Origin of the sequence: Gluconobacter sp. Dm-73, assembly GCF_018256215.1 — a bacterium.
GTDB classification, from domain to species: domain Bacteria; phylum Pseudomonadota; class Alphaproteobacteria; order Acetobacterales; family Acetobacteraceae; genus Gluconobacter; species Gluconobacter cadivus.
Genome location: NZ_JAERLW010000001.1, coordinates 173,015 through 230,685, shown reverse-complemented (window position 1 = coordinate 230,685; position 57,671 = coordinate 173,015). Strand labels below are relative to the sequence as shown.

The following is a 57,671-nucleotide window of genomic DNA, read 5'->3' as shown; positions in this document are numbered from 1 at the left end:
ATGCAGGCCATTGCGGCCCTGCGCCCGACGCTGGATCGCTTCTTCGAGGCCGTGACGGTCAATGCGCCGGAGCCGGAGGTGCGGGCCAATCGCCTCAAACTGCTGGCCCGCTTCCGCGCCACAACGGCCCTGATTGCCGATTTCGGGCAGATCGAGGGCTGATTTTCAGGGGAAGCGTAGGATACGAATGTCCTTCGCTTCTCCTTCGACCGAACGTCGACCGACAGACGCGCTGTTCCCTTCCACAAAAAAGGCGACGCTGATGAACCCGCTTCAGATTCACCTCATTACCGCCGAAGCCACAGACACGTCTGCCATCGTCAAGGGACATATCAGCGGAGGCGTCGTCGGCGGACAGTCCGGTACGGTCGGAATGGTTCATGGGCGCACTGACACCATTCTCTCCACGCATATCTTTTACGAAAACCGGGCCTATACGCTCAGTCAGGTTAACGGGAAGCTTCCGATCCGGGCCGGAGACAGGCTGCTTGTTCTGTGTCGCAAGACAAAGACTGGGGAATGGGGTGCTCTGTCCGTCCTGAACCTAAGCAACGGGACGTCCTATAGTCATAGTAGCGGGGCTATAGCGATCTATCTGTGGGCGGCGGCTTTTCTGTCGCTTTTCACCATATTTTTCGGGGTCGGGCTCGTTCTGGCCCCGCTCATGCTCTATCTGGCGGGAAAATTCACGTTTGTGACCATGCCACAGATTCAGGCCGCTAATGCCCGTCTGACCATGATCGAAGCCCTCCCGCCAGAGGCCCGTGACGCTTCGATTGCGGACTTCAACACATCGCCGCCGACCTCTATAGCCCGTACACCCGCCGATATTCTGGCCGGGCGTCACAGGACCTGAGGGGCACACACAGGCCCCGTCGGCTCTCAGCGTTTGCGGATCTGCGCGGTCATTGGTGAGGGCTGGATGCCGTAAGTGATGATTGTTCCGGAAGGGGCGCGCTCGAACTCCGCGGCTTTCGTATAGAAATCCGACATTGGAAAGAATGGAAAGTGCCAGTCCCGGATACAGGCTGCTGTGACGAGCAGGAGCGCCGATACCCCGGCGCCCCTCACCGCAGGACGCGGCGCTTTGGCGAGAACAAAGAATGACCCGAGCAGGGTCAGCATCGCGAAGATGTAATACCGATCGCTCCAGCCGGAATACTGCATGACATGCCACTGGGGCTGATCAATGGACACCTGAGGATGGGCCAGGGCCGCCGCAAACGTCAGCCCGGAAACAAGAAGCGCCTCACGGAAAATCGCGGGACCCCGTAGACAGGCATAGATCAGGGCGGCGATCCCCAGAAGACAGAGTACAACCGCCGGGCTGCGGTGCTGCCACCACAATGCCGACCCCGCCACATCCACAGCCGCATGCTGTCCGAACAAAAGGCCGATCTCGATATTGAGGGCGATGATGCGCATCCCGGTAATAAGCGAGGCGCCAAGTTCGGTGCCAACCCGCTGATGTGCCTTGTGCAGATAGGTCAGCGCCTGCAACCCGACGCACAGAGTAACGAACGCCAGTCGTATCAGATGTGAACGATCCCGGACCGCCGCAACCCGGAGCAGAGCGATCGGAAACAGGAAGACGCAGAACGGCCCTGTCAGCCCTGACAGCAACAGGACTGCGCCATCGAACAGGCACTCCCCCCATCCCTGTGGCGGCGTGCTCTGGAGAACCAGAAAGGCCAGAATGGCGAGGTGCCACTGTGAGTTGGTGAGATTGACCTGCACTTCGTAGGAATTGGGCAACGCGACCATAAACAGCGCAAACAGCAGACGCGACGTCCTGTCCGGCCACGCCTGATCCAGGCGTCCGGTCAGCAGGAACAGAGGCGGCGTAAGCTGCACCAGAAAGGCCACGAACGCGAAAAGGGTCGGAGCCAGATGGAACGGCAGGCCCTGCGCCAGAAGGCCGATCAGGCGAGGGAAGGTCTGGAGATATCCCGTCTCCGGATTAAGCAGGCTGGCCAGACCCTGCTCATAGGCCTGCGGGTACCAGACCCATGAATCTTCTCCCCAGAACTGCGCCATCAGCAGTGCGCCTGGATGTCTCAGGAACAGAGCCACTGCGAAGACCAGTCCCCAAAGCACCATCTGACGCACGGACATCCCACCCTGCGGGATCGTGAGGGCACGCAGATACTCAGTCCTCATCGTCTTCCATCCCCGGATCGCGTTCGTTCCGATGCACCCAGGCGGACATGAGCAGGCCAAAACCGAACATCATCGTCAGCATCGCCGAGCCGCCATAGGAAATCAGGGGCAGCGGCACGCCACCAACCGGGATCGCGCCCATAACCATCGACAGGTTTACGGCGCAATACAGGAAAAAATCCATCGCAATGCCCAGACCCAGCAGCCGCCCGAACTGGTTGCGGCTGCGGATCGCAATGAGCATTCCGCCCATAACGAGCGTTGCAAGCAGCGTAATGACGGCGATGCCGCCGACGAAACCCCATTCTTCCCCGATCATGGTGAAGATGAAGTCCGTCTGTTTTTCCGGCAGGAAGTTCAGCTGTCCCTGACTGCCATGCAGATATCCCTCGCCCCACATCCCGCCCGAACCAAGGGCGATTTTGGACTGGATGATGTTGTAGCCCGCGCCGAGCGGATCATGTTCGGGGTGCAGAAAGGTGTCGATCCGGGCCTTCTGGTAGTCATGCAGATGGCTGTAGATCAGCTTTCCCATGAAAGGCAGCGGCGCCACGAGCAGCAGGATCTGCCACAGCCGCATTCCCGCCGCGAAGAACAGCGTCGCCCCGATAACGCCGATGATGGTGGCCGTTCCAAGGTTGGGCTCTTTGAGCACCAGAAGGACCGGCAGCAATGTCAGGAGTGCGGGCGGGATCAGGCGCAGCGGATTGCCCATCCGCTCGTTGCCAATCCGATGAAACCACGTCGCCAGCATCAGGACGAGGCCGATTTTGGCGAATTCGGAGGGCTGGAACTGCATCCCCGCCAGATTGATCCAGCGCTCCGCCCCCTTCCCCACATGCCCCATCCGCAACACAAGGGCGAGCAGCGTGACCGAGAGCAGATAGACCGGAACCGCCGCCATCCGCAGAACGCGCGGACTGACGAGCGAGACCGCAATCATCATGACAAGGCCGAAGCCGAAGCGCACCATCTGCGGTCCGGCGAACGGCTTGGCCGAGCCACCACCCGCGGAATAGAGCGCGATATAGCCCACCCCCGCCAGCACACAGACCAGTAGGACATACAGCCAGTTGACCTGAAGCAGGCGCGCCATGGGCCTGAAATCAGGCTCGGCACGCAGGAGGCGGCGGTCGGATTTGAGAAAGCCGAACGTGTTCAGGCCGTTACGTTTCATTGCGTCGCTCCCCGCTCCGGCTGATCGTCTGCAACGGGGCGCTCCGTGGGAGCAGAAGCGCTGGCTTCAGCCGGGACGGACGGCGTTTGTGCCTCCGCAGGCGGTTGCGGAGCGGCAGGTCGGACGTCGCTGGCCGGGTCGCGCAGCAGGGTATCGGTCATGATAAGTTTGGCGAGAGGCGCGGCCTCTTCCGCGCCTGCATTGCCATGTTCCACCACCACCGCAACGGCATATTTCGGATTGTCGTACGGCGCAAAGCAAATGAACAGCGCGTGCGGGCGATATTCCCAAGGCAGGTTCATGGAGTTGAAGTGCCCGGATTCACGGAGTGCCCGCGACACGCGCCGGACCTGCGCCGAGCCTGTCTTTCCGGCCATCTGGATCCCCGGCAGGTCCAGCCGTGCCTTGGGGGCCGTGCCGTGCTGATCGTTGACGACTGCAAACATGCCGCCGCGTACGACATCCAGAAATTCCGCTGGAAGATCGACCTTTGGCACCGCCTCGTCCGATGCCATGGCGGAAAGCTGGTCGTTGGTCGCCCGCAACAGATGCGGCTGAACATTGCGGCCCGAAGCGATGCGGGAGGTATAGGTGGCAAGCTCCAGCGGGGTAACCTGGACGAACCCCTGCCCGATGCCCGCGTTCACTGTATCGCCGCCATTCCAGTGAAAGCCGTGCTTCTGACGCCATTCGGGCGTCGGGATCACACCGGACCGGACATGGGGCAGTTCGATATCTGGCCTGACCCCCAGACCCATCAGGTTGCCGACGGCCTTGATCGGGTCCATGCCGCAACGACGCGCCACTTCATAAAAATAGACGTCGCAGGAAAATTTCAGGCCCTCGCGCATGTTGATCATGCCGTGGCCCCAGCGGTTCCAGCAATGGAAACGCACGCCACCCAGATCGTAATATCCGGGGCAGTTGAAACGGTCCTGCGCCGTAACGGAACCGGATTTGAGGGCTGCGAGCGCCACGGCGGGCTTGAAGGTCGAGCCGGGCGGATAAAGACCAGACACGGCCTTGTCCACGAGCGGCGTACGCGGATCACTGGCCCATTCGTTCCATTGGGCATGACTTACGCCTGAATCGAACAGGGACGGATCGAAAGACGGGGTGCTGACCATCGCCATCACCTCACCGTTCCGACAGTCCATGACGACCGCACTCGCCACACGGTCTTCGAGACGATCGAGAACCTGTTGTTGCAGAACGGAATCCAGCGTCAGGCGCACGTCCTCGCCCTGCTGCCCTTCTACGCGGTCAATCTCGCCAATGACGCGCCCGACCGCGTTGACCTCCATCTCCACGGAGCCCGGCTCACCACGCAGGGAGGCCTCCTGCGTCTGCTCGATTCCGGCGCGACCGACGCGCATTCCCGGCAGGGAGAGCGTTGTGTCCTTCGCTACGTCTTCTTCGTTCGGGGGCGCGACATAGCCCACGATATGGGCGGTCAGCCCTTTGAACGGATAAAGCCGCGTCGAGCCCACATCGACCAGCACGCCTGGCAGAGACGGCGCATTCAGTTCGATCCGGGCCATGTCGTCCCAGGATAGGAATTCGTGCAGCGTAACGGGAACGTATTTATGGACGTGTCGCAGATCACGCTCGATGCGCGCGCGGTCATGCTCATCCAAAGGCACGATCTGGGAGAAACGCTCGATAACGGCCGGGATGTCCGTCGTCTCTTCCGGCATCAAAAGCGCGCGCCAGCTGACCTTGTTGTCTGCAAGAGCCACACCGAAACGGTCATGGACCGTGCCGCGCGCAGGCGCGAGAAGGCGTTTGCTGGTCCGGTTGCGTTCGGCAAGCTGGCGCAGATGACCGCCATCGACGACCTGAAGGTTATACAGCCGCCGCCCGAGCACGCCCAGAACCCCGGCCTGCACGGCCATGACCAGCAGAGCGCGGCGCGTGAAGACGCCACGCCCCGAACGCACAGGCTCAGCCTGACGTTTCTGGCGTATCCGCGAGCGGAAAGGAGTGTTTCGGGAAAACATCAGGGCAGGATTTCAGATCCGGAAAAGAAAACAGCCTTCGACGCGGCACGCAGAAGGACGCTGTCAGGCCTGATCGGGATTGGCAAATGTGCGGCGTCCCCAGACGAACAGCGCGGTCAGGCTGGGATAGATACCGATTGTCAGCGCCGCCTGAAAGAGGCCAGGTGCGGGAGAGAGCAGTGCCACGGCGTGCAGACACACGAGCGCCCACTGAAAGAAGGAGGCAATTATAGCAAAAATACTGAAAATCAGCCACCCTATGAGAAATCCCAGGCGCGACAGGCCATAACGCCAGTGATGCGCCACGCCGTAAATCACCAGAAGCGACAGCAGCACCGTTCCCGGCGGCCCGAAGCTGAAAATTTCCACGACCAGCCCACACAGAAAGACCGCCAGTGCGGGCATGGAGCGGGGGCGGCTATGGGCCCAGAACCAGACCGTACACATCGCAATCCCGAATTGAAGCTGTGCCTGTCCGAGGATTCCAAACGGCGCGGACAGCAGGATGGCGGAGAACATGATGAACAGCGACGGCATCGCCGCCCGGATGGACATGTCGAGCGCGCGGCGGAAAGTCTGTTTGGGTTCGACTGCGGAATGCAGATGGGGCGTGGAGTTTTCGGCAACCATACGCTTACTGCCCTCCCCGTCCCGGCATATCCGGCAGGTTGGGCAGCCACGAAAATGGCAGCGGCCCGGTGAGCGGATTCTGCGGCAGTTTCTTTACCCGCACACGGCCCGGCGCATCCGGCGCCTGCGAATCGTCATCGCCATAATCAAACACGCGCACGATATCGAGCCGGTCCAGATCCGCATCAGGTACGACGACGGGGCGGTTCGGTGCGCTGTAATGCACCGTGCCGACCGGCAGCCCGGCAGGCATCGTGCTCTGGCCCCGCGTCTCGACGCGCTCGCCTTCAACGGGGTGATGGTCCTGCGGATAGAAAATCAGACGCGGCTCGGCGGTATCGTCACCGGCCATGATCGCATCCCCGTGCGAGGAGGCCAGCGTGACGGGAATACGGCTGGCGTCGTCATTGATCATCAGAACACGCACCGTATGCGGGCCGACTTCCGTCACGCGCCCCAGCAATCCGGCAGCATCCAGCGCGACATCCCCAATCCGGACCTGATGGCCGCTGCCGACATCCAGCAGAACCGCACGCGAATAGGGACCGCCATCATCGCGGGTGACCCGCCCCGTCACGTACTGGGGAACTGTCTGCGGGATCCAGTGCAGGCTGTTTTTCAGACGGCCATTTTCCGCCGCCAGCGCGACCGCCACATCGTACCAGTGTCGCAGGGCGCGGTTTTCGTCCCGCAGACGAGAGTTTTCTTTGGCCAGATCGGTCGCGCCGCGCAGATCCGTCAGCCAGACGGCCACACGTTCCTGCGGCCAGACCAGCCCGTGATAGGCCGGGGCCATGAAATCCGTCGCCATCAGTCGCACGCCGTCAACGGCCGGACGACGGACCAGCCCCAGAAGGACAAGCCCGACCGCCAGCAGGATCAGGAGAGGCAGGATGGCCTTTGCAAGCACCTGCCGGGCATGGATGGACAGCATCCGGCGTCAGCCAGTCCTCAGTACATGCTGCTCAGAACACTGCGCAGACGGCGCATTTCCTCAAGCGCACGTCCCGTTCCGAGCGCGACACACGACAGCGCGTTTTCCGCAACCGTGACCGGCAGGCCCGTATAGAGACGCAGCACCTCGTCCAGACGATACAGAAGCGCACCACCACCCGAGAGAACAATGCCCTTGTCCACGATGTCAGCGGCCAGTTCTGGGGGCGTGTTTTCAAGCGCGGTCGTTACGGCATCGACGATCTGCATCACGGGTTCGGCCAGACTCTCGGCGATCTGGGCCTGACTAACGACTACTTCGCGCGGCACGCCATTAATAAGGTCGCGACCCTTGATCTCTGTCAGCGGACCGTCGGGGTTGGCAGGATCGTCCGGCATCATGGCGGAGCCGAGTTCGATCTTGATCCGCTCGGCCGAGCTTTCGCCGACCAGAAGATTATAGGTCTTGCGAATATAGGAGATGATGGCTTCGTCCATCTTATCTCCGCCCACACGCGCAGAACGGGCATAAACAATGCCGCCGAGGGAAATGACCGCAACTTCGGTCGTGCCACCGCCGATATCCACGATCATGCTGCCAGAAGGCTCCGTGACAGGAAGGCCCGCGCCAATGGCTGCCGCCATGGGCTCTTCGATCAGCATGACCTTGCGTGCGCCTGCGCTCTCCGCACTTTCCTGAATCGCACGACGTTCGACCGCCGTGGCGCCGGAGGGCACACAAATGATGATCTGCGGGCTGGCGAAAGCGCGGCGGTTGTGAACCTTGCGGATGAAATGCTTGATCATTTCTTCCGCAACTTCAAAGTCCGCAATCACACCATCGCGCAGCGGACGGATGGCCGTGATGTTTCCCGGCGTGCGGCCAACCATCTGCTTGGCTTCATTGCCAACCGCAAGAACCTGTTTCTTGCCACGCACTTCGGCGATCGCCACAACGGAGGGCTCATCGAGGACAATGCCGCGACCCTTGACATAAACGAGCGTGTTGGCAGTGCCGAGGTCGATGGCCATGTCGGCAGACATGAGACCCAGCAGACGAGAAAACATCCAAAACTCCTGGCGCGGCTCTGTGCGGGTGACAGATGGCGGATCGTGATTGCGGGGCGGTTCCCCGCGGGTGGACTTAACCAGACGCGGCAGGTTCAGCAAGGCCCGGAGAGTCAATATAATGCGCGCGACGGGATCGAGGCGTCCAGATCCCATTTTTCAGATCCCATCCGGGGACATGGAAAAAAATAATCGTGCGCCCCGATCCTGCCACCCTTCTGTCACGTTATATGTGTCTAGAAGTGCGAAACCGTTCCTTCCGACCCGATCACCGGATGACGGACCGGAACGTTAAACAGGATGATTTGTCATGAAGACCCTTACAACACCCCGCTTTCTGGCAGCTCTGGCTCTCTGTGGCGTAGCTCTCACCGGCTGCGGCAGCCCGTATGACAGCGGATCCCGTGCCGGGTCCGGCGCGCTGATCGGCGCAGGTGGTGGTGCAGCAATCGGCGCGCTGGCCGGTGGTGGCCGCGGTGCGCTCATCGGTGCGCTGGCTGGTGGCGGCACGGGGGCCGCAGTTGGTGCCGCAACGACACCTAACCGCCCACGCAACGGATATTGAGCTATAAGCAGCGCTCACTCCGTGAGAGACGATCAAGGATTCGGACTATGAGGACCGCTTTTTCCCATACTGGCCTGCGCTGCACGGCGCTGGTCGGAGCATTTGCCACGATCATGGCTCTAGGTGGATGTGAAGGGAATTACAACCCTGGCTCCCGCGCACTGGGAGGTGGCCTTCTGGGCGGCGGAACAGGTGCGGCGATCGGCGCGCTGGCGGGCGGCGGTCGTGGCGCGGCGATCGGCGCTCTGGCGGGCGGCGTTCTGGGAGCGGGCGCAGGGGCGATCACCACACCCAACCGTCCCAGTTCCCAAAGCGGCTATGGCCAGCAGCAGGGCTATTACAACAATCAGCAGGGCGCTTACCCGCAACAGCAGGGTCAGTATATGCAGCCGCAGTACCAGTGCCCGCCGAACACGAACTGCCAGCAGCCGCAATATCCCAATGGCTACCCAAACAACACTTATCCGCCCAATAGCGGATATTCCCAGCAGGGTGGCTACCAGCAGCAACCCACATCCCAGAGCTATCCTGGCAATTACGGCTACTGAGCCGTAATACCCTGCTCCATCGGCCTTAGATCATTCTCAGGCCGATAATGGCCAGAAGGATGCCCAGAAACCATCTTTGCGCATCCTCTGGCAACCGTCCCGCCAGAAGCGTTCCCAGCAGAATGCCGGGTATGGATCCCATCAGCAGTTCCACGAGCACAACGGAATCGACCGCGCCCTGAAGCCAGTGTCCGCCACCGGCCAGAAGCGCCAGCGGGACGGCATGTGCGATATCCGTCGCCACCAGTTCGCGCGTACTGACACGTGGATAAAGCACCGTCAGCGCGGCCATGCCGATTGCCCCGGCCCCGACGGATGACAGCGTGACCAGCGTTCCGAGAACGACCCCCAGAACGACCGTCAGCACATCAACCGTCTGCGGACGCAGCGTACCGGCATTGGCAGACCATTTCTGAAGCCACGGCTTGAACAGGATGGCAGGTACCGTCAGCAAAAGTGCGATGCCCAGCACTTCGGTGATGAGTTTCGAGATGAACGGGCTCGGACCAAAATGACGCAAGAAAATCAGGCACAGCAAACCGGCCGGAAGACTTCCAGCCATCTGAAGAAAAACGATCCTCCAGCGTACAACACCGTGATGGCGATTGAGTGCCGTCCCGAAGATCTTGGTAATAGCGGCATAAAGCAGATCAGTGCCGACCGCCGATTGCGGTTTGACGCCGAAAAGCAGGATCAGCAGAGGGGTCATCAGGGACCCACCACCCACGCCGGTCATTCCAACCAGAAAGCCTACCAGCAGTCCTGAAAGCGTATAGAGCCATGAATGCGGCATGAGGGTTCCTTGTCCGGACAGATAAGAAAACCATACCGTTCGTGTTATATTTGTCTACTGCTTATATAAACTATATTATATAGTAAATATGTGCGGTGGACAAGAAAAACGGGCATGCAGAGATCCTCTGCATGCCCGCTGACTGAAGCAGAACCGTTCCGGGTAGATCAGGACAGAGCTTCCGGCTCCCGACGCTCGCGCTTGGTCAGGAGCTTGTTCAGTGCATGAATATAGGCACGGACGGCGGACACCACCGTATCGGCATCAGCCCCCTGCCCGTCCACGAGCTTGCCGTTTTCCTGCAAACGCACGGTCGTACGAGCCTGTGCATCCGTGCCTTCCGTGACGTTGGCCACCGAGAACAGCGCCAGTTCAGCTGTATGCGGGAATGCTTCACCAATGGCGCGGAAAGCGGCATCGACCGGGCCGTTGCCGCTGACCGCAGCGTACTGAATGGCGCCGTCCACGCTGATTTCGAGCTTGGCCTGAGACTTCTGCTTCGTCCCGGAAGCCAGTTCCAGCGAGATCAGATGGACCCTCTCATGATCGCGGCTCTCGTCATCGACAAGGGCGCGGATATCATCGTCGAACACGACTTTCTTGCTGTCAGCCAGATCCTTGAAACGCGCAAAAGCAGCGTTCAGAGCCTCGTCTTCCAGCGGCGGGTAGCCGAGCTGCGCCAGCTTGTCGCGGAACGCCGCGCGACCGGAATGCTTGCCCATGACCAGCGAGGTCTTGTTCCAACCCACGCTCTCCGGCGTCATGATTTCGTAGGTCGCAGCATTCTTCAGTATCCCGTCCTGATGGATGCCACTTTCATGCGCGAATGCATTGCGCCCGACGATTGCCTTGTTCGGCTGCACGTCAAAGCCCGTGATCGTCGCCAGCATACGCGACATGCCCAGCAGCTTCGTCGTCTCAATGCCGGTCACCTTGCCGTACTGGTCGTGACGGGTGCGCAGGGCCATGACGATTTCTTCAAGCGCCGCATTGCCTGCACGTTCGCCGATGCCGTTGATCGTGCATTCAATCTGACGCGCCCCACCCTCAACAGACGCCAGCGTGTTGGCGACGCCGAGACCCAGATCGTTGTGGTTATGTGCGGAGAAAATCACCTGATCCGCACCCGGAACGCGCTCGCGCAGCATGGTGAAAATCGCGCGCATTTCTTCCGGCGTCGCGAAACCAACCGTATCGGGGATGTTGATCGTGTTCGCGCCATTGCGGATCGCCATTTCGACACAGCGACACAGGAAGTCGGGATCGGTCCGCGAGCCGTCCTCGGCCGACCATTCCACGTCATCCGTGTACTGACGGGCCTTCTGGTTGCCCGAAGCAATGATATCCAGAACCGTTTCCGGCTCCATCCGCAGCTTGTATTTCATATGCAGCGGAGACGTGGAAATGAAGTTGTGAATGCGTGGACGCTCGGCCTTTTTCAGGGCTTCGCCACAGGATTCAATATCACGCTTACCGCCACTGCGGGCCAGACCGCAGATCACCGAACCACGAACGTCCTCGGCAATCCGACGCACGCTCTCGAAATCGCCTTCGGACGCCACAGGGAACCCGGCTTCAATCACATCCACACCCAGAGCGCTCAACGCATGGGCCATGCGGAGCTTCTCTTCGAGGTTCATCGAAAAGCCGGGGGACTGTTCGCCGTCGCGCAGCGTGGTGTCGAAAATGATGACGCGGTCGTCGGCAATGGTGCCGAAGGACGGGTGATGGAAAGTCATGATTGTGATCGTCTCGTCTGGTTCAGGGTGGCTTTCGGTCTGTTATCCCCTGAACGCAACGGAGCGCTGTCCGCCTAGAATAAGGCGTTCAGGGGCCGATAAGTCGAAGCGAGAGGATCGAAAGAAACGTCATGGGTGCGTTAAATGACCGATTCTTGCGCCATGCGCAACCCGCATGATCATAAAGTCTCCCCCGCGCACAAAGCGGGTCAGCCGGTCATGACACCGGCGCGCGTTGCAAAATAACGGTCTATGGCGGTTTTCATGGCACTGGCGACCTGTGTGCGATGCACGGCCTGACGCAGGGCGGCCTCATCTAACCGGTTCGACATAAACCCCATCTCGACCAGCACCGATGGAATTTCGGAAGATTTCAAAACCACGAACGCCGCATGACGTGACGGATGGGTCAGGAGGCCGATCCTGTTCCGGAACGAATTGACCACACTGGCTGCCATATGGGCCGACCCCCGACGCGTTTCTTCCGAAACGAGGCTCGCGAGAATCTGCTGCACATCGGGCGACATTCCATGAAAGGCCGGTCCGGCAAAGCGGTCGGCACTGTTCTCCGTCTTTGCAAGGGACGCTGTCTGCGCGTCCGACGCCCCGCCTGAAAGTGTATAGACGCTCGCGCCCCGCACATCTCTGTCATGCAGGGCATCGGCATGCATGGAGATAAAGAGATGCGCCTGATGCCGTTGTGCCAGTTCGACACGTCCTTCAAGCGGAATGAACCGGTCTTCGGAACGGGTCATGGCAACACGATACTGGCCCGAAGCCAAAAGCTGGCGACTCAGTTCGGACGCAGCGGCTTCGGCGATATGCTTTTCATAAGTACCCGAAACCCCGATGGCACCAGGGTCCTTGCCGCCATGTCCCGGGTCCAGCATCACAAGAGGTTTCGGAGGCAGCGCACCACGATGCACGGCGGGAGCGCGCAGCTTTGCGTGAACCGGGTGACGTCCGAAGGCTGTCAGAGGCGTCAGCAGAGACACTCCCGAAAGACCGCCGAAAGCCAATATGCGTCGCGTCAGCATCCCTTGTTTCCCGGTTACAGCGGTGAATGACGAAACAACCATACAGCACGAAACCCTGTCAGGAACATGGCAGAAGGCTTCGGCCGACACCGCCCCACGCAGAAATGAAAAATGCTGCCTCTAACCCGGACTTGCCACAGACAGCAGTTTCGGTCATCCTGCACGACAGGGACCTGTAAAGCGCGGTCCGACCGGATACGGGCCTTAACCTTTCCCGTGCCGCTCCCGCCTTTTCCTGTCCCCGCCACGACGTCCCGTCGTTTGACAGATGCGCGACTAGCCTTCCGCACCCTGTCCTGACCGGATCGAACTGGTGATATGTCACTCCGGTACAGGCCAGACGCCCGTCCGGATCAGGTTTTTCATCCGGCTCCGGAGTTCTGGACCGGCCGTCTGTTCAGGGGACGAATGTCACTCAACGTGCTCGCAGCCAGCAACCTCAGCGAAACGGGACCCAACATGTCCCGTCGCTGTGCGTTCGGACTGCGCCGTTCCCCCCACCCCACACAATCTGACGTTCCCCCCGGCCCAGGCAGCCATTGCGGAGCGTCGTGGAGTTCAGTGTTCCATGACCAAGCGTATGCTCATCGACACCACGCACGCGGAAGAAACGCGTGTCGTGGTCATGGATGGTGACCGCGTCGAAGATTACGACGTCGAGACATCGACCAAGAAGCAGCTCAAGGGCAATATCTATCTTGCCAAGGTCATTCGCGTAGAGCCGAGCCTTCAGGCCGCTTTCGTCGAATATGGCGGCAACCGCCACGGCTTCCTTGCCTTCAGCGAAATCCACCCGGACTATTTCCAGATTCCTGTCGCAGATCGCGAAAAGCTCATCGCGCTCCAGGAAGAGGAAATTGCCGAACGCGGTGATGCCGAAGATGGGGCCGACAACGAAACGGTTTCCGAGGACGCCTCCGACAGCGAAGACGGTGATAACCACGACCGTCGTGCGCCCGAAACTGTTGGTGGCGAGCATGATACGGGCGAAGAAAGCGCGTCGTCGCGTCGCACGGCCCGTTTCCTGCGCAACTACAAGATTCAGGAAGTCATCCGCCGCCGTCAGGTGCTGTTGGTGCAGGTTGTTAAGGAAGAGCGCGGCAACAAGGGCGCGGCCCTGACCACCTATATCTCCCTTGCCGGTCGCTATTGTGTCCTGATGCCAAACGCCCTGCGTGGCGGTGGCGTCTCGCGTAAAATCACGTCCGATGCTGACCGCCGCCGTCTGCGCGACGTGATTGCAGAACTGGACCTGCCGAAGTCCATGGCGATGATCGTCCGCACGGCTGGTGCCGGACGCCCGGCGCAGGAAGTGACGCGCGACTGCGAATATCTGCTTCAACTCTGGGATGATATCCGCTCCCACGCCCTGTCCTCGGTCGCGCCGACGCTGGTTTATGAGGAAGCAAGCCTCATCAAGCGCGTCATTCGCGATCTGTTTTCCAAGGACATCGAAGACATCCTCGTGGATGGCGAAGCCGCTTGGAAGAGCGCACGCGAGTTCATGCGCCTGCTGATGCCGAGCAACGCCAACAAGGTGAAGCTGTGGCAGAACCGCGGCCAGAGCCTGTTTGCGCGCTATAATGTCGAACACCATCTGGACGCGATGTTCTCGCCGACAGCCCGCCTGCCTTCGGGCGGCTATCTGGTCATCAACCAGACCGAAGCTCTCGTCGCCATCGACGTGAACTCCGGCAAGTCCACCTCGCAGCGCAACATTGAGGAAACGGCCCTGCGCACGAACCTCGAAGCTGCCGAGGAAGTGGGGCGCCAGCTCCGTCTGCGCGATCTGGCCGGGCTTGTCGTGATCGATTTCATCGACATGGAAAGCCGTCGCCACAACGCACAGGTGGAAAAGCGCCTCAAGGAAGCGCTGCGCTCCGACCGTGCGCGCATTCAGGTCGGGCATATTTCCCATTTCGGTCTGCTGGAAATGTCCCGCCAGCGCCTGCGTCCGTCTATTGCGGAATCCGTTCTCACGCCCTGCCCGCACTGTCAGGGCACCGGCTTCATCCGCGGGACGGAAAGCTCGGCCCTGCACGTTCTGCGCGCCATTGACGAAGAAGGTGCACGCCAGCGTTCAGCCGAAATCGAAGTCTATGTCGGCTCCGAGATCGCGCTTTATATTCTCAACCACAAGCGCTCGTGGCTCGCGGATATCGAACGCCATCATCGCATGCAGGTCATCTTCCGTACGGAAGAAAACCTTGCAGCGGCAGATATGCGGATCGAACGTCTGAAAGCCCAGATCCCGGCTCCGACACAGAGCCGCGCTCCGGAACGGACGGAACGCGCCATGGAGCGTGCACCGGAAAGCGTCCGCACAATCGAGATCATCGAAGAACAGGCTCCGATCGCCCTGCGGACGGAGACCCCGGTCGTCGATGCGGAAATCATCGAGGATGTTGTGCCGTCGGAAGGTCACGAAGACAGCAACGATGGCCGTCGCCGCCGTCGCCGTCGCCGTCGTGGCGGTCGTCGCGAGCATAACGGAGACGTCGCAGCGGACGCACCGCAGGACCACATCGTCCATGCGCCCGAAGAGCGTGAGACCCCGGTTGCGGACAGTGCCGACGAAAACGGCATTATTCCGGGCCGCCGTCGCACCCGCTTCAAGCGCGTTGTTAAGGAGTCCGAAGGCTCCGAAGCACCACACGCAGAGCCCGTGGCCGAAGCCCGCGAGGTGGCACCCCGGCGCCCTGCTCCGGCAGCGCGCCCTGCCGCACCGGCGCCCGTCGCCCGCAACCCGCGCCGCTGGGAAGATCGCGAGGAGCGTCCCGTCCAGCATCGCTATACAGGCCCCACGCCTGCCGATCCGTTCGGCGGCAGCTTCGACATCTTTGACGTGATCGAACAGGCGGAATTTGAAGGGACGACACAGGCCCTTCAGACCGGGATCAGCATCCCTACGGATGTTGTGATCGAGCACACCCCGGCTGTCGAAACGGTCGTTGTCGTGGAAGAGCCCGCAGCCGAAGCTCCAGTAGCGGAAGCGCCGGCCACGGAAGACGCTCCGAAGCCCCGCCGTGGTCGCGGACGTCGCCCGGCCCGTGCCAAGGCGGTGGATGCCGCTCCTGCCGAGACGGTTGTGGAAGCCCCTGCGGCAGACGTCGCTCCAACTCCGGTGGTTGCGGAAGAACCCGCAGCCGAAGAGGCTCCCAAGCCCCGCCGGACCCGGGCCCGTCGCGCTCCGAAGGCTGTTGCCGCTGAAGCCCCGGCCGAACCCGCTGCGGAAATCGTGGCAGCTCCGGTAGAAGTCGCAGCGGAAGAGCCTGCCAAGCCGAAGCGCGGCCGGACCCGTCGCACGCCGAAGGCCGCCACTGTTGAGGCGCCTGCCGAGGATGGAAACATCCTTCAGCCGGTAAATATTGATGAAGTCGCTCCGGCGAAGCGTCGTGCAGGATGGTGGAAGCGCTGATCCGTCAGCACTTTCCACACCTATAAAATCAGCACTTTCCACACCTATAAAAAAAGGCCGGTCAGGAAATCCTGACCGGCCTTTTTCTTTGAGACCGAATGAAGCGCTGACCTGCTTCAGCGGCAGACGCTCTGCGCCCCGGTTGCCGCGATATAGGTGCCGGTCAGGGGCTGGAAACAGGCATTGCGCGGACAGGAACTCGTGCTGGCCAGACTTTGCGGATATAGCGCCGCCCCGGCCTGCGCCTGTTCCTGAAGCGCTGATCCGCAGAGCGGTGTGTTCAGCGGCGCGGAGGGATCGTTGAACAGCTTTTTCTTGCCGTCTTCAGGCGCTTCTTCCGCCAGACCCGGCGCAAAATCCTGCGGCGGGATCCGGGCCTGCGTCGTAGCGGCGACAGGGCGCGCGGGGGCCGTGGGCTGCTCGGCGCAGGCTGCAAGCAGTGGCAAGGCAACGAGACTCAACCAGAACGAACGCATGCAGACTCCGGATCGCAGATCAGATGGATGAAGAAATCAAAGCCCAAGATCGCCCTGCGGCGACAGGCTGTCCAGTCTTGCGCCACGATCTCCGTCCGCGAAAGACAGAACGACGCGATCGGCAACAGGTCGGGCTTCCGCACTCGTAACAGGTTGTCCGTTCATATCCTGAACAAGCACATAACCACGACTGAGAATTGCGCGGGGCGAGACGGCTTCAAGATGGCTGCCCAGCCCCTGAAGCCGCGTCTGCTGAAGGCGGATGGCGCTTCTGAGAACGTCTGGCGACAGGCGCTGGCGTTCGGTGCGCAAATGGAAAGTCTGGAGCGACCGCTGCCATGAGGCGTCCAGACCGCCGGACACCATCTGCAAGGCGGCACGGCGACGTTCGATCAGTAACTCGGGGTTCGGCAGATGGGTAGTGGGGGCGTTCAGACGGGCTCGCGCACGACTGACCAGAAGTTCTGGCGTGGGCAGACGCAGAGCCTGCAAACGTGCCCGACTGCGTCCGATCAGAAGCTCCGGCGACGGCAGGTGCATGCCCGACGCATCAAGCCGATGCCGGACGCGCATGACGAAGGACGGCAACGCCAGATCGAGGCGCTGGCCCCGATCCTCCAGACGCATTCGCGCGGAATCCAGCAACCCAGGCAGGTCGGGCAGACGGGCGGCGGCCTGATCCAACCGCGCCCGGGCCGTCTGGATGATGCGGGTCAGCGCGCCCGTCAGACGCGCATTCCGGTGCGCCATGTCCGCAACCATTTCCGAGCGCAGCGGCACGGCCATCTCGGCGGCGGCGGTCGGAGTGGGCGCACGACGATCCGAAACAAGGTCAATCAGCGTCGTGTCGGTCTCATGCCCGACTGCGGAAATGATAGGAACGGGACAGGCTGCAACGGCGCGAAGGACGCGCTCGTCGTTGAACGCCATCAGGTCTTCAAGAGACCCACCGCCACGCGCAACGATCAACACATCCGGCGTGCGCGGACGGCGAACAGACATGCCCTCGATGGCGGCGGCGATCTGAGCCGCCGCGCCTTCGCCCTGCACCGGAACCGGCCAGAGCAGAACATCGCGTGGGAAGCGGCGGCTGATCGTCGTGATGATATCGTGCAGAACCGCACCGGAGCGCGATGTAATGACGCCCACGAGAGACGGCAGGAACGGTATGGCCTTCTTGCGCTCGGGATCGAACAGTCCTTCTTCGAGCAGTTTGCGGCGCAAGCGCTCGATATTGGCGAGAAGCGCCCCCTCCCCCGCAAACTCCATGCGATCGATGACGAGCTGATAGCTGGAGCGCTCGCCATAGGCCGAAACGCGCCCGGTCGCGATGACCTCGTTGCCGTTCTCGGGTGCCATGCCAAGGCGCGAGACACTCCCCCGCCAGATCACACCGGCGATCTTGCCGCCTTCATCTTTGAGCGACAGGTAAATATGCCCGGACGGATAGCGCTTGAGTTCCGTGATCTCGCCGCGCACGCGGACGCGTCCGAATCCGCTCTCCAGAGTGCGTTTGATCGCCCCGGAAATCTCGGAAACCGAATATTGCGGTACATTCCCGCGGATCGACGCGCCATCACTCTCCATCATGGCGTCAGTCTATGCTACGCACGCCCTCAAACGAAGCCCATGAGTGCAGAATAAAGGATAAGCGGAATGCGCGTTTTGCTGGTCGGGTCCGGAGGGCGTGAACATGCCCTGGCTACATGTCTTGCGCGCTCGCCGAGCCTGACCGCTCTTTATGCGGCTCCGGGCAATCCCGGAATGGCGTCCGTTGCAACGCTCGTTCCGCTGAAAGCCGATGACGTTCCGGGGCTGGTCCGGTTCGCGCAGGAACAGAAGATCGACCTGATCGTCCCCGGCCCCGAAGCGCCTCTGGTGGCCGGACTGGCAGACGCCTGTGCCGAAGCGGGCATTCCGTGCGCCGGTCCGACGAAAGCTGCGGCCCTGCTGGAGGGTAGCAAGGCGTTCACGAAGGACGTGGCCGATGCGGCCGGCATTCCGACCGCGCGCTGGGAGCGCTTTGAAGACGAGGCTCCGGCCATCGAATTCGTGCGTCGTCGGGGCGCGCCTATCGTCATCAAGGCGGACGGTCTGGCCGGTGGCAAGGGCGTCGTCGTGGCACAGAGCGTGGACGAGGCTGAAAACGCCATCCGCACGCTCGGCATGCCTCTCGTGATCGAGGAATGTCTGGTGGGCGAGGAAGTCTCGCTTTTCGCATTCTGCTCGGACGACAAAGCTGTTCTGATCGGTGCCGCCCGCGATCACAAACGCCTCGGCGATGGTGATACCGGCCCGAATACTGGCGGCATGGGAGCAATTTCCCCTCCCCCCGCTTTCGGGCGCGAGATGCAGGAAAAAGCGCTCGACATCATGGTGCGTCCGATGCTGGCCGAGATGGTCCGTCGTGGTACGCCATTCCGGGGGGTGATCTTTGCCGGGCTGATGCTGACGACCGAAGGCCCGAAGCTGATCGAATATAACGTCCGTTTTGGCGACCCCGAAGCACAGGCCCTGCTGATCCGCCTGCAATCAGACCTGCTGCCAGTTCTTGCCGCATTGGCGCAGGGCAATCTGGAACATGCCGCCGCCGAGTTCTCGGACGAGCATTCGATCTCTCTGGTTCTGGCCGCCAACGGCTATCCGGATGCCCCGAAAAAGGGTGGTCGGATCAGCGGAATCGAGCGCGCAGAAGCCGTTCCGGGCGTTTCGGTTTTCCATGCTGGGACGAAGCTGGCGGATGGCGTTCTGGTTGCGGATGGCGGCCGTGTCCTGACGGTCTGCGCGAAGGCCGCAACCCCGGAAGACGCCCGCAAGCTGGCCTATGAAGGGGCATCCGCAATCCAGTGGGACGACAAGATTTTCCGCAACGATATCGGGCTGTAACCCATAAGCTGATCCAGAAGATCTATTGCGAAACCGACGCCATTTACTCAAAGCTCGCACCTGAAATGGGTCAGCAGGCGCTCGGTTCTCGCATTCTCTACGGTCTGCCCCTTCCCTGTCCCAATATCCTTTTCATCGGCTTCCAGCCGGGCGGCCGCAGGATGCGTTAGAAGGCCTTTGAAAATCGATCCCTCACTGCACCCAGACATGCGAAAACAGCATGTGGTTCAGGAGGGTCGAATAGTAATTCCCCAGTCGTTTTGAGACGAAATCGACCGTTTTCATCTGGATCATCGGAGCACCGGGCATCTGCTGCATGATGGCATGGCCGGCGTCCTGCCAGATCGGAGCAGCTTTTGACGGGTCTGTCTGGATTTTTGCCTGATCGAACAAAGACTGGATGTGCTGGTCACAGAAGCCGGTAAAATTCGGAGAGATGGCTGAGTTCGGGTGGTAATTATCGCAGCCGAACAGGTCATCAAGGAAGGTTGAAGCGGAGGGATAGTCCGCGAACCAGTAAGACAGCGCGATCTGGACGTGATTGGCGGTATTCTGTTCGTAGGACTCTGCAAGGCCTGCCGTGATAGGGCGAAGCTGCGCGTTCAGCCCCACGGCTTGTAGAGCATTACGCAGATAGGTGCCCATCCCGAGTTCCATGGCACGGTTGGGAACAACCAGTGTCACCGAAGCCCCCTCCGCCCCTGCTTCACGAATCAGGCGGCGTGCGCGTTCCACATCCTGCGGGCAGTCCAGCCCCAGATCCGCGCCGGGAATGCCGTGCGGCACCATCTGACACAGGGGAACGGAGATCGCGCTGCCCCCGAACAGGATCGTCATGGCATGGCGGTTGACAGCCATGCTGACGGCCTGACGCACCCGCACATCGGTGAAGGGTTTTTCGTGCGTGTTCATCGCCAGATAATACAGACCCAGCAGCGGCTCGATATGGACCTGCGCCGTGTATTGCGCGCCGAGTTCGCCCAGGCGGTCTCCCGGCTTGGCGTCGAGCATCCAGTCATACCGGCCCTGTTCGACCGCCGTGACCTGTGCTTCGTCCGAAAGACCGAAATCATATTCAATACGATCCACAAATCCGTCCGTCTGGGCCTGCGGATTCCAGACGTGGAAATACGGATTGCGCTCCAGAACCATGCCGTGTCCGGGATCGTACTGCGTGATGCGATATGGTCCGGTGCCGGGAATTGTTGTGCCGCCCATATCATGAGCGGGAGTTGTGACGGGCAGAATCACCGCATGGGGGAAGGCCAGTTTGTAGAGAAATTCGCCATCCGGTTTCGTCAGATGAAAGACGATTTCGCCAGTCTCCGGATGTCCTTCGACGCCGGGAAGCGTGCAGCGGTCGGGTTTTGCCAGACAGTTCGCAGCCCCCTCGATACCGCCATAGAAAGATCCCGCTGTCGGGCCTCCGGCACGATAGATCCGGCGGAAAGACGCCACCACGTCTTCCACGCGCACGGGAGATCCGTCGGAAAAATGCAGGCCGGAGCGGAGATGCAGGCGCCATGTCAGGCCATCGGGGCTGATGACCGGCATGGCATCGGCAAGGTCCGGCACCACCTCCAGGCCCGCCGTTCCGCGCGCCAGACGAAACGTCAGGAGCGGATCGTACATGTTGAGGAACACCTGCATGTACTGCGTGCCGTAATTGATCTGCGGGTCCAGCGTACCGCCCGGACCATCAGCCGTCAGATGTAGTGTGCCGCCACGATGGGGGCTGCCGAGCGTGATGCCGTTCCAGTCCGGCGGGGTCTCGTCCTGTGCACGGGCCTGAAAAGCCCCCAGCCCCAGAAACAGACCAGCCGCAAGAAGCGTAGCCCCCCGCCGTATCATTCAGCGCTTCGCAAGCTCGCGCAGACGCGCGATCAGCGCATCCGCGTTGCCATCTGCCGGGATGGTTCCGGCATAACGGGCGTTCGGGTCCATGATGACGATCTGCGGAGCCGGCACGAAGTGGTCCCCATCTTTCTGGAGCGGCGCATGATATTCTTCCGTCATGGCCTTGATCATGTTCGGGGTGCCGGTGAAAGGCATGACATGGGGGGCGACGGGCAGAACGTATTCCCGAAGCGGGTCGGCCTCGTCGAACGGATTGAGGGACACCGCAAGTGGCGAGACACGGATGCCGTCTTTGCGGAGCGCCACCAGAGCCTGCTCCATGCTCTTTAGGACCGGCTGACACTTATCTTCGGGGCAGTTGGCGTCGAAGAACCAGACCAGCATCCAGGTATTATGGAAATCGCCTTCGGTGACGGTGCTTTCGCCCAGCGAGTCCAGACGGAAACTGCCGCCGACTTCATTGCCGTTGGACTGGACCAGCAGGCCCGGCCCACCATTGGACGCCAGATGGAAGCCGACATATCCCAGAACCGCCGCCACGGCGAGAACGCCCCAGATGATGCGATTGCCGACCTTCTTGCGGCGTTCTTGATTGGTCTGCATGACCTTCCTGTCTTTAATGTGCGTCAGCCCAGCTTGGGCCGATACCGGTTTCGACTTCAAGGGCCACGTCGAGTGTGGCGGCCCCTTCCATTTCCGTGCGGACGAACGCCGCCAGTGCCCTTGCGTCCTGCTCCTCGACTTCGAAGAGTAGTTCATCGTGCACCTGAAGGACCATTTTCGCCTTCAGCCCCGTTTCGGGCAGGCGTCGCGCCAGATGGACCATGGCGCGCTTGATGATATCTGCTGCACCGCCCTGAAGTGGGGCGTTGATGGCCTGACGTTCCGCATAGGCGCGACGGGCACCGTTTTTCTCCGCAATGCCCGGCACATAGCAGCGGCGCCCGAACGGCGTCATGACATAGCCGTGCTTTTTCGCCTCTTCCTTGGTCCGCTCCATATAGGCGCGGATGCCGGGATAGCGGGCGAAATAGGCGTCGATATAAGACCGTGCCTCGCCCGGCGAAATCTGGAGCTGCTGCGCCAGACCGAAGGCCGAAATGCCGTAGATAATGCCGAAATTGATGGCCTTGGCCCGGCGACGGGTCAGCGGGTCCATGCCCTCAAGCGGGATACCGAACACTTCGGACGCCGTGCGGGCGTGAATATCCTGTCCCAGACGGAACGCCTCAAGTAGCGGCTCGATCTGTGCGACATGAGCCAGAAGGCGCAGTTCGATCTGGCTGTAATCCGCCGAGAGCAGAACACAGCCGGGAGCGGCGACGAATGCCTTGCGGATGCGCGCGCCTTCTTCGGTGCGGATAGGGATATTCTGAAGGTTCGGCTCGTTGGAAGACAGACGGCCCGTCGTGGTGATGGCCATCTGGAAGGACGTATGTACGCGCTGCGTGTCCTGATCCATCTGCTGGACCAGCGCATCGGCATAGGTCGATTTCAGCTTGGCCAATTGACGCCAGTCCAGAATTTTCCGTGGTAGGTCATGTCCCTGCTCGGCCAGCGCCTCCAGAACGCCGGAATCCGTGCCCCAGCTTCCACTTTTCGTCCGTTTGCCGCCGGGCAGGCCCATTTCATCAAAGAGAATCTCGCCAAGCTGTTTGGGAGAGCCGACATTGAAGCTCCGCCCGACCTGTTCGTGGATGTCCTGCTCGATCGTCCCCATGCGCTCGGCGAAATCTACGGACATGCGGCGTAGTTCGGTGGCGTCCACCTTGATGCCGACATCTTCCATATCCGTCAGGATCTGGATCAGGGGCCGTTCAATTTCTTCATACAGCGCCAGTGCCTGACGGGTCCGCAACTGCGGGCGCAGCACCTGCCACAGACGCAGCGTCACGTCCGCATCCTCGGCAGCATAGGCCGTCGCTGCCTCGATCGCGACCTGTGCAAACGGAATACGCTTGCGGCCCGTTCCCGTCACGGAGTCATAAGTGACGGGCGTATGCCCCAGATGCAGTTCGGAAAGCTCGTCCATCCCCTGCCCGTGCTCACCTGCGGACTGGGCGTAGGAAATCAGCATCGTATCGTCGATCGGCGTGATTTCGGGAATGCCAGCGCCACGAAAGACAGTCAGATCGTATTTCGCGTTCTGAAATACCTTGAGAACAGACGCATCCTCCAACAGAGGCTTCAGAAGCTCCAGCGCCTCGGTACGGTCCAGCTGGCGGAAGGCCGCTTCTCCGGTCGAATCTTCTTCCAGAAGGTCGCGGACGGTCTCGTGCAGGAACGGCACATAACAGGCCTTCCCCGGCGCAACTGACAATGACAGCCCGACCATATTGGCCTGACGCGCATTGAGACTGTCCGTTTCGGTATCGACAGCCACCACACCTGCGGTTCGCGCATCCGCGATCCAGCGATCCAGCGTCTCCAGATCCGTGACGGTTTCGTAAGGTCCATAAGGCGCGTCAGGGATCGTGACGGCCGCAGCGTCTTCCCGTTCAGAAGCCTTGTCTTCGGGCCGAACGATCTGGCGCGTGAACGGACGCGGCTTGGCGGCCAGACCCAGCCCCATACGCTGGATCGTGGAATGGAAACCCATCTCCTCCAGCCAGTCCCGCAGCGTTTCGCGAACCGGCTCGCGGCATCCCAGCTCGCTGATCGGCTGCGGCATCGGGGCATTGTCGTCCAGCAGCACCAGCTTGCGGGACATGCGCGCGGCCTCGGCATGTTCGATCAGATTGTCGCGCCGCTTGGACGCCTTCATGCCCGGCGCGGCAGCAAGGATCTGCTCCAGCGTGCCGTATTCGTTGACGAGTTGTGCCGCACCCTTCGGACCAATCCCGGGAACACCCGGCACGTTGTCCGTCGAGTCTCCCATCAGCGCCTGCACATCCACGACCTGATCGGGGCGCACGCCGAACTTGGCTTCGACCTCGGCCTCACGGATCGGCTTCTGCTTCATCGGATCCATCAGCTCAACGCCGGGACGCACAAGCTGCATCAGGTCCTTGTCAGACGAGATGATGGTGCAGCACCCGCCCTCCTCCACGACCGCCTTGGCATAGGCGGCAAGCAGGTCATCCGCCTCCCAGCCCTCAAGCTCGATCGACGGCACGTTGAAGGCAGCCGTGGCATCACGGATCAGACCGAACTGCGGGCGCAGATCTTCCGGGGCTTCCGGACGGTGCGCCTTGTATTGCGGATAAATCTCGTTACGGAACGTCAAGCGGCCAGCGTCGAAAATCACGGCCAGATGCGTGCCCACATGATCCCGCAGCAGACGCGTCAGCATGTTCGTAAAGCCATAGACCGCATTGACCGGAACACCCTGCGGGCTGCTCATCGGCGGCAGGGCGTGGAAGGCGCGGAAGATGAAACCAGATCCGTCGATCAGGACCAGATGGGGCTTTCCCGAATCAGGCTTTTCCAGATCAGGTTTTTCTAACGGCACGAATGTCTCCCTTCTCGCCCCGAAGGAGCGGACGTTCTAAAATCCGCGCGATGATAGGCCCATTCCTTTCCGTTTCAAACCGCCTCACACGTCTTTCCTACGGGCTGATTGGCCTTCTGGCGTTACAGGCGTGCACAACGCCGCATATGCCCGACCTGCATCCGACGACGCGGGAAACGGCCCTGATCCCCCCAACACTGATGCTCGACATGTCGGACGGCGCCCGTGTTCCGCTGCGTCTTTATCCCGCCACCACATCAGAGCCACGTGGCATCATCCTCGCACTGCACGGATATGGCGACAGCCGGGACGCCTGGGAATTCGCGGCGCCAACCTTCACCTCCGCAGGCTTTACACTCGCCGCCCCGGACATCCGCGGCTTCGGACAGACCCCGAACCGTGGCGGATGGAGCAGTACGGCGAGACTGGTGCAGGACGCCCGCGAGCAGGTGCTCTGGCTGCACGCCCGTTATCCGCACGTCCCGATTCACGTCATGGGAGAAAGCATGGGGGGTGCCATCGCCCTCCTGCTGGCGACCACCGACACGCCGCAAATCAGCAGTACAATTCTGCTTGCCCCAGCGGCCCTGAATATCGGCCAACCTTGGGAAGCAGTTCTTGGCGGGATGGATTTTCTTGCCCCACACTGGAAACTGGACGGCTCGGCAGTGCCGGGTCATCGCGTCGCCAGTGACAATATTCAGGCGCTGCGCCGGATGTATTTCGATCCCCTCACCCTGCATAGTTCGACGATTCATCCGCTTTATGGCCTGACATTGTTAATGCACAGCGCCTACGAAGCGGCTCCAAAAACACGGACCCCGCTGCTCATCATTTTTGGAGGCCGGGACCAGTTCGTCCTGCCGCCCTTCACGGCACGACTTCTTCGCAGATTGCCTGCTGGTACTCGACTGGACGAACTGTCGGGCGCGCATCATCTTCTCAGCCGTGATCGCAGAGGGGCTGCACAGGATGCCGTGTCATGGCTGACCGAACCGGAGCATTTTCTGCCCTCCGGCGGTGATATCGCCGCTGCCGCATGGCAGGCCACGGCCCAGACACAGAGTTTTCCATGATCACCACCCGATCACAGGTCTGAACAACAGAACTTTAAAAAAGAGGGCTGGCAATCTTCCGCCGAAGCAGTTATCTGAACCCACATGGACCTGTAGCTCAGCTGGATAGAGCGTTGCCCTCCGAAGGCAAAGGTCACGCGTTCGAATCGCGTCAGGTCCACCATGCTCCCCAGATTTTGAGATGCTCAGGGTTTTTGGTTAACCTCAATTCCTGCTGGAAGGGGAGCCAAGACGTTATTGCCCACCCCGGCCCTCAAAGCGACCTTCAGATAAAAAATCGCGTTGTTTCTAGATAGTTCAGGAGTTTGCGGCGTCGCAGGATAACACGCCAAGGCGTCAGGATTCGGGTCAGAAGCCACATTCTGTTCGCGTGACGGTCTATTTTGTTCAGACCGGACTGTCCTGACGAATGAAAATATTCTCTGAGCGAATAGAAAGCCTCCAACTGTGGGAACTGTTTTAAAAGTTCAGCATAGGATGCCATGAAACGTCCTTGCCACGGACGCGCATTTGAAAACCATGGCTTTTCAGCACCTGTAAAATGAATGATCGACGGCTTAACAATGTTCAGGAGGTTGTTTTCGGCGAACATTGTCGTGAAATTATATTTGGGTGACATGGGCAGTCTTCTGCCGACGCAGACAGCGTTCAAAGCACTCTGATCGTGAAACATGCAATCTTCGGAATGTTTTATAAAATAATCGAATGCTTCTTTACAGAGATTGATCCACGTTTCACGCTTTGCGGCCAAGACACCTGAGTTAAAATAATCTACCTCATGCAGGATTCCAAGCTTTTTGAGGTATTCGCGTGTTTTTTCTCCGGATTTATCACGCTCCTTTGCTTTAAGGAACTGTCGGTCAATGACACCGAGTATCTTGTCATCCGGAATATCAGCATTTGCCAAATCAAAAATTGATCCAACAACCTGAACATCTCCATCAATATAGAGGATGTTTTCATATTTGGAATCTATGTAAGATCCGGTAAAGAAACGGCCCAGAGCTGAAATGGAAATATGTGTTTTTCTGAACGAGAGCGTTTCCTGTTCACTCAATACTTTATCAAGATCAAGACTGATCGTCGTAATTCCGTGAGATGTGACGAGATCGGTGATCGTGCGGAAATCCGTATCATCAAGATCTGTCGTGAACAGGAATAGATCCGCGACACTCATCGTATCTTTCTGGCGACTGATCTGAAGCATCGCGAGGATGCTGGGCACCAGAAAATTTCTATCCGCAACAAAGATAATTGCAGTTTTTTGGCCCAAAACAGGATCCTCTCTCGTCACAACAGCGTCAGACTTTCTATTGAGGATGCCATATTATTTTATAACTGTTTAGTTAATATTTTTCTCAACATGCTCTCCGAGACTCTTTGCTACGGTGTATAGAAATAATTTCCAAAACACTGAATTGCAGACATAGTATTTATGGCTGCCACGAAGGCAGCCAAAATGTCAGACCAGACTCATGGTCCGAACGTCGATCATTCCGAAATCCGTAATCTTGAGATGAGGAATGACAGGGAGCGGCAGGAACGCCAGTTGCAGGAACGGCTCTTCCAGGACCACGCCCATCTCTTTCGCGGCCTGTCGCAACACGATCAGATCATCGCGCACCTGTTCATAGGGGGCATCGCTCATCAGCCCTGCAACGGGAAGACGCAGTTCCGCCACCACCTGTCCATCACGGACGGCCACGAAACCACCGCCGGTCTTTTCCAGATGGTTCACCGCGCAGGCCATATCGGCGTCGCTGGTTCCGACGACACAGATATTATGGCTGTCGTGTCCGACTGAGGATGCCAGTGCTCCGCGTCCGAGGCCGAAGCCGCGGACAAAACCGCGCCCGATATTGTCGTTATGCCCGTGCCGCGCCACGACGCAGACCTTTGCGATATCCTGCGCGGGGTCAGGCAGAACGGCACCATCGTCTTCCGGAAGATCCAGACGCAGGAATTCGGTAATGATCTGTCCCGGAATGATCCCCATGACCGGACGATCTGTGCTGCTGCCTTCAATCCGCATATCCCGCGCGCTCACCGGGTTTGGCAGTTGCACGCTGTCCAACCCAACGGGCGCTACGATTTCGCGCTCTGCAAACAGCGCATCGTTCACCAGACGCCCGGCGGAAATGACATCCGACACCTGACAGCGTTCCAGATCGTCAAGCAGGACGATATCCGCGCGTTTGCCGGGCGCGATCTGACCGCGATCTTTCAGGCCAAAGGCGGTTGCGGCCGAGAGCGAAGCCGCGCGGTATGCAGCCAGAGGCTCCACGCCCAGTTCGATCGCCCGACGAATGAGAAAATCCAAATGGCCTTCATGGGCAATTTCAAGCGGATTGCGGTCATCCGTGCAAAACGCAAAGAACGGTGATGTGGCGACGTTCAGCAGCGGGACCAGCGCTTCGAGGTCCTTGCAGACAGAGCCTTCGCGGATCAGGACGGTCATACCTTTCCGCACTTTCTCCAGCGCTTCTTCGGCTGCTGTAGCCTCGTGATCGGTCGAAATTCCGGCTGACAGATAGCCGTTGAGGGCCTTGCCGCGCATGAGAGGCGCATGGCCGTCGATATGGCCGTCCGCAAAGGCCGCGAGCTTGTCCATGCAGCCCGGATCGCCGTTCAGAACGCCCGGGATATTCATGAATTCGGCCAGACCGATCACTTTCGGATGGCTCCGATAAGGCAGCAGATCATCGACATTTAGGACTGCTCCTGATGTCTCCATGGACGTTGCCGGCACGCAGCTTGAGAGATTGACCCGCAAGTCCATGATGGTCCGCTCGGCGGCCGCCAGAAAATAATCGAATGCAGCGCGGCCCAGCACATTGGCCATTTCGTGCGGATCGCAGATAGCGGTCGTTACGCCATGCGGCAGAACACAGCGGTCGAACTCGAACGGCGTGACCAGCGAGGATTCAACATGCAGATGCGTGTCGATGAAGCCCGGCACGGCGATCCGGCCTGCACCGTCAATCGTCTGCACACCGTCATAGTCACCATAAGTGCCGACGATCCGGTCGCCACAGATGGCGATATCGGTGGGAACAAGATCCCCCGTAACCAGATCGAACAGCCGGACATTGCGGATAACCAGATCGGCAGGCTCGCGTCCCTGCCCCTGAGCCACCCGGCGCATGATGGTTTTCTGCATGTCTGAAATCCTCCGTCCGTCAGCAGTTCATGCTTATACCGCACGAAGGAGGTGGATCTCAAAGCGGCATATTGTCGATCAGCCGGACCACCCCTGCCTGCACAGCCAGAAGCGCCAGTGCGTTTTCGGAACAGGGACCTTCGCGGCGGAAAGTGTCCGGATTCACCACCGTGGCATAGTCGATGTCCGGCAAGCCGGCTTTTATCAGGCTAACCCGCAAGGCGCCCTCTAGAACGTCCGTATTGCGTTCGCCGCTGCGGAACAGCCGCGCGGCTTCCTGCAAGGCATGATACAGCGCCGGAGCTTTCTCTCGGTTTTCGGGCGTCAGACGCACATTGCGGCTGGACCGCGCGAGACCGTCGTCTTCGCGCGCGATGTCACAGACCATGATTTCGACCGGGATATCCAGATCCGCTACGAAACGCCGAACGACCGCGCATTGTTGGGCATCCTTCTGTCCGAAATAGGCCCGTTGTGGCTGAACGATGTTGAACAGCTTCGTCACGACCGTTGCTACACCAGAGAAATGTCCGGGGCGGGACTGGCCTTCGAGTTCGTCCGCAACGCCGCCGACTTCAATGCGGGTTGCAAAACCCTTCGGATAAAGCACGTCCGGCGTTGGCAGAAACACAAGCTCGGCTCCGGCATCTTTCAGAAGCGCCAGATCCCGGTCTGGATCGCGCGGATAGGAGGCGTAGTCTTCGGTCGGCCCGAACTGCGTCGGGTTGACGAAAATGCTGACGGCCACTGCCCCATTTTCGGCTTTGGCCCTGCGGACGAGGCTCAGATGGCCTTCGTGCAGGAAGCCCATCGTCGGAACGAAGCCGAGCGTCGCATAGGCTTTCCGTGCGGTCCGAAACGCCGCGATTGTCTCAAAAACCTGCATCTGTGTGTCCTTTCCGGCCAGAACCAGTCGTGCGGAACCTGACAAACCCCGCCGCACATGGCAATCAGGCGCCTATGACTGCTGCGTCCCCCTCCCCGTCCATCGGCCCATCCATTGCCATCATCGGAGCCGGCCCGGCAGGGCTGTTCGCAGCCGAAATCCTGTCTGCGCGAGGATGCAGGGTGCAGATCTTCGACCGGATGCCGAGCGTGGGGCGCAAGCTGCTCATGGCCGGGCGCAGCGGGCTGAACCTGACGCATTCGGAACCGCTGGACAGCTTTCTAAAGCGTTATGGCACCGCGCAGGACTGGCTCGAACCCACTATTCGCGCCTTTCCGCCAGAGGCGCTGAAGCAATGGGCGGAAGGCCTCGGGCAGCCCTGTTTTTCCGGCTCTTCGGGGCGGATATTTCCCAAAACCATGAAAGCCTCTCCGCTTTTGAGGGCATGGCTTGAGCGTTTGGCGCAGCAGGGCGTAGCGATCCGGACCCGGCATCGTTTCGTCGGCTGGGCGGGGTCGGACCTTGTTTTCGATACTCCTGACGGCCGGATTTCGATTCACGCCGATGCGACCCTCCTGACAATGGGCGGCGCAAGCTGGTCCCGTCTGGGATCGGACGGTCTCTGGGCAGAGCTTCTGCCGGAGGACACCGCGCCTTTCGCCCCCGCAAACTGCGGCTTCGTGCCGGACTGGCCAGCCGGTTTCGCAGCACGGTATGACGGCAGTATCCTGCATTCGGTCGGCCTGTCTTTTGACGAACAACAGAGCCGAGGCGACCTGACCATCACCACCCGAGGGCTTGAAGGGTCAGCACTTTATGCCCTTTCGGCCGCATTGCGGGACGCGATCCAGCGCGACGGGCGAGCAGTTCTCACGCTCGATCTGCGCCCGGCACTTTCGGCCGAGGACGTTCTGAAACGCCTGCTGGCTCAGCGCGAACGCGAAAGCCAGACCAACCGTCTGCGCAAGGCACTGGCCCTCGATGCGCCCTCCCGCGAACTTCTTAGGCTTGCGACACCCAAAAACCCCACCCCGCTTCAGCTTGCCCAGACCCTCAAGGCTCTCCCCCTGCCGCTGATCGGCATGGACGCGCTGGATCGCGCCATTTCGACCGCAGGCGGCGTGCGGCAGGACGCCGTGCATGCACGCTTCATGCTGATATCCCGCCCCGGCGTTTTTGTGGCCGGAGAAATGCTGGACTGGGAAGCGCCGACGGGCGGCTATCTGCTTCAAGGGTGTTTTTCCACCGCTTATGCAGCGGCAAATGGCGTCCTTGGGTGGCTAGAATCGTCCAGTTCGGCTATCGCCTGACGCCATGACATCCATCGTTCTCGGACAGGGCCGCGACGGCTCCGACACCTGCATTGATCTGCCGGAACTCTTGGCCACGCGCCTGCTGGTCCAGGGCAATTCCGGCTCGGGGAAATCGCATCTTCTGCGGCGCCTGCTGGAGCAGACGGCAACTCTCGTCCAGCAGGTAATGATTGATCCGGAAGGCGATTTCGTCACTCTCGCCGACCATTACGGTCATCTGGTGATCGACGTCGAAGACCAGTCCGAAGCCAGTCTCCGCGCCGCTGGGGAGCGCGTGCGGGCCCATCGGGCCTCCGTGGTGCTGAACCTCGAACAGGTCGAAGCCGAAATGCAGCTTCGGGCGGCTGGCGCGTTCCTCAACGGCATGTTCGAAGCCCCGCGCGCGCATTGGTATCCGGCCCTCGTCGTGGTGGACGAAGCCCAGCTTTTCGCACCCGTGGCCAGCGGCGACACATCGGACGAAGCACGCCGCCTGTCGCTGGGCGCCATGACGAACCTCATGTGCCGTGGCCGAAAGCGCGGTCTGGCAGGCGTGATCGCCACCCAGCGTCTGGCGAAGCTGGCGAAAAACGTTGCGGCAGAAGCGTCCAACTTCCTGATGGGCCGAACCTTTCTTGATATTGATATGGCGCGCGCAGCCGACCTTCTGGGCATGGAACGCCGGGCGGCGGAATCCTTCCGCGATCTGGCACGTGGTCAGTTCATGGCGCTCGGCCCGGCCCTGAGCCGACGGCCAAAACTCGTGGCCATCGGCCCCGTGACGACCGCAAGCCACGCCACCGGTCCGGTTCTCGTGCCGCTTGAGCCTGTTTCAGCCGAAGACCTGCGGGACATCATTCTCGAACCCGTTCATGAGTTTACGCCCCGCGCGCGTCGGGAAACCCGCCCTCCTCCGCCGGATCTGCTCGCTCAACTCGATGCCTATGGTGCCGAGCGCGAGGCCGAGGAACCCGCCCCCGCAGCCGTGAGCGTCGAGGCTGATCCCGATCAGTTGTGGTCGCTGGTCGCTGAAGTCGTGGCCGGAGAAGGTTCGGACTACAAACCATTGGCGACGTTGTATCAGGACTTCCAGCTTCGGGCGCGCATTCAGGGCCTGTCGCGCAACGTGCTGGAACTGGGATCTTTCAACCGGATGCTGGCCACGATCCGCGCAGGGATGGACCGGGAGCGCTCCGACAGCGAGGAGTGGAAGCAGGCCCAGACAGTTGCCGCGACCCTGCCGGAAGACGTGCAGGGGGTTTTTCTGCTGCTGGCCCGGACAGCGCTGGATGCGGAAACCTGCCCGGACGATGATGCACTGGCCCGCGCCTATGGGACGCATTCTTTGGGCCGCGCGCGCCGTCAGCTCAACTATCTGGAAGAGCGGGAAGTCATCGTTCTTCAGGATACGCCGCTGGGGCGGCGGGTGGCGATCGTCGGGCTGGGCTGGCAGACAGCCTGACTGTCGGACTGACTGTCATAATTCTGTCATCGGACGTTCACAGGAGCTTCACACGCAGTTCTTTACGGAAAGATTAGGGTCCGCCGCGTCCGAACCCTTCTTGCTCCGGAAAGATCTTCGATGCCGCGCAACCTGCTGCGTTCCCGCCTGCTCCTGACCGTTTTCTGCTCGCCATTTGCGCTGGCTGCCGCTCTTCCGCACTCTGCCAGTGCCGCTGCGACCGAAACCAGAAAAGCCACGCCAGCCAAACATGCTGCGAAAAGCAACGCCAAGCACAAGGCCAAGGTGGATGCCGTCGCTGGTGGTACGGAACAGCTTGTCATCACGGCACGCCGCACCCGGTCCGAACAGGGGCTGAGCCATGTGCAGATCCAGCGCATTCTTCCGGGCATCAACCCGGTCAAGGCGCTTGAGATGCTGCCGGGCGTCGTGTTCAACAATGCCGATCCCTGGGGCAACAACGAGCAGAACTCCTCGCTCTACGTTCACGGCTTCAACCAGAACCAGCTTGGCTACACGCTCGACGGCATTCCGCTCGGTGATCAGGCTTACGGCAACTACAACGGCCTCTCCCCGCAGCGCGCAGTCATCAGCGAGAACGTCGGATCGGCCTCAGTGTCATCCGGTGCGGGTGCGCTTGGTACGGCGTCGACGTCCAATCTCGGCGGTACGCTCCAGTTCACGACGCAGGACCCGCTTCACAAGCGCGGCGCGCAGATTGAACAGGTTTTCGGAAGCTGGTCCACGTTCCGTACCTTCGCCCGCCTCGATACGGGTGAGTTCGGCAACGGCAACTCGGCTTATGTCTCTTTCGTCCGTCAGGACGCCCGTGCCTGGGATTTTGCCGGTCATCAGGGCGGCTATCAGGTCAACGCGAAGTTCGTCCACAACAGCGAACATGACCATTTCTCGACATTCTTCGACTGGTCCCAGAAGGTCGAACCCAATGAAGACAGTATCACGCTGCCGCAGGGTTACGGTCTCTATGTCCGTCCGTTCACTTATCCCAATTTCAATTACGCCAAGGCCAACGCCAATGCGGTCGGTCTGAACTATCGCAATTACTACTCTGCGGCCCAGCGCGAAGACTTCCTGGCCTATTCCAAGTGGACGCATGACTTCAGCGAAAACCTGCACTGGGACAACAGCATCTATTATCACCATGATCTGGGTGAAGGTGTCGTTGCCGGTCCGATCTCGGCCGCCGGTCTGCCGACGCTGTTCGCCGCCTATTATCCGGGGCAGGATCTGAATACCGTCTTCGGTGGCTCTGGCTATGCAACCCGTACAACCGAATACTGGGACAATCGCGGTGGTCTGATGTCCACGCTGCGCTACCATCTCGGCAAGCACTCGATCGAACTTGGCGGCTGGTATGAGCGCAACAACAACACGCAGGCCCGTCGCTGGTATCCGCTGAACGCCAACAACCCGACCACGCCTTACGAGCGCCAGCAGAACGCCCTGATCGACCAGTACACCAACAATTTCTACACCAACACGTTCGTCACGCATCTGCAGGATAACTGGCAGATTTCGAAGAACTTCTCGCTGATGGCGGGCTTCAAGTCGGAGCTGGTCTATACCAACGGCACGCTCCCCGTGGCCGCGAAGCCGGGTTCGCTCTCCCCGTCCTATGCCGTGACGGCACCGGGCGGCGAAATCGACGCTGCCAAGCCGTTCCTCCCCGCTTTCGGCGCGGTATGGGACATCACGAAGCATGAACAGTGGTTCGCCAACATTCAGGAGAACATGCGCTCCTTCCAGGATGCGGGCTATGGCAATGCCACCCCGTGGGGCGCGACCAGCCAGGCCGCTTTCGAAGAGTTCAAGAAGAACGGCAAGCCGGAAACCTCATGGACCTACGAAACCGGTCTGCGTGAGCACCGCCAGATCCACCTTGGTCCGCTGACAGCGATCGAAGGTCAGGTCGAATACTATCACGTTCACTTCTCGAACCGCCTTCTGGCCGTGGCAACGACGCAGACCCTGTCGTCCATCATTGGTTCGGCAACCACGCTTGCCAACGTGGGTTCGGTCACAACGGATGGTATGGATTTCTCCTTCACCACCCATTTCGGTCCGCATTTCTCGCTGTACAACGCGCTGTCCTACAACAAGTCCACCTATAACGATAACTACAGCACGGGTTCGAGCATCATCCACACGGCTGGGAAGAACGTTGTGGGCATGCCGGACTGGTCGGAAAAGTTCGTCTTCACCACCAACTGGGGCAATGCCTACGGCCAGTTCACTGGCGACGTGATCGGCAAGCGTTATGCGACCTATACCAACGATATGTGGGCCGCACCCTACGCGCAGTTCAACCTGAATGCGGGTTATACGTTCCACAATATCCCGCATCTGGCCTCCCTGAAGGTTCAGGGCAACATTACCAACCTGACAAACACAAAGGGATGGTCCACGATCAACGCGACCCAGACCGCGGGTCAGTTCTCGGCCTATCCCATCGCGCCGCGCATGTTCTTCCTGAGCCTGAGCGCCGCCCTGTAAGGAACACTGCCTTATGCTGACACGTCGCCAGAGCCTCGGCCTGCTCGCGGCAGGGCTTCCCGCCCTGCACCTGCGGGCGAAAGCCGCCCCCTCACTGGCGCCGAAGCCGCTCGTGTTCGCCCATCGCGGGGCTTCGGCCCTGCGTCCCGAACACACACTGGCCTCCTATGCCCGCGCCATGATGGATGGCGCGGATTTCATCGAGCCGGATCTTGTCATGACGCGCGACGGCCATCTGGTCGTCCGCCATGAAAGCAATATTGTCGGGACGACGGATGTTTCGGAACGCCCGGAATTCGCCTCCCGCCACCGATCCCTCAAGATCGACGGACGGGTCGAGACCGGCTGGTTCACCACGGACTTTACACTCGCCGAACTCAAGACCCTCCGCGCCCGTGAACGCCTCTCCACAATCCGCGTCCATAATACGCGCTACGACGATCACTTCGAAATTCCGACCTTCGAAGAAGTCATCGAACAGGTCGCAGCCCAGTCGGCGGCGACGGGGAAGGTTTTCGGTCTGGTGCCGGAAATCAAGCATTCCACCTATTTCAACAGCCTCGGGCTCAATCCCGAAGCCGCGTTTCTCCAGACCATCGCTGCCCACGACTATACCCGACAGGCCCCGCTGGAACTCCAGTCCTTCGAAACCGGCAACCTCGGGCGCATCCGCGCTGATGTCCTGTCCATCAACCCGCAGGCACGGCTGATGCTGCTGATGGGTGAACGCAAGGACGTACCGCCAGACCAGCTGGCAGCAGGCAAGACCACGACTTTCGGCGATCTCATGACGCCTGAGGGCCTCAAGGAGGTCCGGCGCTATGCCGACGTGATCGGGCCGTCCAACACGGACCTGATCCCGCGTGATAGCAAGGGCGCCTGGATGGAGCCATCCAGCCTCGTTACGGATGCCCATCAGGCCGGACTTCTGGTCCATTCCTACACGGCACGGCCGGAAAACCATTTCCTTCCCGCGCAGCTTCGCAACGCTGCAGGCGACGCCGCCCGCAACCCCGAGGGCATGATCGCGGAACTACGCCGCTATCTGGACATGGGCATCGACGGCTTCTTCACCGACGATCCCGCTCTGGGGCGCAAAGCCGTCGATGGCACGATCTGACACCAGTCAGATCACCACCACAAAAAAGGAGGCTCTCTTTCCGGGAGCCTCCTTTTTTGTAGTTTTCATGAGATATCAACTGAGCCTGAAGTGCCGGAGCATGGCCTTGTTAAAAGCCGGGATATCGGCGGGGCAGCGGGAAAAGACATAAGGCCCGTCAACGACAACCGCATTGTCCACCCAGATCGCCCCTGAATTCTCCAGATCACGGCGAATGGCTGGCCAGGATGTGACGGTTCGTCCTTTAAGCTCATTCACCTCAATCAGCGTCTGCACACCATGGCAGATGGCTGCAATCGGCTTGTTCGCTTTCACGAACGCCTTGGCAAACGCCACCACGTCTCTGTTCAGACGCAGCGCATCTGACGAAACCGGACCACCCGGAAGAAACAGGGCATCGTAATCTCCTGCCTTGGCATCAGCGATCGCCAGATCGGCCCGGATGCCATGCGAGGGATAAATACCGTTATTAACGGCCTGAAATTCCCCGCCCTTGAGAGAAATGATCATGACAGTCGCCCCGGCATTTTCCAGAGCGGCCCGGGATGCGGTCAGTTCGATTTCCTCAAGGCCATCCGTGGCCAGTACAGCGACTTTTACCATGATGCCGATCCCCTCCTTCAGGAAAAAAGCGGGCTACCGTCGTGTGGCACCCCGCCAATGCGTTCATGCGTTAAGGTAAATGGTCTTGGTCTGGACATAGGCTTCCATGCCGTGCTGCCCGTCTTCGCCTCCCAGACCACTCTCCTTATAGCCATGATGGAAGCCCTGCGGTGCCTCACCGCCCGGACGGTTCACATAGACCTCGCCAAATTCAAGCTCGCGGGTCATGCGAAGGACCCGGCTCAGATCGTTGGTGAAGAGATAGGCTGACAGGCCATAACGGCAGTCATTGGCCCAGGCGATGGCCTGATCGAAGTCCTTCACCCGGATCAGCGACATGACCGGTCCGAACACCTCGTTATGAACGACGTCCATGTCCTGTGTGACATCGGTCAGCAGCGTCGGGGCATAGAAATATCCCTGATCATAGACGCCCCCTCTCAGGCGTTTGCCGCCCATGGCCAGACGCGCACCCTGCCTGATGGCATTTTCGACCATGGCATGGACCTTGTTGAGTTCGTCCTCGCTGACTTTCGGGCCCATATCCGTGTCCGGGTCCGTTGGCAGTCCGACCTTCAGCGCCTCGATCTTCTCGCGAATTTTCTGAACAAACCGATCGTAGATGGCTTCATGGATATAGGTACGCTCGTTGGACGTGCAAACCTGACCGCCATTGCCAAATCGTGCGGCCACGGCAGCATCCGCAGCCTTATCCAGATCGGCGTCTTCCATCACCATGAACGGTGCTTTGCCGCCAAGTTCGAGGCGGACTTCCTTCAGTGTTTCAGAGGCGGCCGCCATGATCTTCTTGCCTGCCGGGGTCGAGCCCGTCATCGTAATGAGCCGGATGTCTTTATGCGCCACCAGCGGTACACCGACATCCTTGCCATCTCCCGTCACGATGTTGATGACGCCATGAGGAATCTTGGCTTCCCTGACCAGCTTCGCCAGATGCAGGCAGGTCAGCGGCGTCAGTTCATGCGGTTTGAGAACGATGGTGTTTCCCGCCGCCACAGCGGGGCCGATCTTTCTTGCACAGAGTGCCAGCGGAAAATTCCAGGCCGTAATGGCCCCGATAACGCCCAGCGGCACGCGATCGATCAGGATTTTCTCGTTCGGCGAGCTTCCCGGAATGATTTCGCCCTGAAGGCGCAGCACATTCTCCGCCGCGAACCGCAGCAGACCAATCGCAAAATCGACCTCAATGCGGGCCTCCTTCAGCGGTTTGCCCATTTCTGCGGTAATGAGAGCGGCCAGCTTTTCGCGATCCCGCTTTACCAGATCCTTCAAGACATGAATGTAGTCAGCCCGTTCGGTCGCCGTACGCTGGCTCCAGCCGACAAACGCCGCTTTGGCAGCCGAGACAGCGACATCCACATCCGCTTCTCCGCCTTTGGCGACTTCGCCAATCACTGCTTTCGTGGCCGGATTTTCAACCGTGATCCATTCACCGCCTTTCGGTGAGACCCAGCTGCCATTGATGAAAAGAGTGCTTTTCTCAGTCATGGAGTTTCCTGCATTCCTGTGTGACGACTTGCGCCCTGTCTTCAAACAGACGCATCAGGACGCCAGCAGTTCACTCAATGAGGGCACGAGAGTGACATTCTTTTGCAATCAAGAGCGATAAAGCGCCAATTTCCGGGAACGATCGTTCAGTCCCGCATCATGCCAGATGAAGTAGAGGAACGTCCACTCAGGGAATCAAGATGTGAAAATACGCACCCTTTCTCACGCAGACTGTCCAGTGCTGCAGCGATACTGCACCCCATACAGGGCCAAATCTTTTCAACACGGAGCGTCTGTTGGGGCAAAAGATATCCCCAGAATCAGGGAACATCTCCGGGGAAGGCCCTGTGGATTGTTTCTGAAGAACTGGGGAGCGAATGCGCCAGAGCAGCTTTTCTGCGGAGTCGCACAATGAGTGTATCGAGCGCGGATAAAAACCGGCTCCGGTCGTTTTTGCCGAAAGACGGATTATAGGTCGTCACCGCCCCCGTCTCGCGTAGACCCTGCATCAGATCCCGCATCGCCGAGACCATACCGACAGAGCGTTCGTCGATTTCCTCACCGTTCGGACGCAGAACCGAACCTTTCTTGGCTAGACACCGCACGGCCAGCGGAATATCGCTAGTAATGACGATGTCGGACGCCGTCACCTGCTCCGCAATCCAGTCATCCGCCACGTCCGGCCCTTCAGGAACCACAATACGTTCGATGAGCGGAGACTGTGGGACATTCATCCAGCTATTAGCAACGATGATCGTTTTCAGGCCATAGCGCGCCCCAACCCGATAGATCTCGTCCTTCACCGGACATGCATCGGCATCAACCAGAAGCCGGGTCGTGTTTGCCACGGATCAGCCCTCCGTCTGGAAATGACGGATCAGTTCCTCCAGCACCACGTCCGGGTGCTTTTCGCCTGAAACGCGGATTACAGGCTCGTCGTCCCCCGGCACTTCAAGCGTCGCGAGCTGGCTTGGCAGCAGGCTGGCAGGCATGAAATGCCCTTCCCGCCGCTCCAGCCGCGCCGCGAGTTCAGTGGCGGACGTGTCGATATGAACGAACTCGATTGGCAATCCGTTGGCACGAAGCTGTTCACGATAGGCACGTTTGAGCGCGGAACACGTCAGAACCGCACCATGGCCAGCTTCGACCTGTCCCCGCAGCCAGTCATGACACAGTGCAAGCCAGGGCGCGCGATCTGCATCGGTCAGCGGCTGCCCAGTGCTCATTTTCTCGACATTCGCAGGCGGATGCAGGGCATCGCCCTCCTGAAAATGCCAGCCAAGCCGCGTCGCGAGGCCCGTTGCAATCGTCGTCTTGCCTGTCCCAGAGACGCCCATAATCACGAGAAAACGCGGCTCCAGACCCATCTTCACCCGTGCTGCCGAAGCCGTCATGGCTCCCACCGCTCCACGCCTTCTGTCGTGGCGACCAGAACATCCGAGGCCATGTTGAGGAACATGCCATGCTCCACCACACCGACGATCCGGTCGATTTTCCCTGCCAGATCTTCGGGGTTTTCGATTGGTCCGAAATGGCAGTCCAGAATCATGTTGCCGGTATCCGTCACGAACAGCGATCCGGCACGATCGGCCCTCGGCTTCACACCACGCGCGCCACAGGCCGCAAGGCGCTCCGCCGTGCATTCCCAGCCGAAGGAAATGACTTCAACAGGCACAGGTGCGCGTTCGCCCAGCAGATCGACAGGCTTGGTGCCGTCCACGATCACCACGAAACGCTTCGCGGCCTGTGCCACGATTTTCTCGCGAAGGAGCGCGCCGCCCAGACCTTTGATGAGGTTCAGCGAACCGCGCTGGACCTCGTCCGCACCATCAATCGCAATGTCAATCCGACGATGCGCGCTGAAATCCGTCAGGGGAATTCCAGCCTTGATCGCCTTGTCCTCACTGTCATCGGAGGTCGGAATGCCGAAAATTTCCAGCCCTTCCGCAACACGCTCGCCCAGACGTTCGATCATATAGGCGGCCGTGCTGCCCGTTCCGAGCCCCACGACCATGCCGCTCTTGACCATATCAGCGGCTTCACGCGCAGCGGTGCGCTTGTGAACGCTCATATCCGTGCCGCTCATGCGTCTTCTCCGACCGCAGCGCGATCTGCAAGAATGACGATCCGGCCTTCGCTCGTCACGCGGGCGGACGGGATGGAACTGTCGCCTTCGACCAGACGCTCCAGCATTTCGACCTTGGACGCCCCCGTCACGAGGAACACGACCAGCGCGCTGGACTGAATGGCGGGGTAGGTCAACGTGATGCGTTCATAAGGCGCGGTGGACGGTGCGGCCGTTCCGACCCAAGCCTTGCGCTCCTTCAGGACAGGCTGTCCCGGAAACAGCGATGCCGTATGACCATCCGTGCCGAGGCCCAGCATGACCAGGTCGAACAGCGGACGCTTCGGATCAAGTTCCGTGGCGCCATAAGAGGTCCGGAGGGTTTTTTCGTAAGCCTGTGCGTCTGCCTCGACCGTGTCACCGGTCGGAATGGCATGGACGTTCTGCGCGGGCACCGGGACATGCGACAATAGGACGGACTGCCCGACCGTATGGTTGCTGTCCGCATGGCCTTCGGGCACGTGGCGCTCGTCGCCATAGAAAATCTCGACCCGCTCCCACGGAACCAGCTTTGCCCGTGATGGCGTTGCGAGGATCTCGAACAGGCGCTTGGGCGTGGAGCCTCCGGAAAGTGCCACCCGGAACAGGCCGTCCGTCTTGGCGAGAACACCTTCGATGAAGAGATCAGCCATCCGCAGGGCAACGGCTTCCGAATCAGGGAGGGTTTCCAGAGTGGCGGTGCGAATATCGGTCGTCATGAATGAGGAACCCTCGGCAGAATGTAGCGCTCAACAGCCTTGGCCCAGCCATCGCGCTCGTTGGTGTCCGTGCAAACCTGTGCGGCGGCTTTCACGTCCTCTTCGGCCTGTCCCATGGCAATCCCCAGTCCTGCGACCGAAAACATCGGCAGGTCGTTATGGGCATCGCCAAGGCAGGCCACCTCATGCGGCGCAATGCCGTGGGCAAGCGCCAGTTCGCGGATCGCCTCGCCCTTGTTGGCAAGGGCCGGCGTCACGTCGAGAAGAATATCGGAAGAGCGGCGCACGCTCGCTTCTCCCTGAAGCATCGCGCCGAGTTCGGTCTCGACGTCCTGAAGCAGGCTGGTGTTGCTGCTCACGCCCATCACCTTGCCAATGCCCTCGAATTCCTTGCGCAGATCGGGAACCTGATGCGGCGTCAGCCCGGTGATGCCGTGCTCGTGCTGGACGAACGGCGTGTGGGCGTCCTGAACCATCCAGTAGGACTGCCGCAGGAACCATGTTTCGATCCCATGCAGATGCAGCATGTCGTGAACGATCGACAGCACATTCGGGGCGAGAACGCGGCTGACGCTCGTGGTCCCATCTGGCTTGAAAATGATACCGCCATTGAAACCGGCATTCTGTCCGGTCAGACCAAGCTGCTCGATATAGGGCACCATGGCAGCGGGTGGGCGCGCACTGGCGAGGCACAGGGGAATCCCCCGCTCCTGAAGTGTTTTCGCCATCGCCAGCGTGGACGGCGCAATGGTCTTGTCTGGCGTCAGGAGCGTGCCATCCATGTCGGACACAACCATCCGGATGGTTTTTGGCAACGGTGGCAGATCCGCGTGGATGGCGTCGAGGTCAACGGACATAAAAGCCCCTGTAAAAACCCCCGTCAGAGTCTTTGCGGGGGCTGGCTGGTCAGCAATGGCAAAAACCATACCCTGCCAGCCAGTCATTGCCCATGAGGGGCGGTAGTCTTATTTCTTCTCGACGTGTCCGCCGAAACCGAAACGCTGTGCCGAGAGCACTTTCTCGGCAAAGTTGTTGCCGGACCGCGAACGGAAGCGCGTGAACAGCGCGGCCGTCATGACCGGAGCCGGGACGTCTTCCTCAATAGCGGCCTCGATCGTCCAGCGACCTTCACCAGAGTCCGCGACTTCGCCGGAGAACTCGTTGAGCGTTTCCGAACGGGTCAGGGCCTCAGCCGTCAGATCGAGCAGCCAGGACGACACGACACTGCCGCGACGCCATACTTCGGCAATATCGCCCATGTTGAGCTCGAACCGGTCTTTTTCCGCAAGAACGGGGGAGTTCTTGCTTTTCATGATATCGAAGCCCTCAGCGAAGGCCTGCATCATGCCGTATTCGATACCGTTATGGACCATCTTTACAAAGTGCCCCGAACCGGCAGGCCCACAGTGCAGATAGCCCTGCTCGGCCCGCGGATCATGACCCTTTTCGCCACGGCCCGGTGTGCGCGGCACGTCCCCGATGCCCGGCGCCAGCGCGCTGAGGATCGGATCAATATATTCGGCGGTCTCTTTCGTGCCGCCGAACATCATGCAGTAACCGCGTTCCAGACCCCAGACACCGCCTGAGGTGCCGACATCCACATAGGAGATGCCCTTTTCGGCCAGTTCGGCCGAACGACGGACGTCGTCCTTATAGTAAGTGTTGCCACCGTCGATGATGACATCCCCACGCCCCAGAAGGCCGCCGAGTTCCTGCACACAGGCCTCGGTGATGGCACCTGCCGGAAGCATGACCCACACCACGCGGTGTTCGTCACCTTCGAGCAGCTTCGCCATCTCGGCGACAGAACCGGCGGGGGTCGCACGCCCCGCTTCGCAGCGTCCGGCGACCGAAGCCGTCACTTCCGGCGTGCGGTCGTGCACGACGACATCATGTCCGTGGCGTGTCAGACGGACGGCAATATTGCCGCCCATCCGTCCCAGTCCGATGATTCCGATCCGCATGACTTATGCTCCTGCCAGTGCTTCGTGGATTGCCGTTTCCAGAGCTTTCAGCCCGTCTTCCAGCGGTCCATCGATATGAACGCGAAGGGCGCGACGGCCACGGGCCGCGAGCACTTCGAAATCGCCTCGTGCCTGCGCCGCCTTGACAACGCTGAAGCTGAAACCATGACCCGGAACCGGCACATCCGCCGCATCCGTCGCCGTGACCTGAAGGAACACGCCGCTGTCGGGTCCGCCTTTGTAGGCCTGACCCGTCGAATGCAGGAAGCGGGGTCCGAATTCGGCGGCTGTCGCCACTTTCAGCGTATCCCGCAGTTCCATACGAACGGACTGTGCCCAGTCCCGCGTCTGCTGATCGCGACGGATATAGGCGAGCAGACCGACATAGTCGCCCGGCTTCACACGATCAAAAAGGGTCTTGAGAATGGAGACCGCATCGCTTTTGCTGCCAGCAGCTTCCGTGTTCTTCGCATCCGCGTAGAAGGACAGCGGACCATCCTTCGCGAACGGCGTTTCCGGCGGCAGCGAGCCCGTTTCGGCATAGGCTGAGGTCAGCTTGCGCGTTTCGAGCTTGCTGAACTCAACGTCGGGCTGATCGAACGGATCAATCCCGAGAACCGCACCGGCTACAGCCGTTGCGAATTCGAACAGGAAGAACGCCTGTCCGATCTGGGACGCATCGGCCAGACGGATGGTGACGACCGGCGCACCAGCGGCCCGCAGAGCGCCGAGGCGACTGTCGGGAACGTCGTCGCCCAGCAGAAGGTCCACAAAAATGCGGTCCGTTCCATAGACATCCGGCGCGCCGAGTTCTTCCTCGTCGATGGGGATGAGGCCGAGGCCCTTCTTGCCGGTGCTTTCGGCGATGAGTTGTTCCAGCCATGCGCCCAGCGACGCAATGCCGTCAGAGGCGAGGATCGTCACCTTGTCGCGGCCAAAGCAGTGCGCGGCATGACCGAGGATCAGGCCCAGAACCGCACCCGGATTGGCAGCCGGAGGCGCGCTTCCGTCACAGGATTCCACCATCAGGCGCGTGACCGTCAGCAGCTTGCGAACGTCAATGCCGCTTGCCGCCGCCGGAACGAGGCCGAAATTGGACAGGACGGAGTACCGGCCGCCGATTTTCGGATCGCCGTAGAACACGCGCCAGAAGCCGTTTTCCTCGGCCACTTTCTGCATGTGCGAACCCGGATCGGTGATGGCGATGAAGCTGTCACCCGGCTTCTTGCCCAGAGCCTGACCGGCCACCTGCCAGAAATGCGCGAACAGGATGTTCGGCTCCAGCGTACCGCCAGACTTGCTGGCCACGATGAACAGCGTGTTCTTCGGGTCGATGGCTTTCTCGAACGCCGTGACCTGCTGCGGGTCCGTACTGTCGAGAACATGCAGCTTCGGCCAGCCTTCGCGCTGTCCGAACGTCTCGGCCAGAACCTCAGGACCGAGGCTCGAACCACCCATGCCCAGGAGCAGGATATCCTTGAAGCCGCGACTGCGGACATCGCGGGCCAGAACCTCCAGTTCTTCGACGTTCCACAGACGGTCCTGCACGATCGTCAGCCAGTTCAGCCAGTCGGCTTCCGGGCCGTTCGTCCAGACCGACGGATCTTTCTGCCAGATCCGGCGCAGACCGCCGCTCTGGCTCCAGTCCTTTTCCGCACCGGCGACATCGTCGCGCAGTTCGGGCGGCAGGTCGGCGCTGACACGCAACAGACGCTTGCCGATAACGGCCTCGCGCTTGGTTGCCACAGCCGTCAGCAGAGTGTCGAACGACACGCTGAATGCCGCACAGCCTTCCTTGACGAGCTTCGTGGTCACGCCATCCAGATCCAGACCAAGACGTTTGGCCTCAGACAGAACATGCCGCGCCTGTTCGACATTCTCGGTCAGGCTGGCACGCGCTTTGCCGTGATCGCGGAACGCATCGAACGTTGCAGGCGGAATGGTGTTGACCGTCTCCGGTCCGATCAGCTCTTCGACATACAGAACGTCGGAATAAGCCTTGTCCTTGGTGCCGGTGCTGGCCCAGAGCAGACGCTGCGGGTTGGCGCCCTTTTCGGCCAACGCCTTCCAGCGCGGGCTGTTACGGACTTCGAGATAATACTGATAGGCCAGCTTGGCGTTGGCGATTGCAACCTTGCCGCGAATGGCCTTCAGAGCCTCGGCCTCCGCATCGCCAGCCGCGATGCGACGGTCGATTTCCCCGTCGATCTTGGCATCGATACGACTGACGAAGAACGATGCCACACTGGCAAGACGCGAGATGTCTTCGCCACGGGCCGCGCGATCTTCAAGACCGGCAATATAGGCTTCCAGCACCGCCTTGTAAGCATCAAGCGAGAACAGCAGCGTCACATTGACATTGATGCCGTCCGCGATGGCGTCACGAATGGCGCCCGTGCCTTCAGACGTCCCGGGGATCTTGATCATCAGGTTTTCACGCCCGACAGCCTTCCACAGACGCCGCGCTTCCGTGATCGTCCCGTGTGTGTCGAACGCCAGATAGGGCGAGACTTCGAGGCTGACGTAGCCGTCCAGCCCCTTGGTCTTTTCGAACACCGGATACAGAACCGCGCAGGCGGACCGGATGTCGTCGATGGCGAGATGTTCGTACAGATCGCCGGGGGGCAGGCCTTCGCCTTCCAGCAGCTTGCGGATCTGCGGATCGTATTCGGTGCCGTGTCCGATGGCCTTCTCGAAGATGGCCGGGTTGGACGTGACGCCCCGCAGGCCGTCTTCATCCACCAGCTTGCGGAGGCTTCCATCCTCCGTAAAGCTGCGCTGAATGAAATCCAGCCAGGGGGACTGGCCGTATTTCTCAAGCTCGCGCAGCACGCTGCCGACTTCGTTCAGACCGGTATTGGAGATTGTGTCTGCCACAGGATCTCTCCCTTACTTGCCGCGCAGGGCCTGACGCTTTGCTGCGTCAAGAACCGCTTCAGGCGTGAAACCGAATTTCGTGAGAAGTGCGGAGGCCGGAGCCGACGCACCGAACGTATTCATCGCGATGATCGCACCGCCGATGCCGACATACCGATCCCAGCCGAACGCCGCGGCCTGTTCGACCGCAACGCGGCCGATGACATCCGGCGGCAGGACGGAATCGCGGTATTCCTGGCTCTGCTCTTCGAAGAGATCGAAGCTCGGCATGGAGACGACGCGGGCCTTGATGCCCTCTTCTGTCAGCTTTTCGTAAGCCGTCACCACGAGACTGACTTCCGAACCCGAAGCGATCAGGATCACGTCGGGCTTGCCGTCACAGCTCGCCAGAACATAAGCACCCTTCGCAAGACCGGCGGCGGACGCATATTTCGTGCGGTCAATCGTCGGCAGGTTCTGACGGCTCAGAGCGAGCACGGCAGGCTTGTGCGTCATCGGGATCAGCGTCCGCCAGGCTTCGGACACTTCGTTCGCGTCGGACGGACGGATCGTCATGATGCCCGGCGTGGCGCGAAGCTGTGCGAGCTGCTCGATCGGCTGATGAGTCGGCCCGTCTTCACCCACGCCGATGGAGTCATGCGTGAAGATATACAGAACCGGCAGTTCCATGATGGCCGACAGACGGATCGGCGCCTTCATGTAATCGGAGAAGATCAGGAAGCCCGAACCGTAGGAGCGGATGCCCGACAGCGCGATACCGTTGCAGATGGAACCCATCGCATGTTCGCGCACACCGAAATGCAGGTTCCGGCCGCCATAGGTGCCGTTCCATTTTTCCGGCTGGAAGGAGCCGCCGCCCTTGATGTCCGTCTTGGTGGACGGCGTGAGGTCAGCAGAGCCGCCGATCATCCAGGGCAGGTTCTTCGCAACCGCGTTCAGAACCTGACCCGAGCTTGCACGCGAGGCAACGCCCTTGGCATCGGCTTCGAAAGTCGGGATGTCCTTGTCCCAGCCTTCCGGCAGACGATGCTCGATGATGCAGTCGATTTCAGCCGCAAGGTCCGGATGGGCTTCACGATAGGCCGAGAACAGCTCTCGCCATTCCGCATTAGCTTCCGCGCCACGCTTGCCGAGACCTTCGGCGAAATGCTCCTTCACACCGTCCGGGACATAGAAGTCCGGAGCATCTTCCGGCCAGCCATAGGCGGCCTTCGCACCCTTGATTTCTTCCGCACCCAGCGGCTCGCCATGTGCCGAAGCCGTACCGGCCTTCTTGGGCGCGCCGTAGCCGATGACCGTCTTGAGCACGATCATGCTCGGGCGATCCGTCACTGCACGGGCTGCTTTCAAGGCTGCGAGAATGGCCTCGACATCGTTGCCGTCCGGCAGCGTCTGGACATGCCAGCCATAGGCTTCAAAACGCTTGCCCACGTTTTCCGTGAAGGCCAGATCCGTTGAACCCTCGATGGAAATCTGGTTTGAATCATAGATCCAGGTCAGGTTCCCAAGTGCGAGATGGCCAGCGGTGGACGCGGCTTCCGAAGCTACACCTTCCATCATGTCGCCATCGCCACAGAACACCGTGACGTGATAGTCGAACAGCTTGAAGCCCGGGCGATCATAGCGCGCGGACATCCATTTCTGCGCGATCGCCATGCCGACGGAATTGCCGCAACCCTGTCCGAGCGGACCGGTCGTGGTTTCTACACCAGCGGTAAAGCGGTATTCCGGATGACCCGGCGTCTTGGAGTTCAGCTGACGGAACTGCGAGAGATCCTCGACAGTGAGGGACGGCGCATCAACGACCTTGCCATCCTGAATATCCTTCACGCCTGTGAGGAACAGGGTGGAGTACAGCAGCATCGACGCGTGACCGACCGAAAGCACGAAACGGTCACGGGCAGGCCAGCACGGATCGGCCGGATCGTATTTCAGATCATGCTGCCAGACCGCATACATCGCGGGGGCGAGAGCCATGGCCGTGCCGGGATGGCCGGAATTGGCGCGCTCGACACCTTCCATCGAAAGAGTGCGGATCGTATTGATGGTGAGCTGAGGAAGCGTACTCATCGGAATGGAATCTCCGGCTTGTGACTGACAGGAAGAAACGCAACGATATCTTCCATACCTTCTGCTGCCACGGCATGACGCGAAGTCGCGACAGACGCAATGGCTGATCGGTAAACCATATTGTGAAACACGCTCTTGTGCTTGAAGACAACCTGCCACACTTCGACGGTCGTCATTACCGAAACCCCGAAGAATGGCGCCCGGACGAGACGCGAACGTCCCGCAGTCCCTCGCAGCGGATCGGGAACATCTTCCGCTGGCAGATGGGCCTCAGGCCACGCTGGCCGGATGCCCTTCCCCCGCAGAAACCCTACGATCAGGTCGCGCCTGCTCCGGGGGAATGCTGTGTCACGTTTGTCGGTCATGCGACCGTTCTGCTCCAGTTTGGCCGTGCAGGACGCGCGCCTCTGCGGATCATCACAGATCCGGTCTTTTCCGAACGCTGCTCCCCCTTCCGCAGTTTCGGTCCCCGCCGCGTCTGCCCGCCCGGCATCGCGCTGGATGCCCTTCCCCGCATCGACATCATCCTCGTCTCGCACTGCCATTATGACCACATGGACCTGCCGAGCCTGCGGGCACTGGCCGAACGTGACGATCCGCTCTGCATTTCCCTTCCGGGCAACCGTCGCCATCTGAAAAAGGCCGCTCTTCCGCGCATCGTCGAACTGGACTGGTGGGACGGCACGACTGATGACGGTGCCCGCATCACAGCCACGCCCGCGCTGCATGGAAGCGCACGCACGCCGTTCGATTCCAACCGCGCGCTCTGGGGCGGTTTCATGATCGAAGCGGATGGCCACACTGTCTTTTTCGCGGGCGACACGGCCTGGGGTAAACATTTCGACGCGATCCACCGTCGCTGGCCGGATATCGACCTCGCCATCCTGCCCATCGGGGCCTACGAGCCGCGCAACCTGATGCGCCGCGTTCACATGTCCCCCGAAGAGGCGCTCATGGCTTTCGATACTCTCAAAGCCAAACGGGGATTGCCAATCCATTTCGGCACGTTCCAACTCACCGACGAGGCCATTCTGGAGCCGCCCACCCGTCTGGAATTCGCCTGCCGACCCGCTGGCCGTCCTTTCAGGGCGCTGGAAAACGGTGACAGCCTCACTCTTCCGTCAGTTGACACAAAAAGCTAAACTGCCCTCCGACATCCCTTCCCCGGATTTTCTGTCATCGGGGACACCGCCATGTGGAAACCGTCATGAACGCCCAGAACGTCACTTTCACGTCAGACCAGATCACCGCCCTGTTCATCGACGCGGCCCGTGAAGGCGATACCGACCTCCTGACCCAGTTTCTGGATGCTGGCATGGCCATCGATACGCCGGACAGCCGTGGCTATACCGCCCTGATCGTCGCCACCTACAACGGCCACACGGACGCCACGCGCCTGCTGCTGGATCGCGGGGCCGACACGGAAGCCACCGATCTCAAGGGAGCCACCGCACTTTCGGGCGTCGCGTTCAAGGGCCTGACCGATATCGCGTCACTTCTGCTCGATCACGGCGCCGAGGTGGATCACGCCAATCATGCCGGGCGCACGCCGCTGATGTTTTCCATCATGTTCAACCGCGAAGACATGGCGAAAAAGCTTCTTGCCGCTGGAGCTAACCCGGACCTGAAGGATGCGGACGGCGTTTCCGCCCGTGATCTGGCCGAACGCCAGCTCATGACCGGCCTGTTCGCCGGAGCGTCCGCATGAGTCGTTTCTGGAACCGCCGCGTTCAGGATCTGCACCCCTATGTGCCGGGCGAACAGCCCAGACTCGCGGACCTGCTGAAGCTCAATACGAACGAGTCTCCCTATGGTCCGAGCCCAAAAGTGCTTCAAGCCATCCGGGACGTAGCGTCTGACGACCTGCGCCTTTATCCGGACCCGACAGCAGCAGACCTGCGGGAGACGATTGCGACCCGGTTCGGCACCACCGCCGATCGCGTTTTCGTCGGCAATGGCTCCGACGAAGTTCTGGCCCATGCCTTCCGCGCGCTGTTCCACGACGACGCGCCGGTCCTGTTCTCGGACGTGACCTACGGCTTTTATCCGGTTTATTGCGGCCTGTTCGACCAGCCGTTCCGCCACATCCCGCTCAATGACGATTTTACGATCGACATCGACTCCTACAATGGCGACTGCGGCGGAATCGCCGTCGCCAACCCGAATGCCAATACGGGAATCGCCCTGTCGCTTGAGCAGATCGAAACGCTCATCAAGCGCCATCCGGACCGGACCGTCATCATTGACGAGGCCTATGTCGATTTCGGTGCCCAGTCCGCCATTGAACTGACACATCGTCATGACAATCTTCTGGTCGTCCAGACGCTCTCAAAGTCCTACGCTCTGGCAGGACTGCGTGTGGGCTTTGCGATCGGTTCTCCGGAACTGATCGAGGGTCTCATCCGCGTCAAGGACAGTTTCAATTCCTATCCCCTCTCCCGCCCGGCACAGGCCGGGGCCATCGCCGCGATTCAGGATACCGAGTGGCTCGCAGACATCACGGCCCGCCTCGTTGCAAGCCGTGACCGGCTGGTTCCACAACTGCAAAATCTTGGCTTCCAAGTCCTGCCATCCTGTGCCAATTTCATTCTTGTGCACCACCCGGAGCACAAGGCCGGAGCCATCGCCGCAGCCCTGCGCGAGCGTGCGATCCTTGTCCGGCACCTCTCCACCCCGCGCATCCAGGACTGGCTGCGTATCTCGATCGGAACGGACGAATCCTGCACCCGCCTGACTGACGTTTTGCGGGACATCCTCTCCTCCCGATCCTGAATTAACCGGACGGTAATGCTCCGTCCCCCATAATCATGAGCCAGACAGGGCCAGACGGGCGCGTTTATGCGCGCTCCATCCCGCCACCCTCCGGGTGGGTGAACGGGAGGCCCATGAATGTTTCATGCGGAAAGACCGAATACATGCGTGCATTTCAGGGACAGATGTCCGACAACCAGCCTATTCGCCGCAATCAGGCCGAAAAGGAAAAGCAGCTTCGGGACCTCAAGGAAACGATCGCTTCCATGAAGTCCCACACGTCTCCGACGCTGAAGGAAAGCATTCAGCGCCGCATTCGTGAGCTGGAAACCGAACTGCGCACCATCGCGCGCGAAAAAGCCGCGAAGGCCGCAAACCCGGACGCCCAGTCCGACCGCCAGCGCCGTCCGCCGCGCCGTAACACGATCCGTTCCATGTAAAGGATGGTCGCAGAGAGGCTGGTACGCAATTCCTCCCTACCAGCCTCTCTGCTTCAAGGCACCTGAACAGCGTCCCCGTGTGTCTCTGACGCCCGGTCCCATGCCGGCCCCATCAAACGTAGCCTCGTAGAGTGCAGGCCGTCCGTCTCGGTCAGAACGTAATAGGCGGTATATTGTCCGGTTGGTTTTCCCGGACGATCCATCAGCGCCTTGAAAACATTGCGGTCCGCCGTCATCTGCGTTCTATCCCCGACCAAGGGCTGATTCCACATTTCCAGCGCTTCAGGCGCCCGTGCCCGGTCAATCATCAGGCAGTTCGGATCCACGAACCCGCCGTAGCTTTCGCGGAAAATCCCCCCTCCGATTCCGACCGACTCCCACTGATCCTCACAGATTGGCTTCAGTGTTTCCGGATGCACGAACCAGCGTCCTGCCCACGCCCAGTCCTGTCCTTCAATCGCCGCCAACAGAGAGGACAGATGGTCTGGCGCCCACCAGTTATCATCGTCGAGATAGGCAATGCGTGGAGCATTCGAAAGCTGGCTGAGCACGCTGCGCAATACGCCGCCGTCCCTTGCCCGCCCGAACCCTCCATGACGCTGTGACGTGGAATAGCCGGGCCAGAGCACTTCGACGGCCCAGCTCGGTGGCCGCCCTTCGATCGCGCGCTGAATCAGATCATCGGCACCGTCTTCTGGAGGGCGGTCCAAACCAATCATGATCTGAACCCTCAGATTTCCCGTCTGCTGAAAAACAGACTGGACCGCCCGGACAATGGTAGGCCTCAGAAGGCTTGGCATGACAACCGCCACATCGAAAGGGCGCTGGTCGAGCGTGCCTGGATCAGCGAAAATATGAAGTCCGGGTTTCATGTCCGGCACGATACTGCGCCCTCAAAGCCCTGTCACCTCACGCGCTGCTCTCTTGCACTTCAACGCTACAGGGCACACCATGAGGGTCAGAATGATCACTGCGAAAGAGTCCAACGTGTCCGCTCCCTCTACCTTTTCGCACGAACAGCTACTCGACCGTCTGGGCGAGGTCGCCGTCCGCGTTGGCCTGAACATCTCGCCGGGCCAGCAGCTCCTCATTACCGCACCACTCACGGCCGTCGCACTGGTCCGACGCGTCACGGAACACGCATACAAAGCCGGAGCTTCACTCGTCACGACCTTGTATGCGGATGATGAAACCACGCTCGCACGTTTCATCCATGCCCCGGACGACGCCTTCGACGTCGCTCCGACATGGCTGGCTGAGGGTATGGCGCGCGCGTTCCGCGAAGGCGCAGCTCGCATGGCCATCACCGGCGCCAACCCGACGCTGCTCAAAGGACAGGACCCCGAACGCATCGCACGCGCCAACCGCGCCAGTTCCAAGGCAAACCGCCCGGCGATGGAAATCATCACCCAGTTCGCCGTGAACTGGAACATCATCGCCTGCGCCACACCAGCCTGGGCCGAACAGGTCTTCCCGGACCTCCCCCCGGAAGACGCCCTCGCAGCCTTGTGGGACGGTATCTTCAAAGCATCTCGCGTGGACGTGGCCGATCCCGTCGCCGAGTGGAAAGCCCATAACGCCGCCCTGCATGCCCGGGCGAAATTCATGAACGACAGCCGCTTCGATGCCCTACATTTCAGCGGCCCGGGCACAGATCTGACGGTCGGCCTTGCGGACGGACATCTCTGGGCAGGCGGTTCGGAAAAATCCGGCAATGGCATCATCTGCAACCCGAACATCCCGACCGAGGAAATCTTCACGACCCCGCATCGCAGCAAGGTCAACGGCCGCGTCAGCAGCACCAAGCCGCTGTTCCATCAGGGAACTTTGATCGACGAAATCTCGGTGCGCTTTGAAAACGGCCGCATTGTCGAAGCAACCGCCAGTCAGGGCGAGGACGTGCTCAAGCGGATCCTCGATACCGATGAAGGCGCGGCACGGATTGGCGAAGTTGCTCTCGTACCGCACTCCTCCCCCATATCGGCCAGCAAGATCCTGTATCGGAACACGCTGTTCGATGAGAATGCGTCCAGCCATATCGCACTCGGCCAAGCCTACACGAAGTGCATGGTCGATATCGAAGGTCTGACGCCGGAAGAACTTCTGGAACGGGGCGTCAACGACTCCCTTATTCATATCGACTGGATGATCGGTTCGGACAAAATCGATCTTGATGGCCTCAAGAACGGCAACCGCGTGCCGCTGATGCGCGCTGGAGAATGGGTGCAGGTATGACATTTTTCCGCATGACTGGCCTTACAGGCCTTTTCGTCTCTGTCGCGATGCTGCCTCTGGCCGCACAGGCACAGTCTTATCCGCAAGCCGGCTATCCTGCTCAGGGGGGCACCACAAGCCAGACCCAGATCGATGGTAGCGTGCCGCTTCAGGGAACACCGCAGCAGACTCCTCAGATCCCGCCGCAGGTCCGTGCCGATATGGAGCACGCCATGCAATACCCCCTGCCGCCGGACTTCATGACCCGTGCGGCGGCAACGATCGCCGAGCTTCAGGCCCGCAACATCCAGCCCCCCAACTCGCACGGCGCAGGACTGGCCGAGACAATCAGCCGCATCAGCCAGATCCCCGGACTTGCGCCCGTCCTGCAAAGCCACGGCTTCACGCCCGAAAGCTTCGTGATGGGCATGACGACCTTCGGCATGACCCTTGCCGCCAGCAACGGCCAGCTTCCAGCCGGAATGCCAAGCCCCAACCCCGCCAATGTCGCGCTTTTCAAAGCGCAACCCCAACAGGTTACAGCCCTGATGCAGGCCATGGGCAACCCACCGCACTGAATACAAAACCGCGGCCGTGCTTCCAGCAGGATGACATGGCCGCTTCAGTCTCCGAAAAAGATCCGAATGCCCATCAAACTCGACCCCGCACTCCTCCCTGCCCTGGATATCCTTGGCATGGCCCAGTCCGGCGCCCTTCTTCGTGCCGAGCGGGAGACGCCATCAGATGGTATTCCCGCTTTCGTCACCCGTGCGGGCTGGGACGAACTCGCTGCGACACATGCCGCAAACCACAATGCTCCCCACAGTGTGCTTCTTCCGGCGCTCGAAAAAGCCGTCTCACGGATTCTGACTCACGCGGCCCAAAACGCGTCGCAGACGGGCGAAATGACGCCTGTCATCACGCTGCAAAGCGATCTTTTTCCCAGCGATCCTGATCTTGTTCTAGCCTTCGTCCGTGATAGCACCCATCCCGTAGCCTGCGCCCTGATTGGCACAGCCACGCAGATCGAGGCAGCCCTCCGCAGTCGGGATGCTGCTCAGGACTGACTGAACTGGCGAATGGCCAGTTCATCCAGCGCATTCTGTTCTTTTTTGAGCTCCGCCTGCCGCTCTTCTTCCTGCCGTTCTTCCTTCAGAGTTTTGACGGCTTCCATGGCAGCTCTCGCGATAATCAGTGCCGACCGCACGGTTTCACGATCCAGCGCGGCCTCGCGGCAGCGTGCCTGTGCTTCGGCAACAGCCTGCCGCCCCGCAGGAAGCCAGCGGCTAAAGGCTTCCACAGCACCATCCCCCGCCGTTGGACTGGAGGCAATCCGCTGCTCGCTCAAGATTTCTTCCTGAGCCGCCGACAGCTTTTCTTCCGCAGCCGTCTCACGCGCAACGGCCTCCGCAAAACTTCTTTCAACCAGATCAAGCTCCTGCTCACGCAGGGTAATGAGGGTGTCGAGAGGTGAATATTCCATCCTGAAGGGTCCTTTACGCCGCATTTAAAGGATTGGTTTGCGGAATCGTCTGCATAATCTGGGCCAGTTGTTCAAAAGCCTCCGCACGCGTCGACCGCTCGTTTCGCCCCTGAGACAGGAACTGGTTCAGCTTGGGCATCAACGTGATGGCCTCGTCAACCTCACGATCAGTGCCTGACTTGTAAGCGCCAAGACGGATCATATCCGCCATACGCTGATAGGTCGCCATCGCTGCGCGCGCACGTTGAGTAAGGGCGTTTTCCTCAGGGGAATTGCACCCCGGCACCGCACGGGACAGGGAGCGCAGGACATCAATGGCGGGATAGCGTCCCTGTTCACCGATCTTGCGATCCAGAATGATATGACCATCCAGAATACCGCGCACCGCATCTGCAACCGGCTCGTTCTGGTCATCTCCCTCCACCAGCACAGTAAAGAGAGCCGTAATCATCCCCTGATCGGGATATCCCGGACCTGCGCGTTCCAGAAGGCGGGGCAGTTCGGCAAACACGGAAGGCGGGTAACCACGCGTCGCAGGGGGCTCCCCTGCAGAAAGACCAATTTCACGCAGCGCCATGCAAAACCGCGTCACGCTATCCATCAAAAGCAGAACCGACTTACCCTGATCCCGGAAATATTCCGCAATCGCCATGGCAGACAGCGCTGCTTCACGACGCATCAGTGGGGGTGAATCCGATGTTGCAATCACCAGAACGCTCCGGGCCAACCCTTCGGGCCCAAGATCGTCCTCAATAAATTCTCGAACTTCTCGCCCGCGCTCACCCACAAGCGAAATCACGGCGACATCACATTCCGCCCCCCGCGCCAGCATGGAGAGCAGGGTCGATTTCCCAACACCCGACCCGGCGAAAAGCCCAAGCCTCTGACCGCGACGACAGGTCGTGAACGCATCAAGAGCGCGCACTCCGAGATCAATCCGTTCTCCCAGGCGTGCCCGACTGGCCGCGTTAGGGGGCGGACACTGGATCGCCTGACTCTTGATCGCAGGGAACAAAGGTCCTTTTCCATCAATCGGCTGCCCCAGCGGGTCCACCACCCGCCCCAGCCAGCTTGAATTAACTCTCAGGCCACCGTCACGACGGCTGAGGGGAATTCTGGCCTCACAACCTGGGCCAATCCCATCCAGCGCACCAAACGACATCAGGCGCGCAACATCTCCCTGAAATCCCACAACCTCAGATTGTACAATCCGCCCGTCACGCGCCTTAACCGCGACTCGATCCCCAATCGTGATGAATCCATCGAGTCCGATCACGGTCATGCAAAGACCCACAACGTCTTTCACGCTTCCTTCAACCCAGTCGCAGGTGAAGTTCGTGAGCATTTCAAGCAGCTTGGCGTAATCGCTCATAAAGGCAGTTTTCGACCGTTTCCTGCGGATTATTCCGACTTCTCGACCCTACAACCCTATCGTTAAGAGGAGCTTAATGTTCCCTTTTAACGAGAATAATAATGACAATTTTACGATTTTTGATCCATGTCTATCGACAGACACAACCTTGGGTAGTAACCATTGGTTCACCAAGCCGGGAGTTGAAACATGCGTATCCTTCTTGTCGATAGCGATCAGTCCGCCGCCGCCACATTGTCCCAGACACTGCGTAACGCGACCTTTACCGTCGATCATACGCCCTCTGGCGAAGAGGCCATCGAGATGCTGCGCCACTACGATTATGACGTGGTTGTGCTCGAACTGATGCTGAACGATCTGGAAGGTTATGAAGTCATCCGGCGCGTTCGGGCAGCACGTATCACGACGCCGATCCTCGTCCTTTCGGCGCTGCTTCGCTCCCAGGCCAAGATCCGGGCTTTTTCCATGGGCGCTGATGATTACATGACGAAGCCTTATGACGCAGGCGAACTGGTCGCACGTCTTCAGGCCGTCATGCGGCGTTCCCGGGGCTTTGCCGAGCCGAAACTGCGCGTCGGCAATCTGGAGCTGGATCTGAACGGCAAGAATGTTACCGTCGATGGCGCAGCCTTGCATCTGACAGGCAAGGAATACGCCATTCTGGAGCTTCTGGTGATCCGCAAAGGGTCCGTCCTGACCAAGGACGCGTTCCTCAATCACCTTTATGGCGGCATTGATGAACCGGAAATGAAGATCATTGACGTCTTCATCTGCAAGCTACGCCGGAAACTACAGAATGTCGGTGCGGGCAACCTGATCGCCACCGTCTGGGGACGTGGCTACATCCTCCGGGAAGACGATGTCGCAGAGACGGCTGCGCTCGCCAGCCTGCCTCCAGCAGTCACCGCACCCATCGTCGAAGCAGTCGTCTGATCTTTTGAGATCAGACGACTGGCCTGACACGCATAACGGGTGATGTCAGGCGCTTTCAGACATGAGCAATGGCGCGAATGATATCGCAGACATGATCAACCACTTCATGCACGAGCGCCTCGTCTTCTGCTTCTACCATAACGCGAATCAGCGGTTCCGTTCCGCTGGCGCGCAGAACAAGACGGCCACTCCCGGCCAGGCGTTCATCCGCCCAGGCCTTTGCAGCAGCAAGGTCTGGACTGCCCATCGGGCTGGCTCCTGAATAACGGACGTTTTTCAGGAGTTGCGGATACGGCGTGAAGAAACGGCAGATTTCACTGGCCGATCGCTTGGTTTCCACAGACACGGCCAGAACTTGCAAGGCGGCGATCAGACCGTCTCCTGTCG

50 protein-coding genes and 1 tRNA gene (2 of these 51 running past the window's edge) are annotated in these 57,671 nt (G+C 60.4%); 20 read left to right on the top strand and 31 right to left on the bottom strand.

The genetic code is table 11. The features are described from left to right. Both glyS and JK176_RS01085 read left to right on the top strand, forming a co-directional pair. Positions 1-162 carry the end of a glycine--tRNA ligase subunit beta gene (glyS, locus tag JK176_RS01090; protein ID WP_211585990.1) on the top strand. It extends 1,893 nt beyond the left edge of the window, so 162 of the gene's 2,055 nt are visible here — the last part of the coding sequence; its start codon lies beyond the left edge, outside the window; its stop codon occupies positions 160-162. A gap of 25 nt (positions 163-187) precedes the next feature. Continuing rightward, complete coding sequence (locus JK176_RS01085; RefSeq protein ID WP_211585988.1) at positions 188-856, top strand: hypothetical protein; 669 nt, start codon at positions 188-190, stop codon at positions 854-856. 26 nt (positions 857-882) lie between these two features. Here JK176_RS01085 and JK176_RS01080 read toward each other — a convergent pair whose 3' ends face one another. The 6 genes from JK176_RS01080 to JK176_RS01055 form a co-directional block, all read right to left on the bottom strand. Beyond that, entirely contained in the window at positions 883-2,160 is a 1,278-nt protein-coding gene (locus JK176_RS01080; RefSeq protein WP_211585985.1) for a hypothetical protein, read from the bottom strand. Then, the gene (gene rodA / locus JK176_RS01075; RefSeq protein WP_211574062.1) at positions 2,150-3,337 is read right to left on the bottom strand and encodes a rod shape-determining protein RodA; all 1,188 of its coding nucleotides are present in this window, start codon (positions 3,335-3,337) and stop codon (positions 2,150-2,152) included. The genes JK176_RS01080 and rodA overlap by 11 nt, the downstream gene beginning before the upstream one ends. Further along, positions 3,334-5,337 (bottom strand): penicillin-binding protein 2, encoded by a 2,004-nt coding sequence (gene mrdA / locus JK176_RS01070; RefSeq protein WP_211585983.1) that lies wholly within the window; start codon positions 5,335-5,337, stop codon positions 3,334-3,336. The genes rodA and mrdA overlap by 4 nt, the downstream gene beginning before the upstream one ends. 63 nt (positions 5,338-5,400) lie before the next feature. Continuing rightward, positions 5,401-5,967, bottom strand: a complete 567-nt coding sequence (locus tag JK176_RS01065; protein ID WP_211585982.1) for a hypothetical protein — start codon at positions 5,965-5,967, stop codon at positions 5,401-5,403. A 4-nt stretch (positions 5,968-5,971) separates the two neighbouring features. After that, positions 5,972-6,901, bottom strand: coding sequence for a rod shape-determining protein MreC (gene mreC, locus JK176_RS01060; protein ID WP_211585980.1), 930 nt, complete (start codon positions 6,899-6,901; stop codon positions 5,972-5,974). 17 nt (positions 6,902-6,918) lie between these two features. Continuing rightward, positions 6,919-7,968, bottom strand: coding sequence for a rod shape-determining protein (locus tag JK176_RS01055; protein ID WP_062033912.1), 1,050 nt, complete (start codon positions 7,966-7,968; stop codon positions 6,919-6,921). A 310-nt stretch (positions 7,969-8,278) separates the two neighbouring features. Here JK176_RS01055 and JK176_RS01050 point away from each other — a divergent pair, with 310 nt between their 5' ends. Both JK176_RS01050 and JK176_RS01045 read left to right on the top strand, forming a co-directional pair. Beyond that, a complete protein-coding gene (locus tag JK176_RS01050; RefSeq protein WP_062110705.1) occupies positions 8,279-8,533 on the top strand; it encodes a YMGG-like glycine zipper-containing protein in 255 nt (84 codons plus the stop codon). A gap of 47 nt (positions 8,534-8,580) precedes the next feature. Next, complete coding sequence (locus JK176_RS01045) at positions 8,581-9,081, top strand: hypothetical protein (RefSeq protein ID WP_206033093.1); 501 nt, start codon at positions 8,581-8,583, stop codon at positions 9,079-9,081. Positions 9,082-9,106: 25 nt separating this feature from the next. Here JK176_RS01045 and JK176_RS01040 read toward each other — a convergent pair whose 3' ends face one another. The 3 genes from JK176_RS01040 to JK176_RS01030 form a co-directional block, all read right to left on the bottom strand. Further along, the gene (locus JK176_RS01040; protein WP_211585978.1) at positions 9,107-9,874 is read right to left on the bottom strand and encodes a sulfite exporter TauE/SafE family protein; all 768 of its coding nucleotides are present in this window, start codon (positions 9,872-9,874) and stop codon (positions 9,107-9,109) included. A 167-nt stretch (positions 9,875-10,041) separates the two neighbouring features. Beyond that, positions 10,042-11,613: a 2-isopropylmalate synthase gene (locus JK176_RS01035; RefSeq protein WP_194261629.1), complete on the bottom strand. Its 1,572-nt coding sequence runs from the start codon at positions 11,611-11,613 to the stop codon at positions 10,042-10,044. 209 nt (positions 11,614-11,822) lie between these two features. After that, on the bottom strand, positions 11,823-12,650 hold the full coding sequence (locus JK176_RS01030; RefSeq protein ID WP_211585976.1) for an N-acetylmuramoyl-L-alanine amidase: 828 nt from the start codon (positions 12,648-12,650) through the stop codon (positions 11,823-11,825). A gap of 568 nt (positions 12,651-13,218) precedes the next feature. On the opposite strand from JK176_RS01030, the gene JK176_RS01025 reads away from it, so the two are divergent. Continuing rightward, on the top strand, positions 13,219-16,068 hold the full coding sequence (locus JK176_RS01025; protein ID WP_211585973.1) for an Rne/Rng family ribonuclease: 2,850 nt from the start codon (positions 13,219-13,221) through the stop codon (positions 16,066-16,068). A 116-nt stretch (positions 16,069-16,184) separates the two neighbouring features. Here the strand turns inward: JK176_RS01025 and JK176_RS01020 are convergent, their stop codons facing one another. Both JK176_RS01020 and xseA read right to left on the bottom strand, forming a co-directional pair. After that, positions 16,185-16,544, bottom strand: a complete 360-nt coding sequence (locus tag JK176_RS01020) for a hypothetical protein (RefSeq protein WP_211585971.1) — start codon at positions 16,542-16,544, stop codon at positions 16,185-16,187. Between the two features lie 36 nt (positions 16,545-16,580). Then, positions 16,581-18,134, bottom strand: a complete 1,554-nt coding sequence (gene xseA / locus JK176_RS01015; protein ID WP_211585969.1) for an exodeoxyribonuclease VII large subunit — start codon at positions 18,132-18,134, stop codon at positions 16,581-16,583. Positions 18,135-18,200: 66 nt separating this feature from the next. On the opposite strand from xseA, the gene purD reads away from it, so the two are divergent. Next, positions 18,201-19,430, top strand: coding sequence for a phosphoribosylamine--glycine ligase (gene purD, locus JK176_RS01010; protein ID WP_211585968.1), 1,230 nt, complete (start codon positions 18,201-18,203; stop codon positions 19,428-19,430). Between the two features lie 192 nt (positions 19,431-19,622). Here the strand turns inward: purD and JK176_RS01005 are convergent, their stop codons facing one another. The 3 genes from JK176_RS01005 to polA are packed head-to-tail and all read right to left on the bottom strand — an operon-like array spanning position 19,623 to position 24,738. Then, a complete protein-coding gene (locus tag JK176_RS01005; RefSeq protein ID WP_249194085.1) occupies positions 19,623-21,281 on the bottom strand; it encodes an ABC transporter substrate-binding protein in 1,659 nt (552 codons plus the stop codon). After that, on the bottom strand, positions 21,282-21,890 hold the full coding sequence (locus JK176_RS01000; RefSeq protein ID WP_211585967.1) for an SCO family protein: 609 nt from the start codon (positions 21,888-21,890) through the stop codon (positions 21,282-21,284). A gap of 13 nt (positions 21,891-21,903) precedes the next feature. Next, on the bottom strand, positions 21,904-24,738 hold the full coding sequence (polA, locus tag JK176_RS00995; RefSeq protein WP_211585966.1) for a DNA polymerase I: 2,835 nt from the start codon (positions 24,736-24,738) through the stop codon (positions 21,904-21,906). Between the two features lie 50 nt (positions 24,739-24,788). Between polA and JK176_RS00990 the strand changes: the two genes are divergently transcribed. After that, positions 24,789-25,814, top strand: a complete 1,026-nt coding sequence (locus JK176_RS00990; RefSeq protein WP_211585965.1) for an alpha/beta hydrolase — start codon at positions 24,789-24,791, stop codon at positions 25,812-25,814. A gap of 86 nt (positions 25,815-25,900) precedes the next feature. Then, positions 25,901-25,977: transfer RNA gene (locus tag JK176_RS00985), tRNA-Arg, on the top strand. A 102-nt stretch (positions 25,978-26,079) separates the two neighbouring features. Here the strand turns inward: JK176_RS00985 and JK176_RS00980 are convergent. From JK176_RS00980 to panC, 3 genes are all read right to left on the bottom strand, one after another. Beyond that, positions 26,080-27,108: a glycosyltransferase gene (locus JK176_RS00980; RefSeq protein ID WP_211585964.1), complete on the bottom strand. Its 1,029-nt coding sequence runs from the start codon at positions 27,106-27,108 to the stop codon at positions 26,080-26,082. 168 nt (positions 27,109-27,276) lie between these two features. Then, positions 27,277-28,974, bottom strand: a complete 1,698-nt coding sequence (gene ade / locus JK176_RS00975; RefSeq protein ID WP_211585963.1) for an adenine deaminase — start codon at positions 28,972-28,974, stop codon at positions 27,277-27,279. A 58-nt stretch (positions 28,975-29,032) separates the two neighbouring features. After that, a complete protein-coding gene (gene panC / locus JK176_RS00970; RefSeq protein WP_211585962.1) occupies positions 29,033-29,860 on the bottom strand; it encodes a pantoate--beta-alanine ligase in 828 nt (275 codons plus the stop codon). Positions 29,861-29,934: 74 nt separating this feature from the next. Between panC and JK176_RS00965 the strand changes: the two genes are divergently transcribed. The 4 genes from JK176_RS00965 (at position 29,935) to JK176_RS00950 (ending at position 36,248) form a co-directional block, all read left to right on the top strand. Continuing rightward, complete coding sequence (locus tag JK176_RS00965) at positions 29,935-31,170, top strand: TIGR03862 family flavoprotein (protein WP_211585960.1); 1,236 nt, start codon at positions 29,935-29,937, stop codon at positions 31,168-31,170. Positions 31,171-31,174: 4 nt separating this feature from the next. Next, positions 31,175-32,614 carry an ATP-binding protein gene (locus JK176_RS00960; RefSeq protein WP_194261928.1) on the top strand — a complete coding sequence of 480 codons (1,440 nt, stop codon included), beginning with the start codon at positions 31,175-31,177 and terminating at the stop codon, positions 32,612-32,614. A gap of 120 nt (positions 32,615-32,734) precedes the next feature. Next, the gene (locus tag JK176_RS00955; protein ID WP_211585958.1) at positions 32,735-35,128 is read left to right on the top strand and encodes a TonB-dependent receptor; all 2,394 of its coding nucleotides are present in this window, start codon (positions 32,735-32,737) and stop codon (positions 35,126-35,128) included. Positions 35,129-35,141: 13 nt separating this feature from the next. Beyond that, entirely contained in the window at positions 35,142-36,248 is a 1,107-nt protein-coding gene (locus tag JK176_RS00950; RefSeq protein WP_211585956.1) for a glycerophosphodiester phosphodiesterase family protein, read from the top strand. 75 nt (positions 36,249-36,323) lie between these two features. On the opposite strand, the gene JK176_RS00945 is transcribed toward JK176_RS00950, so the two are convergent. The 10 genes from JK176_RS00945 to tkt form a co-directional block, all read right to left on the bottom strand. Further along, positions 36,324-36,851 (bottom strand): type 1 glutamine amidotransferase domain-containing protein, encoded by a 528-nt coding sequence (locus JK176_RS00945; RefSeq protein ID WP_194261925.1) that lies wholly within the window; start codon positions 36,849-36,851, stop codon positions 36,324-36,326. Positions 36,852-36,914: 63 nt separating this feature from the next. After that, positions 36,915-38,357, bottom strand: coding sequence for an aldehyde dehydrogenase (aldA, locus tag JK176_RS00940; protein WP_211585955.1), 1,443 nt, complete (start codon positions 38,355-38,357; stop codon positions 36,915-36,917). A 320-nt stretch (positions 38,358-38,677) separates the two neighbouring features. After that, entirely contained in the window at positions 38,678-39,205 is a 528-nt protein-coding gene (locus JK176_RS00935) for a YaiI/YqxD family protein (protein ID WP_211585954.1), read from the bottom strand. Positions 39,206-39,208: 3 nt separating this feature from the next. Continuing rightward, complete coding sequence (locus JK176_RS00930; RefSeq protein WP_211585953.1) at positions 39,209-39,751, bottom strand: gluconokinase; 543 nt, start codon at positions 39,749-39,751, stop codon at positions 39,209-39,211. Beyond that, positions 39,748-40,443, bottom strand: a complete 696-nt coding sequence (gene rpiA / locus JK176_RS00925) for a ribose-5-phosphate isomerase RpiA (RefSeq protein ID WP_194266648.1) — start codon at positions 40,441-40,443, stop codon at positions 39,748-39,750. Before rpiA ends, JK176_RS00930 begins: the two co-directional genes overlap by 4 nt. Next, positions 40,440-41,180, bottom strand: a complete 741-nt coding sequence (gene pgl / locus JK176_RS00920) for a 6-phosphogluconolactonase (RefSeq protein ID WP_194266649.1) — start codon at positions 41,178-41,180, stop codon at positions 40,440-40,442. The genes rpiA and pgl overlap by 4 nt, the downstream gene beginning before the upstream one ends. Further along, positions 41,177-42,037: a Cof-type HAD-IIB family hydrolase gene (locus tag JK176_RS00915; protein WP_211585952.1), complete on the bottom strand. Its 861-nt coding sequence runs from the start codon at positions 42,035-42,037 to the stop codon at positions 41,177-41,179. Before JK176_RS00915 ends, pgl begins: the two co-directional genes overlap by 4 nt. Positions 42,038-42,145: 108 nt before the next feature. Further along, positions 42,146-43,144: a phosphogluconate dehydrogenase (NAD(+)-dependent, decarboxylating) gene (gnd, locus tag JK176_RS00910; RefSeq protein ID WP_194261918.1), complete on the bottom strand. Its 999-nt coding sequence runs from the start codon at positions 43,142-43,144 to the stop codon at positions 42,146-42,148. A gap of 3 nt (positions 43,145-43,147) precedes the next feature. Continuing rightward, a complete protein-coding gene (locus tag JK176_RS00905) occupies positions 43,148-46,021 on the bottom strand; it encodes a bifunctional transaldolase/phosoglucose isomerase (RefSeq protein WP_211585951.1) in 2,874 nt (957 codons plus the stop codon). Positions 46,022-46,033: 12 nt separating this feature from the next. Continuing rightward, positions 46,034-48,091, bottom strand: coding sequence for a transketolase (gene tkt / locus JK176_RS00900; protein ID WP_211574036.1), 2,058 nt, complete (start codon positions 48,089-48,091; stop codon positions 46,034-46,036). Between the two features lie 137 nt (positions 48,092-48,228). On the opposite strand from tkt, the gene JK176_RS00895 reads away from it, so the two are divergent. The 4 genes from JK176_RS00895 to JK176_RS00880 all read left to right on the top strand — a co-directional run bounded on the left by JK176_RS00895 (position 48,229) and on the right by JK176_RS00880 (position 51,282). Beyond that, on the top strand, positions 48,229-49,233 hold the full coding sequence (locus JK176_RS00895) for an MBL fold metallo-hydrolase (protein ID WP_211586140.1): 1,005 nt from the start codon (positions 48,229-48,231) through the stop codon (positions 49,231-49,233). 65 nt (positions 49,234-49,298) lie between these two features. Beyond that, positions 49,299-49,799 (top strand): ankyrin repeat domain-containing protein, encoded by a 501-nt coding sequence (locus JK176_RS00890; protein ID WP_211585949.1) that lies wholly within the window; start codon positions 49,299-49,301, stop codon positions 49,797-49,799. Continuing rightward, entirely contained in the window at positions 49,796-50,863 is a 1,068-nt protein-coding gene (hisC, locus tag JK176_RS00885) for a histidinol-phosphate transaminase (protein WP_211585948.1), read from the top strand. Before JK176_RS00890 ends, hisC begins: the two co-directional genes overlap by 4 nt. A gap of 143 nt (positions 50,864-51,006) precedes the next feature. Continuing rightward, positions 51,007-51,282 (top strand): hypothetical protein, encoded by a 276-nt coding sequence (locus JK176_RS00880; protein WP_062029124.1) that lies wholly within the window; start codon positions 51,007-51,009, stop codon positions 51,280-51,282. Positions 51,283-51,335: 53 nt separating this feature from the next. On the opposite strand, the gene JK176_RS00875 is transcribed toward JK176_RS00880, so the two are convergent. Further along, positions 51,336-52,154: a glycosyltransferase family A protein gene (locus JK176_RS00875; RefSeq protein WP_211585947.1), complete on the bottom strand. Its 819-nt coding sequence runs from the start codon at positions 52,152-52,154 to the stop codon at positions 51,336-51,338. Positions 52,155-52,233: 79 nt separating this feature from the next. Here JK176_RS00875 and JK176_RS00870 point away from each other — a divergent pair, with 79 nt between their 5' ends. The 3 genes from JK176_RS00870 to JK176_RS00860 all read left to right on the top strand — a co-directional run bounded on the left by JK176_RS00870 (position 52,234) and on the right by JK176_RS00860 (position 54,563). Continuing rightward, positions 52,234-53,517, top strand: coding sequence for an aminopeptidase (locus tag JK176_RS00870; RefSeq protein WP_211586139.1), 1,284 nt, complete (start codon positions 52,234-52,236; stop codon positions 53,515-53,517). 11 nt (positions 53,518-53,528) lie between these two features. Beyond that, a complete protein-coding gene (locus JK176_RS00865; RefSeq protein ID WP_249194084.1) occupies positions 53,529-54,074 on the top strand; it encodes a hypothetical protein in 546 nt (181 codons plus the stop codon). Between the two features lie 66 nt (positions 54,075-54,140). Next, a complete protein-coding gene (locus JK176_RS00860; RefSeq protein WP_211585945.1) occupies positions 54,141-54,563 on the top strand; it encodes a hypothetical protein in 423 nt (140 codons plus the stop codon). Here JK176_RS00860 and fliJ read toward each other — a convergent pair. Together fliJ and fliI are read right to left on the bottom strand one after the other, a co-directional pair. Further along, a complete protein-coding gene (gene fliJ, locus JK176_RS00855; protein WP_211585944.1) occupies positions 54,554-54,979 on the bottom strand; it encodes a flagellar export protein FliJ in 426 nt (141 codons plus the stop codon). The genes JK176_RS00860 and fliJ overlap by 10 nt on opposite strands. A 13-nt stretch (positions 54,980-54,992) precedes the next feature. Beyond that, complete coding sequence (gene fliI / locus JK176_RS00850; protein ID WP_211585943.1) at positions 54,993-56,351, bottom strand: flagellar protein export ATPase FliI; 1,359 nt, start codon at positions 56,349-56,351, stop codon at positions 54,993-54,995. A gap of 189 nt (positions 56,352-56,540) precedes the next feature. On the opposite strand from fliI, the gene JK176_RS00845 reads away from it, so the two are divergent. After that, positions 56,541-57,284, top strand: a complete 744-nt coding sequence (locus JK176_RS00845; RefSeq protein WP_211574027.1) for a response regulator transcription factor — start codon at positions 56,541-56,543, stop codon at positions 57,282-57,284. A gap of 55 nt (positions 57,285-57,339) precedes the next feature. On the opposite strand, the gene glmM is transcribed toward JK176_RS00845, so the two are convergent. Continuing rightward, positions 57,340-57,671 carry the end of a phosphoglucosamine mutase gene (glmM, locus tag JK176_RS00840; RefSeq protein WP_211585941.1) on the bottom strand. 1,027 nt of this gene lie beyond the right edge of the window, so 332 of the gene's 1,359 nt are visible here — the last part of the coding sequence; its start codon lies beyond the right edge, outside the window; its stop codon occupies positions 57,340-57,342.

What these genes read in the sequence shown, in the direction of transcription:
- JK176_RS00965 (WP_211585960.1), top strand. Translation starts at nt 29,935, where the DNA reads ATGACTGCTGCGTCCCCCTCCCCGTCCATCGGCCCATCCATTGCCATC.
- fliI (WP_211585943.1), bottom strand. Translation starts at nt 56,351, where the DNA reads ATGAGCGATTACGCCAAGCTGCTTGAAATGCTCACGAACTTCACCTGC.
- JK176_RS00845 (WP_211574027.1), top strand. Translation starts at nt 56,541, where the DNA reads ATGCGTATCCTTCTTGTCGATAGCGATCAGTCCGCCGCCGCCACATTG.
- purD (WP_211585968.1), top strand. Translation starts at nt 18,201, where the DNA reads ATGCGCGTTTTGCTGGTCGGGTCCGGAGGGCGTGAACATGCCCTGGCT.
- JK176_RS01055 (WP_062033912.1), bottom strand. Translation starts at nt 7,968, where the DNA reads ATGTTTTCTCGTCTGCTGGGTCTCATGTCTGCCGACATGGCCATCGAC.
- JK176_RS01085 (WP_211585988.1), top strand. Translation starts at nt 188, where the DNA reads ATGTCCTTCGCTTCTCCTTCGACCGAACGTCGACCGACAGACGCGCTG.
- panC (WP_211585962.1), bottom strand. Translation starts at nt 29,860, where the DNA reads ATGCAGGTTTTTGAGACAATCGCGGCGTTTCGGACCGCACGGAAAGCC.
- JK176_RS01040 (WP_211585978.1), bottom strand. Translation starts at nt 9,874, where the DNA reads ATGCCGCATTCATGGCTCTATACGCTTTCAGGACTGCTGGTAGGCTTT.
- JK176_RS01000 (WP_211585967.1), bottom strand. Translation starts at nt 21,890, where the DNA reads ATGCAGACCAATCAAGAACGCCGCAAGAAGGTCGGCAATCGCATCATC.
- JK176_RS01045 (WP_206033093.1), top strand. Translation starts at nt 8,581, where the DNA reads ATGAGGACCGCTTTTTCCCATACTGGCCTGCGCTGCACGGCGCTGGTC.
- mreC (WP_211585980.1), bottom strand. Translation starts at nt 6,901, where the DNA reads ATGCTGTCCATCCATGCCCGGCAGGTGCTTGCAAAGGCCATCCTGCCT.
- rpiA (WP_194266648.1), bottom strand. Translation starts at nt 40,443, where the DNA reads ATGAGCGGCACGGATATGAGCGTTCACAAGCGCACCGCTGCGCGTGAA.
- xseA (WP_211585969.1), bottom strand. Translation starts at nt 18,134, where the DNA reads ATGATGGAGAGTGATGGCGCGTCGATCCGCGGGAATGTACCGCAATAT.
- JK176_RS01080 (WP_211585985.1), bottom strand. Translation starts at nt 2,160, where the DNA reads ATGAGGACTGAGTATCTGCGTGCCCTCACGATCCCGCAGGGTGGGATG.
- JK176_RS00930 (WP_211585953.1), bottom strand. Translation starts at nt 39,751, where the DNA reads ATGACGGCTTCGGCAGCACGGGTGAAGATGGGTCTGGAGCCGCGTTTT.
- JK176_RS01005 (WP_249194085.1), bottom strand. Translation starts at nt 21,281, where the DNA reads ATGATACGGCGGGGGGCTACGCTTCTTGCGGCTGGTCTGTTTCTGGGG.
- JK176_RS00955 (WP_211585958.1), top strand. Translation starts at nt 32,735, where the DNA reads ATGCCGCGCAACCTGCTGCGTTCCCGCCTGCTCCTGACCGTTTTCTGC.
- JK176_RS00890 (WP_211585949.1), top strand. Translation starts at nt 49,299, where the DNA reads ATGAACGCCCAGAACGTCACTTTCACGTCAGACCAGATCACCGCCCTG.
- pgl (WP_194266649.1), bottom strand. Translation starts at nt 41,180, where the DNA reads ATGACGACCGATATTCGCACCGCCACTCTGGAAACCCTCCCTGATTCG.
- aldA (WP_211585955.1), bottom strand. Translation starts at nt 38,357, where the DNA reads ATGACTGAGAAAAGCACTCTTTTCATCAATGGCAGCTGGGTCTCACCG.
- JK176_RS01050 (WP_062110705.1), top strand. Translation starts at nt 8,279, where the DNA reads ATGAAGACCCTTACAACACCCCGCTTTCTGGCAGCTCTGGCTCTCTGT.
- fliJ (WP_211585944.1), bottom strand. Translation starts at nt 54,979, where the DNA reads ATGGAATATTCACCTCTCGACACCCTCATTACCCTGCGTGAGCAGGAG.
- gnd (WP_194261918.1), bottom strand. Translation starts at nt 43,144, where the DNA reads ATGCGGATCGGAATCATCGGACTGGGACGGATGGGCGGCAATATTGCC.
- JK176_RS01025 (WP_211585973.1), top strand. Translation starts at nt 13,219, where the DNA reads ATGACCAAGCGTATGCTCATCGACACCACGCACGCGGAAGAAACGCGT.
- JK176_RS00945 (WP_194261925.1), bottom strand. Translation starts at nt 36,851, where the DNA reads ATGGTAAAAGTCGCTGTACTGGCCACGGATGGCCTTGAGGAAATCGAA.
- mrdA (WP_211585983.1), bottom strand. Translation starts at nt 5,337, where the DNA reads ATGTTTTCCCGAAACACTCCTTTCCGCTCGCGGATACGCCAGAAACGT.
- ade (WP_211585963.1), bottom strand. Translation starts at nt 28,974, where the DNA reads ATGCAGAAAACCATCATGCGCCGGGTGGCTCAGGGGCAGGGACGCGAG.
- JK176_RS01020 (WP_211585971.1), bottom strand. Translation starts at nt 16,544, where the DNA reads ATGCGTTCGTTCTGGTTGAGTCTCGTTGCCTTGCCACTGCTTGCAGCC.
- JK176_RS01030 (WP_211585976.1), bottom strand. Translation starts at nt 12,650, where the DNA reads ATGCTGACGCGACGCATATTGGCTTTCGGCGGTCTTTCGGGAGTGTCT.
- JK176_RS00875 (WP_211585947.1), bottom strand. Translation starts at nt 52,154, where the DNA reads ATGAAACCCGGACTTCATATTTTCGCTGATCCAGGCACGCTCGACCAG.
- rodA (WP_211574062.1), bottom strand. Translation starts at nt 3,337, where the DNA reads ATGAAACGTAACGGCCTGAACACGTTCGGCTTTCTCAAATCCGACCGC.
- JK176_RS00880 (WP_062029124.1), top strand. Translation starts at nt 51,007, where the DNA reads ATGCGTGCATTTCAGGGACAGATGTCCGACAACCAGCCTATTCGCCGC.
- JK176_RS01065 (WP_211585982.1), bottom strand. Translation starts at nt 5,967, where the DNA reads ATGGTTGCCGAAAACTCCACGCCCCATCTGCATTCCGCAGTCGAACCC.
- JK176_RS00860 (WP_211585945.1), top strand. Translation starts at nt 54,141, where the DNA reads ATGCCCATCAAACTCGACCCCGCACTCCTCCCTGCCCTGGATATCCTT.
- JK176_RS01035 (WP_194261629.1), bottom strand. Translation starts at nt 11,613, where the DNA reads ATGACTTTCCATCACCCGTCCTTCGGCACCATTGCCGACGACCGCGTC.
- JK176_RS00870 (WP_211586139.1), top strand. Translation starts at nt 52,234, where the DNA reads ATGAGGGTCAGAATGATCACTGCGAAAGAGTCCAACGTGTCCGCTCCC.
- JK176_RS00950 (WP_211585956.1), top strand. Translation starts at nt 35,142, where the DNA reads ATGCTGACACGTCGCCAGAGCCTCGGCCTGCTCGCGGCAGGGCTTCCC.
- JK176_RS00865 (WP_249194084.1), top strand. Translation starts at nt 53,529, where the DNA reads ATGACTGGCCTTACAGGCCTTTTCGTCTCTGTCGCGATGCTGCCTCTG.
- JK176_RS00915 (WP_211585952.1), bottom strand. Translation starts at nt 42,037, where the DNA reads ATGTCCGTTGACCTCGACGCCATCCACGCGGATCTGCCACCGTTGCCA.
- hisC (WP_211585948.1), top strand. Translation starts at nt 49,796, where the DNA reads ATGAGTCGTTTCTGGAACCGCCGCGTTCAGGATCTGCACCCCTATGTG.
- JK176_RS00960 (WP_194261928.1), top strand. Translation starts at nt 31,175, where the DNA reads ATGACATCCATCGTTCTCGGACAGGGCCGCGACGGCTCCGACACCTGC.
- tkt (WP_211574036.1), bottom strand. Translation starts at nt 48,091, where the DNA reads ATGAGTACGCTTCCTCAGCTCACCATCAATACGATCCGCACTCTTTCG.
- JK176_RS00990 (WP_211585965.1), top strand. Translation starts at nt 24,789, where the DNA reads ATGATAGGCCCATTCCTTTCCGTTTCAAACCGCCTCACACGTCTTTCC.